Source organism: Siccibacter colletis (genome assembly GCF_000696575.1).
In the GTDB taxonomy this organism is placed as follows: Bacteria; Pseudomonadota; Gammaproteobacteria; order Enterobacterales; family Enterobacteriaceae; genus Siccibacter; species Siccibacter colletis.
This window is the reverse complement of the sequence record NZ_JMSQ01000039.1, coordinates 90,002-147,672: the sequence shown is the minus strand read 5'-3', so window position 1 is coordinate 147,672 and position 57,671 is coordinate 90,002. Positions and strand designations below refer to the sequence as shown.

The following is a 57,671-nucleotide window of genomic DNA, read 5'->3' as shown; positions in this document are numbered from 1 at the left end:
GGGGCCGCGGCGTCACGGGAGGCGGCAACTTTCAGCATGCGCCGTAAAATGTCCGACGCGCTCTCACCAATATGCTGCGTGTGGCTGGCAATATAGCGGTAAAGGTCGTCATCAACTTCAATCGTTTTCATCTTCATCCAGTGCAATATCTTCTCTGAATACAAGTCGTTGGGACGTTGGGATTATAGAAGCAAAAACCCAACAGCGAATAGCGTCAAACCAGGAAGGCGGCAAAAGTCAGATTAAACTGGAATCTTGCGGCCGGGCGGCAGAATGGTCAACATGATACCCTATCCTTACGGACACAAAAAAAGAACTTTGCCATGAAATTGAACAGCCGAGCGCAATCTGCGCAACAACCGAACAACAATTCTCCCATCGTGCTGGTTCACGGGCTGTTTGGCAGCCTGGACAACCTCGGCGTGCTGGCGCGCGGCCTGGTGGCGGATCACGATGTGCTGTCGGTGGATATGCGAAATCATGGCCTTTCTCCGCGAGCAGACGAGATGACCTACCCGGCGATGGCGCAGGACCTGGTCGATACCCTGGACGAACAGGGGCTGGATAAGGTGACCCTGATTGGCCATTCGATGGGCGGCAAAGCGGTAATGGCCGTCAGCGCCCTCGCGCCGGAGCGCATTGCGAATCTGGTGGCGATCGACATCGCGCCGGTCAGCTACGACGTGCGCCGTCACGACGAGATTTTCGCGGCGATCAATGCGGTCACCGACGCCGGGGCGACCAGCCGGACGGCGGCGGCAGACGTGATGCGCACGCACATCGCCGAAGAGGGCGTGATCCAGTTTCTGCTGAAGTCGTTCGCCAACGGTGAATGGCGCTTTAACGTCCCGGCCCTGTGGGATCAGTATCATCACATCATCGGCTGGGAAGCGGTGCCGGCCTGGCCGCACCCGGCGCTGTTTATCCGCGGCGGAAATTCCCCTTACGTGACCGAGAGCCATCGCGAGGCGCTGCTGGCGCAGTTCCCCCAGGCGCGGGCGCACGTCATCGCCGGGGCGGGTCACTGGGTCCACGCCGAGAAGCCGCAGGCAGTGCTGCGCGCCATTCGCCGCTTCCTGAATGTTGAAATAACTGACTAAAAACAGACCGACCAGCCACTCCGGGGCGTTAACGCGTTGGCGCGCGCGACGCCCTCATGTATGATGGCGCGCTGTTAATACGCCCCGACGCAACCGGGCAGCCTGTTTCTCCTGTCTCAAATTTCTATCATGGCAAAAGAACAAACCGATCGTACGACACTTGATCTGTTCGCGCACGAGCGTCGCCCCGGTCGCCCGAAGACGAACCCCCTGACGCGTGATGAGCAGCTGCGCATCAATAAACGCAACCAGCTGAAGCGCGACAAAGTTCGCGGGCTTAAGCGCGTCGAGCTGAAACTCAACGAAGAGGCGGTAGACGCCCTCAATCAACTGGCCCAGGCGCGTGACATCAGCCGTAGCGAGCTTATCGAAGAGATGCTGCTCGCCCAGCTCAACACCCTCAAACCTTAACAACGCCCCGGCGAAAAAAGCATCGTCATGTTGCAGTCTGTGCACACCGGTATGATAGCGGTTTCCGCACTCTTCTCTGTTCTGCTATGATTGCCGTTATCTGTGGGCATTTTGCCGCTACCATACTATTTAGTTTCAAGAGGTTATTTAACTCATGGCAATCGTAGGCATTTTCTTCGGCAGCGACACCGGCAATACCGAAAATATCGCAAAAACCATTCAAAAACAGATTGGTAAAGATGTTGCTGAGGTGCATGACATTGCTAAAAGCAGCAAAGAAGATCTGGAAGCGTTCGACATCCTGCTGCTGGGCATTCCGACCTGGTACTACGGCGAAGCGCAGTGCGACTGGGATGATTTCTTCCCGACGCTTGAAGAAGTCGACTTCAACGGCAAGCTGGTAGCGCTGTTTGGCTGCGGCGACCAGGAAGATTATGCGGAATACTTCTGCGATGCGCTGGGCACCATCCGCGACATCATCGAACCGCGTGGCGCAACCATCGTCGGCCACTGGCCAACGGCGGGTTACCACTTTGAAGCGTCCAAAGGACTGGCAGATGACGATCACTTTGTTGGCCTCGCCATCGATGAAGATCGCCAGCCTGAACTGACCGCTGAGCGCGTCGAGAAATGGGTTAAACAGGTTTCTGAGGAACTGCATCTGCAGGACATCATCAACGCCTGATTTTTGAACGGCGTAAATCGCTGATTTGCGCCGTTTTGATAGATAAAACCAATAAAAATAATTGCTACAAGTTTGTAACTTTCCCATTCAACTCTGTACAATGTCCTCCTGGTTAACCGAGTGAAACCCCTATTAATTGTGGCGCCATTCCGGTTTTTAAGCACACTTTCGGATTGGTACTTGCGATTTTCATTTAACTCAGGCAGTTCTATAATGAGTCGCATTCAACACAAGATATCCGGTTATTCTGCTTCGTTTACCGGAGCGAATCGCAAAGCAACAGGACAGATTCCGCATGACTGACAACAATACCGCATTAAAGAAGGCTGGCCTGAAAGTCACGCTTCCTCGATTAAAAATCCTCGAAGTGTTACAGGGTCCAGATAACCATCATGTCAGCGCGGAAGAACTTTATAAGCGTCTGATCGACATGGGCGAAGAAATTGGTCTGGCGACCGTCTATCGCGTACTTAACCAGTTCGACGACGCCGGCATCGTAACGCGCCACAACTTCGAAGGCGGCAAGTCCGTATTCGAACTGACGCAGCAGCATCACCACGATCACCTGATCTGCCTCGACTGCGGCAAGGTTATCGAATTCAGCGATGACTCTATCGAGCAGCGCCAGCGTGAAATCGCCACCCGTCACGGCATTCGCCTGACTAACCACAGTCTCTACCTCTACGGCCACTGCGCCGAAGGCGACTGCCGCGAAGAAGATAACGCGCACGAAATCAGCGAAAAATAAATCGCAACGAGAAAACCGGCAGATGCCGGTTTTTTTATGCCTGTCGCTAAAAAAGCCAGCCCGCAGGCTGGCCTGTGGCAGATAACGCTTAGCCTTTAACGCTGTCGACGCGGCTGAAACGCTTGCCGTCCGCGCTGACGCTCCGTACCTGCACCTCCCCGCTCACCGCCGGGCGCTGCTTATCATCATAGCGCTGCCAGGTTTTACCGGTGTCGCGCGAGTACTCCAGCGTCACGCCAGGCAGGCTGACGTTGGCGTCCAGCACGCCGTTAACGATACGCGCTCCCGGTACCGGCAGACGGTACTGCACGCCCGCTTTATCGAGCTTAGCCAGCTCGCGGCTGCCCACCAGACTGGCAAAGCGCACCCAGTCATTATGCAGCGCTTTCACATCCACCTGATGCGTCTCGCCGCCCTTATACTCACGCCCCTGCTGATAGTCCTGCTCCCATCCGGCGCGATGCCAGGCACGTTCTGCCACCGCGATCAGACGGGGATAGATCATGTACTCCATCTGCTGGTCGGTGCGCACCACTTCGCTCCACAGCTGCGCAGAGAGGCCATACGCGCCAGGCCAGGGTTTATCGGATTTCGCCGTGAACGCATTGCCGTCGCGATCCACAGAGGTTTCCGCGTTTTGCGGCAGGTTGTCCGGGGCGAAACTGAAGATTTTACGTTCATCGCTGAAGCGCGTGCCCCAGTAATAGCCGCTCTCCTGCGGATGCACCTCATTCGGGAAATCAAGGTAGACGTAATCCGGGTTAGAAATCACTACCCGGAAGTCTTTGTTCGCCCAGTCGCTGGCGCTGTCGAAGCCGCCCCAGTAGAGCGTATCCCAGAAGTTAACGTTGACCGCTTTGGTGGCGAAAGCGCTGGCATCTCTGGCGTCTTTCAACCCATCCTGCCAGGCCTGCATCGCCTCAATACCGTGGGCATTAACCAGCTTGCTCACCTCGACGCCAAAATAGCTGGAGAGATGATCCACATCGGCCACTTTGCCGGCTTTCACCATCGCCTGACAGGCGGCAGATTTCGCCCAGGGTTTGTCCTGTTTGCTCTGGTCGATAATGCCCTTGCCGGCTTCCGGCTTCGCCTGGTCGGTGTAACCGGTACCGAGGTAGATATTTTTCGCTTCGTCGCCGCCGAAATGCCAGGTGGTTAGCGGCTGACCTGCCTCGCGGTGCATCTGCTGCATTTCGCCGATCACCTTATCGACGAAGCGGCGCGACGCATCGAGGCACGGATTGAGATACCCGGTGCGGTTGTAGTACTGCACGCCGGTGGTGTTGGAGGTGTCGGTGGGATCGAGCAGGCGGAATTCACTGGCCGCTTTTTCATCCCCTGCCTTCATCAACCGATCGTAGCGCGCTTCCATCGCGATAGTCGCCGCGCGGGCATGGGCTGGCATATCGATCTCCGGGATCACCTCAATGTGACGCGCGGCGGCGAATTTCACGATCTCTATGTAGTCCGCTCGGGTAAAGAACCCGCTGCCGTTGTTATTGCTGTCGGGGCCGGAGCCAAGCTGCGGCAGCAGGCAGGTTCTCTCACTCGGATCGTGACAGCGCTTGCTGCCGATGTCGGTCAGCTCCGGCAGGCCGGGGATCTCAATGCGCCAGCCTTCATCATCGCTAAGGTGGAAGTGGAATTTATTCAGCTTGTACGCCGCCATCTGGTCGAGCAGGCGCAGTACCGCCGCTTTAGTGTGGAAATTGCGCCCGACATCAAGATGAATCCCCCGGTACGCAAAGCGTGGCGCATCGCTGGCTTCCAGCGCGGCGATTTTTTGTTCTCCGCTTGCCGGGATCAGCGACAGCAGCGACTGCACGCCGTAGAACGCCCCCGCCTCGTCAAGACCGGTAATCACGGCCTCATTTTTATCGATGGTCAACCGGTACGCCCCTGGCACTGCCGCCGCACCGCTAAACGCGGCTTTATCAATCTGCGCGCGCACCGGGTATGCCCCGCCGGTATTGACGCCAAGCTGGCTGAAGCGCTGCATCAGTGCCTGCTGGCTGTTCGCTTTCAGCGCCGTAAGGTCAGGCTTCACGCCGCCGCTGAGATCGATATCCTGGCCCTGCACTTTCACCTCCAGCGGGGTCGGCACAATCTGGCCGCGCAGCGCTGGCGCGTTGAGCATCTTCACATCGCTGTTTTTCTCAAAGCGCGCCTCGGCGGTCATCAGGATATTGTTATCCTCCGCCGTGCGTTTCCACTGCTCGCCGAGCGGCGTGACAAACTGGGTCAGATCTTCGGTATCGGTACTGGCAATGGTTTTCGGCGAAGCGCCGTCGGCGGTCACGTACCAGCGTGGCAGCACGTCAGTGACAAACAGCTGCCAGTACTCATTAACAATCGGGATCTCAACCTTCTCCCCGGCCGGAAAGCCGGTGAAGGCGTCGGTCGGCTCAAGCTTGTGCAGATCGCCCATCACGTGGGTAACTTTAAACTGCGGATTATCGACGCGCAGGATCTGACGAATGCTGTGGAACCAGATGACCCAGTCTTTACTGGTCACCGCATCGCCGTGGTTGGTCAGCGCGATCACCGCTTTGTTGCACGACGCCCAGTCTGCACCAAGCTGCGCGCAGTCCACACCGTGCAGCGCCGCCTGATTATCCTTGACGGCATAATTCAGCCCGAAGTGGCTGATGCGGTCTACGGTGGCCTGGTCTGCCAGCGCCGTCCCGCTAAATACGCCCAGCAGCGCTGTGGCGATCACACTCAGATTGCATCGTTTCATACGGTTGTCCTTAAAATGAGAGCGTACTGGCGCAACCGGCGGCCGCGCCGGGTCAGTCAGAGAAGGGTAAAGGGCGCGATAACCATAAACTTCACGTCGCGCTCGTCCTGAAAGATATTGCCGTAGCCCCCGCCGTAGCTGGGAATGTCGGAGTGGTTGTCGTACTCGGTGAAGTGCAGCTTAAATAGCGTGCCCTTAGCGCGTCCGTCCTGCACGGTGTATGACGCATCGAGGCTGTAAGCGGATTCTTTGATGTTATTGCTGGCGATGGACTGGCGTTCACCGTTGCCGTCCAGCGCCCAGCTGGCGGGTTTAGCGTCCCAGGCGTAAGCATAAGACGCCCCTACCGCCCAGCCCGCCAGATCCCAGTTGCTGAGATCGTACATCGCGCCAAAGAACAGCGCTTTTTCACCGTTGGCGTTGAAGTCCGAGCGGTTGTCCCACCAGATGTCGAGTCGTCCGTTGGAGGAGGCATAGGTCGGGGTCATACGCTGGAGAAAGTAGCCCTGCTGCCCCTCGGCTTTCACCATCGTGCCTTCGAGGCGTAAATCGACCTGGCCAATCTTGTACCCGAAGGTGAGCGCCTGCAGCCAGGCGGTGCCGTCGTAGATATCATTGAGGGTGGCATTTTCAGCTTTATCGCGGGCACCATAAAACTGGTAACTGGTGGAGAGCGGACTGCCGGCGACCGGAAGTTTGTAACTGCCTTTCGCGAAATATTGATCGACAAATCCTTCGGCCTGACCAAATGCGGCTTCGAGTACCAGATCGTTTTTAAAATCGTATTTCGCGCCGAGGGAGTGCAGATAATCGACTTTAGTTGCGCGGTCGTTTTGATAAAAGCCGTCCATTTCGGTATGCCACGGGGCTTTATATTTGTTGGTCCACATATATGAGAAACTTAATGCGCCTGCCTCGCCATAATCATAATTCGCGCCAGCCTCCGCCCCCTGATACGTACCTGGCATAAAACTCCAGTGCGGTGCCAGCAGCGTCTGTCCGGTCGGTTGAATATATCCGGCACGCGCCCAGACGGGACCATATTTAAATTTCGCCGCGGCTTTATACAGGCTGATGCCGCTTTTATCGCCGGACCAGTCCTCGTCGTAGGCTTTATTGCTGGCGGAGAAAGCGATTTCATTCGGGTGCGCGCTGTCGCCGTTTTCCGCCATTTCTATTGCCGTAAAGGCTGCCACATCAAGGCCGAACATATCTGCAATATAGCCGGACTGAAAATCAAGGTTGGCATTCCAGGTGGCGTGAGAGAGGTTGGTTTTATATTTATCGTCGTCGGTAACGTCTTTGCGATCGCGCTCGCGCTGCCAGTAATAGATACCGCCAGTGAGCGTTGAATCCTCAATAAATCCAGCGGCGTGTGCCGCAGACGCAGGAATAAAACCGGTGAGCGCAGTAGCGCCAGCAATAGCTAACGCGAGCGCACTACGTTTGTCAGCAAACGCGCGCATGATGAAGTTCCTCTTTGACAAATAATATTGCCCGGACGCAAACGCCCCGACGATAAAAATAAAAAAGCAAAAGGCGACGGCATATATCTCGGGCTCGCCATTGCCAGATCCAGCTTATTTTTCGCGACGCGAATTATCAATGCTTTTCCCTGAGGATTGTCAGGACTATGACGAAGTGCACATATTTATTCTGATTTTGTAACAACTTTCAGGAAAAACGGAATGACGACTGAAAAAGCGATAAATCAGTGGCCTGGCGCTGATGGAAGCGATTTCACTCACAAAAATGAAGATGCTTAAACACATTCAGAGAGGAAAATGCATGCGGCTAAATTTGACAGAGGGTTCATTAATTCGCGGGGCGAATAATATATTTTCAGGCTCTCGCGGATATAAAGATAAAAAAAACGCCGCATTGCGCGGCGTTTTAATGCGAGTCACTACTTATTCGCCAGCTTTCGCCCAGGTGTCACGCAGACCAACGGTGCGGTTGAATACCAGCTTATCAGCCGTTGCATAGCGGCTGTCGAGGCAGAAATAACCTTCACGCTCGAACTGATACGCAACACCCTGCTCAGCGGCTTTCAGGCTCGGCTCAGCGAAGCCCTGCTTGATGACCAGCGATTCCGGATTAATGGTGGAGAGGAAGTCCTCTGCCGCACCCGGGTTTGGCACGCTAAACAGGCGATCGTACAGGCGAATTTCAACCGGCAGCGCGTGAGTGGCGCTGACCCAGTGGATTACGCCTTTCACCTTGCGGCCATCAGCCGGATCTTTACTCAGCGTCTCCGCATCGTAAGAGCAGAAGATAGTGGTGATGTTGCCTTCGGCATCTTTCTCAACGCGCTCGGCTTTGATCACGTAGGCGTTACGCAGACGCACTTCTTTGCCCAGCACCAGACGCTTGTACTGCTTGTTGGCTTCTTCACGGAAATCGGCACGATCGATCCAGATTTCAGCGCTGAACGGCACGTCGCGTGTACCCATCTCAGGCTTGTTAGGATGGTTCGGCATGGAGACCACTTCCGTCTCGCCCTGCGGGTAGTTTTCGATCACAAGCTTAACCGGATCGATAACCGCCATCGCGCGCGGAGCGTTCTCATTGAGATCTTCGCGGATGCAGGCTTCCAGCGCGGCCATCTCAACGGTGTTGTCCTGCTTGGTAACGCCAATGCGTTTGCAGAACTCACGCACGGAGGCTGCGGTGTAGCCGCGACGACGCAGACCGGAGATGGTCGGCATACGCGGATCATCCCAACCCTCAACGTGGTTATCGGTTACCAGCAGGTTCAGCTTGCGCTTGGACATGACGGTATATTCGAGATTCAGGCGCGAGAACTCGTACTGGCGCGGATGCACCGGAATCGTGATGTTATCCAGCACCCAGTCATACAGGCGGCGGTTATCCTGGAACTCCAGGGTACACAGCGAGTGGGTGATGCCTTCCAGCGCATCGGAAATGCAGTGGGTGAAGTCGTACATCGGGTAGATGCACCACTTGTTGCCGGTCTGATGATGCTCGGCGAATTTAATGCGGTACAGCACCGGATCGCGCATCACGATGAACGGTGATGCCATGTCGATTTTCGCACGCAGGCAGGCTTTGCCTTCGGCAAACTCGCCGGCACGCATTTTTTCAAACAGCGCCAGGTTCTCTTCCACGCTGCGGTCGCGGTACGGGCTGTTTTTACCCGGCGCAGTCAGCGTGCCGCGGTATTCGCGGATTTCGTCCGGCGACAGTTCGTCAACATATGCCAGACCTTTAGTGATCAGCTCAACCGCATACTGGTGCAGCTGGTCGAAATAATTGGAGGAGTAACGCACGTCTCCTGACCAGTGGAAGCCCAGCCACTGCACGTCATTTTTAATGGACTCAACGAACTCGATATCTTCTTTTACCGGGTTGGTGTCGTCAAAGCGCAGGTTGCACTGGCCCTGGTAATCCTGGGCGATGCCGAAGTTAAGGCAAATCGATTTTGCATGACCAATATGCAGGTAGCCGTTCGGCTCCGGCGGAAAACGGGTGCAAATTGTGGTGTGTTTACCACTGGACAGGTCTTCATCAATAATCTGACGAATAAAGTTAGTCGGGCGGGCTTCTGCCTCACTCATCGCAGCTTCCTCAAGGCGTGAACATCGTTTAACGGTGCATGATCTTATAACCGGCTGCCTGAAACAACTGTTTGTTGCAGAAAAAGGCACGGTGAGCCTGGTAGCGCAGGTGACGCATAAAAAAAGCGGCGGGATAATCCCGCCGCTTCAGGCAAAGCACACTACTCAGGAAAGGTTATTTGCCTTTAATCTCGAACAGCGGCGTCTGACCTGCGACTACCGCGCCCTGTGCTTTTACCACCAGCGCACTGTAATCATCGCTGTTGCTGCACACTACCGGGCTAATCATCGAACGGGCATTGGCGTTGAGGAAATCGAGATCCATTTCCAGCACCGGCTGGCCGGCGACCACTTCCGCCCCCTCTTCCACCAGACGCGAGAAGCCCTGGCCGTTCAGCGCAACGGTGTCGATGCCCATATGCACTACGATCTCTGCGCCGTTTTCCGTCTCCAGACAAAACGCGTGATTGGTGTTAAAGATTTTCACAATGGTGCCGGCTGCCGGCGCCACCACCAGCTTCCCGGTTGGCTTGATGGCAACGCCATCCCCCACCGCTTTGCTGGCAAAGGCTTCGTCCGGCACCTGATCCAGCGCAACCACGTCACCACTTACCGGGGCCAGCAGCGCAGCAACGGTTACGCCGTTTGATACGGCCTGCGGCTGTGCTGTGGAGGCCACCGGTGCAGCAGCCGGTGCAGCTCCAGCGGCCGGTACGTTGCCGGTGGTTTTCATGGCGTTAGCAATTTTCTCAGCCACGAAGCCAACGATAATCTGCACGCTGGTTTTGTTGAGGCGAATCACGCCGGTGGCGCCGAGACGTTTGGCCAGCGCTTCGTTGACCAGCGACGAGTCTTTGACGTTCAGACGCAGACGCGTGATACAGGCATCGATGCCGGTGAGGTTATCTGACCCCCCTACCGCGGCGATGTACTGACGCGCCAGGCCAGACACATCCTGCTCGCCCGTACCGCTCACGTTGATGTCCTGGCCATCGGCTTCGCTACCGGCAACCGCCAGTTCGCGACCCGGAGTCATCAGGTTGAACTTCGTAATGGTAAAGCGGAACACCACGTAATAGATGATGAAGAACACCAGACCCTGCGGGATCAGCATCCACCACTGGGTCGCCAGCGGGTTGCGGGATGACAGCACCATATCCACCAGCCCGGCGCTGAAGCCGAAGCCAGCGATCCACTGCATGCTTGCCGCGATAAAGACGGAGATACCGGTCAGCACGGCATGAATGACATACAGTACCGGCGCGACGAACATAAAGGAGAATTCAAGCGGCTCGGTGATCCCGGTGAAGAACGCGGCAAACGCGCCCGCCATCATGATCCCCAGCACTTTGGCTTTGTTCTCAGCACGAGCGCAATGGTAAATCGCCAGCGCGGCACCCGGCAGGCCGAACATCATGATCGGGAAGAAGCCCGCCTGATAGCGACCGGTGATGCCGACAACCGCTTTACCGGCTTCGATGGACTGCGCGCCGCCAAGGAAGTTCGGGATGTCGTTAATGCCGGCTACGTCAAACCAGAACACCGAGTTCAGGGCGTGATGCAGGCCAACCGGGATCAGCAGACGGTTAAAGAAGGCGTATACGCCCGCGCCCGTCGAGCCCATTTTCTGAATATGTTCACCGAAGTTCACCAGGCCATCGAACACCATCGGCCAGATGTACATCATGATGAACGCCACAACGATCATTACGAAAGAGGTGAGGATTGGAACCAGACGGCGTCCGCTAAAGAAGGAGAGCGCCTTTGGCAGCTCAACGGTGCTGAAGCGGTTGTAGAGCTCGGCGGCAATAATACCCACCATGATGCCGACGAACTGGTTTTTGATTTTACCGAAAGCAGCAGGCACCTGATCGGCCGGGATTTTCTGGATCATTGCCACTGCGGCTGGCGCACACAGGGTGGTCAGCACCAGGAAGCCGACGAAGCCGGCCAGCGCCGCGGCGCCGTCTTTATCTTTCGACATACCGTATGCCACGCCCACAGCAAACAGCACGCCCATGTTGTCGATAATGGCAGAACCAGACTGAATGAAGAACGCCGCCAGCGCGTTATCTCCGCCCCAGCCCACCGGATCGATCCAGTAACCGACGCCCATCAGAATGGCGGCGGCTGGCAGTGTGGCCACCGGCACCATCAGTGCGCGGCCAATACGTTGTAAATAACCTAGAATACTCACTTTATTCCCCCTCTGAGACCCCGTTTAAGGCTTGTGTGAAGCCGTGTTTCTTATTGTTTAACGGACCTGAAATCGCGGCGAATTATCACCCACCGACCGAGTGTGTGAAAAATTAATTCGTATCGCAAATTAAAAGCGTTTTTTTTGTGATCGCGATCGCCAGGAATCGCTTTATGCCCTCCCTCACTCTGGCTATCGAGCAAAACTTATTTTATCATTCAAAAAATCAAAGCGGATGACGCCCTGAATTGTGAACCAGGTTACGCTTACACTGTGATTCGGTAACTCCGCCCATGCTTTCTTTTTAACCCTGAGGTGAATGATGAGACTGATTCCCCTGGCAACCGCCCAGCAAGTTGGTAAATGGGCTGCTCGCCATATCGTTAACCGCATCAACGCGTTCGCACCGACTGCCGATCGTCCTTTTGTACTCGGTCTGCCTACCGGCGGTACGCCGATGGAAGCTTACAAAGCGCTGGTGGAAATGCATAAAGCGGGCCAGGTCAGCTTTAAGCACGTTGTAACGTTCAATATGGATGAGTACGTCGGCCTGCCGAAGGAGCATCCGGAAAGCTACCACAGTTTCATGCACCGCAATTTCTTTGATCACGTGGATATTCTGCCAGAAAACATCAACCTGCTTGATGGCAATGCGCCGGACATCGACGCTGAATGTCGCCGCTATGAAGAAAAAATTCGCGCCTACGGTAAAATCCACCTGTTTATGGGCGGCGTGGGCAACGACGGGCATATCGCGTTCAACGAACCGGCGTCATCGCTCTCCTCCCGCACCCGTATCAAAACCCTGACCCACGATACCCGCGTCGCTAACTCACGCTTCTTTGATGGCGATGTGAATCAGGTACCGAAATATGCACTGACCGTCGGTGTCGGTACGCTGCTCGATGCGCAGGAAGTCATGATTCTGGTGCTGGGTCATCAGAAAGCGCAGGCGCTGCAGGCGGCGGTGGAAGGCAACGTCAACCATATGTGGACGATCAGCTGCCTGCAGCTGCACCCGAAAGCGGTTGTAGTGTGCGATGAGCCCTCTACAATGGAGCTGAAAGTAAAAACGTTGAAATACTTCAACGAGTTAGAAGCAGAAAATATCAAAGGCCTTTAAGTCGGTTTACCGGGGGTACCCTAATGTATGCATTAATCCACGGTCGGATTTACACCGGCCATGACGTACTGGATGACCACGCGATTGTTATCGCGCATGGCCTGATTGAGCGCATCTGTCCGCTGGCCGACCTGCCAGCAGGTATTGAGCAGCGCGATCTCGGTGGTGCCATCATCGCCCCCGGTTTTATTGATGTGCAGCTTAACGGCTGCGGCGGTGTGCAGTTCAACGATACCGCCGACGCCGTCAGCGTGGAAACGCTGGAAATCATGCAGAAAGCCAATGAAAAATCGGGCTGCACCAGCTATCTGCCAACCCTCATCACCACCAGCGATGACCTGATGAAACAGGGCGTCGAGGTGATGCGAGACTACCTCAGCAACCATCCTCATCAGGCACTGGGGCTTCACCTTGAAGGCCCGTGGCTGAATATTGTTAAGAAAGGCACCCATAACCCGGTTTATGTGCGCCAGCCCGATGCCGCGCTGGTCGATTACCTGTGCCAGAATGCTGACGTGATTACTAAAATCACCCTCGCGCCAGAAATGGTAGCACCCGAGGTGATCAGTAAGCTGTCCGCCGCCGGCATTGTGGTTTCCGCCGGGCACTCTAATGCGACGCTCGCCGAAGCGAAAGCAGGCTTCCGCGCCGGGATTCGTTTCGCCACTCATCTTTATAACGCGATGCCTTATATCAGCGGTCGTGAGCCGGGTCTGGTCGGAGCGATTTTTGACGAGCCGGATCTCTACTGCGGCATCATCGTTGACGGGTTACACGTCGATTTCGCCAACGTGCGCAATGCGAAGCGAATCAAAGGCGATAAGCTTTGTCTGGTCACTGACGCCACCGCGCCGGCAGGTGCTGATATTGAAGAGTTCATTTTTGCTGGCAAAACAATATACTACCGCAATGGGCTGTGCGTGGACGAGAACGGTACCCTGAGCGGTTCCGCCCTGACGATGATCGAAGGGGTGCGCAATCTGGTGCAGCATGTCAATATCGCTCTTGATGAAGCGCTGCGTATGGCAAGCCTCTACCCCGCCCGCGCAATGGGCGTGGACCATAAGCTCGGCACAATCGAGCCGGGTAAAGTGGCAAACCTGACCGCTTTCACTCACGATTTTAAAATCATCAAGACCATCGTTAATGGTAACGAGGTCGTCACTGAGTAAGTAAAGGCATGACAACTGGCGGACAAGCTCAAATTGGTAATGTTGACCTGGTAAAACAACTGAACAGCGCGGCGGTCTATCGCCTGATTGACCAGCACGGGCCCATCTCACGCATTCAGATTGCCGAACAGAGCCAGCTTGCTCCCGCCAGCGTCACGAAGATTACCCGCCAGCTTATCGAGCGCGGCCTCATTAAAGAGGTGGATCAACAGGCGTCTACCGGTGGTCGCCGCGCTATCTCCATCATTACCGAAACCCGTCAGTTCCAGGCCATCGGCGTACGTCTCGGGCGTCACGACGCGACGCTGACGCTCTACGATCTCAGCAGCAAAGTGCTGGCGGAAGAGCATTTCCCGCTACCGCAGCGCACCCAGGAAACCCTGGAGCATGAGCTGCTCAACACCATCGCCACCTTCCTGACCACCTGGCAGCGCAAAATTCGCGAGCTTATTGCGATTTCAGTGATCCTCCCGGGGCTGGTCGATCCGGAAAGCGGCGTGGTGCGCTATATGCCGCACATCGCAATAGAGAACTGGCCGCTGGTGGAGGCGCTGGAAAATCGTTTCGGCCTGACCTGCTTTGTCGGACACGATATCCGCAGCCTGGCGCTGGCTGAGCACTACTTCGGTGCAACCCGCGACTGTGAAGACTCCATTCTGGTGCGCGTGCATCGCGGCACCGGGGCGGGGATCATCTCCAGCGGTCGCATTTTTATTGGCCGTAACGGCAACGTGGGCGAGATCGGTCATATTCAGGTCGATCCACTGGGCGAACGCTGCCACTGCGGCAACTTCGGTTGCCTGGAAACCATCGCCGCCAACGCGGCGATTGAGCAACGCGTGCGTCACCTGCTGGAACAGGGTTACCCGAGCCGCCTGACGTCGGATGAGTGCTCCATCAAAGCCATCTGCAAGGCCGCAAATAAGGGCGATCCGCTGGCTACCGAAGTGATTGAACACGCGGGCCGTCATCTCGGCAAAGCCATTTCCATTGCCATCAATTTGTTTAATCCGCAAAAAGTGATCATTGCCGGCGAGATCGTCGAAGCAGGAAAAGTGCTGCTGCCAGCGATTGAGAGCTGTATCAACGCGCAGGTGCTGAAGGCGTTTCGCAAGAATTTGCCGGTCGTGCCCTCTGCGCTCGATCATCGCTCCGCCATTGGTGCCTTTGCTCTGGTGAAACGGGCGATGCTGAACGGGATCCTGCTGCAGCATTTGCTCGAAGGCTGAGCGGATCACTCCTTTTCCAGGCTATAGTTACGCCTTTGTGCAATCAGAACACGAGTAGTCGATGACCATTCAGAACGTAATTTGTGATATTGATGGCGTGCTGATGCACGATAATGTCGCGGTGCCGGGCGCCAGCGAATTCCTCACCGGCATCCTTGAAAAAGGATTCCCGCTGGTGTTGCTGACCAACTATCCATCGCAAACCGGGCAGGATCTGGCGAACCGCTTTGCCTCGGCGGGCATCAACGTACCCGACAGCGTCTTTTATACCTCCGCGATGGCCACTGCCGATTTCCTGCGCCGTCAGGAAGGGAAAAAGGCCTACGTGGTGGGCGAAGGCGCACTGATCCACGAGCTGTACAAAGCCGGTTTTACCATCACCGATATCAATCCTGACTTCGTGATTGTTGGCGAGACGCGCTCTTATAACTGGGAGATGATGCATAAAGCGGCATTCTTTGTGGCGAACGGCGCGCGCTTTATCGCCACTAACCCGGACACCCACGGACGCGGTTTCTATCCGGCCTGCGGCGCGCTGTGTGCAGGCATTGAAAAAATCTCCGGTCGCAAACCGTTTTACGTCGGCAAGCCAAGCCCGTGGATCATCCGCGCAGCGCTGAATAAAATGCAGGCCCACTCCGAGCATACGGTGATCGTTGGCGACAACCTGCGTACCGATATTCTGGCCGGGTTCCAGGCCGGGCTTGAAACCATTCTGGTACTTTCCGGGGTCTCCACCCTCAATGACATCGATGCCATGCCGTTCCGCCCAAGCTGGATTTTCCCCTCGGTGGCGGAAATCGACGTTATTTAATCCCTCAGCCGCGCCGACGCGCGGCTATCGCTTTATTATTCCCTGCCTGCATCCACGTTCATACCATCAATGAAAACCGCTAAAAATTGTTGAATCGCTAATTTATGGCGCCATTTGCTTCGCATTTTTCACTATTCCGCAAAGCCTCATTGACTATTTTTCAAAAGAAAGGCAAATCGCTTGCACAACCTTCACTAACCAGGGCATTTTCTTGCTTAAGCGATACGTCACTGCGAGAAAAACAGCCTTAACCGCAATGACAGATAATTCGACACAACATCACGGCAAAGCTTAACGGAGAAGGTTATGTGTTCCATTTTTGGTGTACTGGATATTAAAACTGACGCGGTTGAGCTGCGTAAAAAAGCGCTCGAACTCTCCCGCCTGATGCGCCACCGCGGCCCGGACTGGTCCGGTGTCTATGCCGGCGATAAAGCGATTCTCGCCCACGAACGTCTGTCGATCGTGGACGTGAACGCCGGGGCGCAGCCGCTGTACAACCAGAAAAAAACTCATGCCCTGGCCGTGAACGGCGAAATCTACAACCACCAGGCGCTGCGCGCAGAATACGGCGACCGCTATCCGTTCCAGACCGGCTCTGACTGTGAAGTTATCCTTGCGCTCTACCAGGAAATGGGACCGGAGTTTCTCGACGAGCTGCAGGGCATGTTCGCCTTCGTGCTCTACGACAGTGAAAAAGATGCGTATCTGATTGGCCGCGACCACATCGGCATCATTCCGCTGTACATGGGTCATGACGAACATGGCAACCTCTATGTCGCCTCCGAAATGAAGGCGCTGGTGCCGGTCTGCCGCACCATCAAAGAGTTCCCGGCCGGCAGCTATCTGTGGAGCCAGGACGGCGAGATCCGCCCGTATTACCATCGCGACTGGTTCGACTATGACGCGGTAAAAGACAACGTGACGGATAAAGCCGAGCTGCGCCAGGCGCTGGAAGACGCGGTGAAAAGCCACCTGATGTCTGACGTGCCATACGGCGTGCTGCTCTCAGGCGGGCTGGATTCGTCGGTAATTTCCGCTATCACCAAAAAATTCGCCGCGCGCCGCGTGGAAGATCAGGAGCGCTCCGAAGCCTGGTGGCCGCAGCTGCACTCCTTTGCCGTCGGTCTCGAAGGCTCGCCGGATCTGAAAGCAGCGCAGGAAGTAGCTAACCATCTCGGCACCGTGCACCACGAAATTCACTTTACGGTGCAGGAAGGGCTGGATGCTATCCGCGATGTGATCTACCACATCGAAACCTATGACGTGACCACTATTCGCGCCTCAACCCCGATGTACCTGATGTCGCGCAAGATCAAAGCCATGGGCATCAAAATGGTGCTCTCCGGCGAAGGTTCTGACGAAGTGTTCGGCGGCTACCTTTACTTCCATAAAGCGCCGGATGCGAAAGAGCTGCATGAAGAGACGGTGCGCAAGCTGCAGGCGCTGCATATGTTTGACTGCGCCCGCGCCAACAAAGCGATGTCCGCCTGGGGCGTAGAAGCGCGCGTGCCCTTCCTCGACAAGAAGTTCCTTGATGTTGCAATGCGCATCAACCCGCAGGACAAAATGTGTGGCAACGGCAAAATGGAGAAGCATGTGCTGCGCGAATGCTTTGAATCTTATCTGCCGGCGAGCGTGGCGTGGCGTCAGAAGGAGCAGTTCTCCGACGGCGTGGGCTACAGCTGGATTGACACCCTGAAAGAAGTGGCCGCTGAGCAGGTTACCGATCAGCAGTTAGCCACAGCCAGCTTCCGTTTCCCGTACAACACGCCGTCTTCTAAAGAAGCGTACCTGTACCGCGAAATTTTCGAAGAGCTGTTCCCGCTGCCGAGCGCGGCGGAGTGTGTCCCGGGCGGCCCGTCTGTTGCCTGTTCTTCGGCAAAAGCCATCGAATGGGACGAAGCGTTCAAAACTATGAACGATCCGTCAGGCCGTGCGGTAGGCGTGCATCAGTCGGCGTATAAATAAGCGTCGGTTGTGATTCCAGGGCCCCGCGGGGCCCTTCTTTTTGGCTACGATGACGTACAAAAATGCGGCATAAAAGGGAGAGTTATCCAATAATTGCCGAATATTGCAGCAAGCTGTTCGTAAGCTGGTCAAACAGTCAGCTTACGGATAATTTTCGGCAAAAAATGTGTTGACGCTTCCAGGCCCAATACGCATAATGCGCCCCGCAACGCCGATAAGGTAACGCGAAAAAGATGGCTACGTAGCTCAGCTGGTTAGAGCACAGCACTCATAATGCTGGGGTCACAGGTTCGATTCCCGTCGTAGCCACCATCTTTTTGCGGGAGTGGCGAAATTGGTAGACGCACCAGATTTAGGTTCTGGCGCCGCAAGGTGTGCGAGTTCAAGTCTCGCCTCCCGCACCATTCCCAATAAGCGTTGCACGGATGGGGTATCGCCAAGCGGTAAGGCACCGGTTTTTGATACCGGCATTCCCTGGTTCGAATCCAGGTACCCCAGCCATATTTTCCCGACTTGCGCAGGTTAACGCGAAGGTCATACCGGTAGAAATACGGGTAAAGCAGTACAATTTGGCTACGTAGCTCAGCTGGTTAGAGCACAGCACTCATAATGCTGGGGTCACAGGTTCGATTCCCGTCGTAGCCACCACTTTCTTGGGGTATCGCCAAGCGGTAAGGCACCGGATTCTGATTCCGGCATTCCGAGGTTCGAATCCTCGTACCCCAGCCAAATTTGAAAAGTCGTTTATCTGATAAACGCGCCCTGTTGGGGTATCGCCAAGCGGTAAGGCACCGGATTCTGATTCCGGCATTCCGAGGTTCGAATCCTCGTACCCCAGCCACTCTTAAAAAAGCTCGCTTCGGCGAGCTTTTTGCTTTTCAGCCGTCCACAAAAAAAGGCGGTTTCCCGCCCTTTCACTTATCAGCCTGACTCAAAGCCCTAGCGCGTACTTCAGCGCCTGCCGTTTCAACACGCCAGCGCGATTCGCTGCCATCAATCCGATGTTACGCAGCGCGCGCAGCGGTGCGAGGTTATTGCTGAACCCGGCGTAGAACAGATCCATCCCGCTCTGCATCAGGAAATTATCCGCCTGACGACAACGCTGATAGCGTTTGAGCACCTCAAGGCTCGCCCAGTTCTCGCCGACGCTGCGCGCGTTGGCCAGCACGTCAATCAGCGCATCCACATCGCGATAACCCAGGTTTACCCCCTGCCCCGCCAGCGGGTGAATGGTGTGCGCCGCATCGCCCACCAGCACCAGCCCCGGCTGAACGTAGTCCACCGCATGACGCCGGGTTAGCGGAAACGCGCCCGCAGCAACCGGGGTTACCTCACCCAGCCGCGCCGGGAAATGTACATTAATTTCGCGCTTCAGCTGCGCCATGCTCATGCCCTGCAGCTGGCGAATACGTGCCGGCCGGTCGTACCACACCAGTGAAGCCCAGGAATCAAACAGCGGCAGGAACGCATGCGGGCCGTTGGGCGTAAAGTGCTGCCAGGTGCTGCGCCCTGGCGCATTCTCGCATTTAACCGAGATAAGCATGCAGGATTGCTGGTACTGCCAGGCATGGACGCCAATCCCGGCCCAGCGGCGGACCTGGGAGTTAGCGCCGTCGGCACCGACGACCAGCCGCGCCGTCAGCGTCTCACCATCCGCGCACTCCAGCGTGCTGCTGTCGGCGTGACGATGCAGCGCGCTTAGCGTCGTCGGGCAACGCAGCGTGATACGCGGGTGTGCCACCATCTGCTCCCAGAGCGCACGCTGCAGCACGTTGTTCTCTACCATGTAGCCCAGCTCGGGAAGGTTGAGATCGGCGGCGTCAAACACCACCTGCGCGCTCTCCCACTCCCAGGTTTCCAGCCGGCTGTAGGGGTGGCAGCGCATCGCCTGAATCGCCTCCCACACCCCAAGGCTGCGCAACAGCCCCACCGAGGCGCTGCTGATGGCCGAAATACGCACGTCCACCGGTGCGGCGGGGTCAAAGGCCGGCGGCTCCGCATGATCGATAACCGCGACCGTGAATCCCTGCTGCGCCAGTCCCAGCGCCGCGGCGGCGCCGACCATGCCTCCGCCTACAACGGCGACGTCAATGGGTTGATTTGCCATAGTCATTTATCCTTTCGCTGATCCCTCAAGTGTACCGGATTTTTTGCCTGCGCGTTGCCTGTCACCGCATTGCGAACGCCCACGCCAGCAATCCGGGCTTCAGGCTGGTCACATCCTCAGCAAAGCATTACAATACGCGGCCTGCAATCCTGGCTTTAACTTAAGCATGAGCAAGTCGATGACAAAAAAACTCCATATTAAAACCTGGGGCTGTCAGATGAACGAGTACGATTCATCCAAGATGGCCGATCTGCTGGACGCAACCCACGGTTATCAGTTGACCGACGTGGCTGAAGAGGCCGACGTGCTGCTGCTCAATACCTGCTCAATCCGCGAGAAGGCTCAGGAAAAAGTGTTTCATCAGCTGGGTCGCTGGAAGCTGCTGAAGGCGAAAAATCCCGACATCATCATTGGCGTCGGCGGCTGCGTGGCCTCGCAGGAAGGTGACCATATTCGCCAGCGCGCCCACTACGTCGATATTATCTTTGGCCCACAGACCCTGCATCGTCTGCCGGAGATGATTAACCAGGTGCGCGGCACGAAAAGTCCGGTCGTGGATATCAGCTTCCCGGAAATCGAAAAATTTGACCGCCTGCCGGAACCGCGTGCTGATGGCCCGACCGCCTTCGTCTCCATCATGGAAGGCTGCAATAAATACTGTACCTACTGCGTGGTGCCGTACACCCGCGGGGAAGAAGTGAGCCGTCCGAGCGACGATATTCTGTTTGAGATCGCCCAGCTTGCTGCGCAGGGCGTGCGCGAAGTCAACCTGCTTGGCCAGAACGTCAACGCCTGGCGCGGAGAGAACTATGACGGCAGCACCGGCACCTTTGCCGATCTGCTGCGTCTGGTGGCGGCCATCGACGGCATCGATCGTATCCGCTTCACCACCAGCCACCCGATCGAGTTCACCGACGATATTATCGAGGTGTACCGCGATACCCCTGAGCTGGTGAGCTTCCTGCACCTGCCGGTGCAAAGCGGTTCTGATCGCGTCCTGAATCTGATGGGCCGCACCCACACCGCGCTGGAGTACAAAGCAATCATTCGCAAGCTGCGCGCGGCGCGTCCGGATATTCAGATCAGCTCCGACTTTATCGTCGGCTTCCCGGGCGAAACCACCCAGGACTTCGAACAGACCATGAAGCTTATCGCTGAAGTGAACTTTGATGTCAGCTTCAGCTTTATCTTCTCGGCGCGCCCAGGCACCCCGGCGGCGGACATGGTGGATGATGTTCCGGAAGAGGAGAAGAAACAGCGTCTCTATATTCTGCAGGATCGCATCAACCAGCAGGCGATGGCGTGGAGCCGCCGCATGCTCGGCACCACCCAGCGCATTCTGGTGGAAGGCACCTCGCGCAAAAGCATCATGGCGCTGTCGGGCCGCACCGAAAATAACCGCGTGGTGAACTTCGAAGGCACCCCGGATATGGTCGGTAAGTTTGTTGACGTTGAGATCACCGAAGTGCTGCCAAACTCCCTGCGCGCGAGGCTGGTGCGCACCGAAGCGGAGATGGGCCTGCGCGTGGCGGAAACGCCGGCGTCGGTCATTGCCCGCACGCGTAAAGAGAACGACATCGGCGTCGGGATTTACCAGCCGTAACGTCATCCGGCCCCGCTCTGCGGGCCGTCCGGGCTGTGCGGTTCCGCCGTACAGCCCTGCTCCAGCAAATTCCTTTTTTGCCCTTGCTTTCTGAAAGCAGCACCCAAATATCATCCCCAATGCTTGCGCCTTTTTCCGGTGCCGTGAATACTTCACACAGGCCTGTGAAAATTCCGTAAGGCTTTGGTCCACCTTAGCCGTCCCGTGAGACAAGAGGATAAGTTTGAATATCGATACACGTGAAATAACGCTGGAACCTGCAGACAATGCCCGTCTGCTGAGTTTGTGCGGCCCGTTCGACGACAATATTAAGCAGCTCGAACGACGTCTGGGCATCGAAATCAACCGTCGCGATAACCACTTTAAGCTCACCGGCAGAACGCTATGCGTGAACGCTGCCGTGAACATTCTGCGCGATCTCTATGTTGATACCGCCCCGGTGCGCGGTCAGATTAACGACATCGATCCGGAAAACATTCACCTGGCGATCAAAGAATCCCGCGTGCTGGAACAGACCGCCGAAAGCGTGCCCGAGTTTGGCAAAGCGGTAAACATCAAAACCAAACGTGGCGTGATCAAGCCGCGTACGCCAAACCAGGCGCAGTACATCGCCAATATTCTTGACCATGACATCACCTTCGGCGTTGGCCCGGCGGGTACCGGTAAAACCTACCTCGCGGTCGCAGCGGCGGTGGATGCGCTGGAGCGTCAGGAGATCCGTCGTATTCTGCTGACCCGTCCGGCGGTAGAAGCCGGTGAGAAACTCGGCTTCCTGCCGGGGGATCTCAGCCAGAAGGTCGATCCTTATCTGCGTCCGCTCTACGATGCGCTGTTCGAAATGCTGGGCTTCGAGCGCGTTGAAAAGCTGATGGAGCGCAACGTGATTGAAGTCGCGCCGCTGGCCTACATGCGTGGCCGTACGCTGAACGACGCGTTCATCATTCTGGATGAGAGCCAGAACACCACCATCGAACAGATGAAAATGTTCCTGACGCGTATCGGCTTTAACTCGAAAGCGGTGATTACCGGCGACATTACCCAGATCGACCTGCCGCGCAGCACCAAATCCGGCCTGCGTCACGCCATTGACGTGCTCTCCGGCGTGGAGGAGATCAGCTTTAACTTCTTCCACAGCGAAGACGTGGTGCGCCACCCGGTGGTCGCGCGCATCGTTATCGCCTATGAAGCCTGGGAAGAGGCGGAGCAGAAGCGTAAAGCCGAGCAGGCCGCCGAGCGTAAACGTGAAGCGCAGGCGCATGACGCCGGCTCGCAGGAGCGTCAATGAGCCAGGTGATGTTAGATCTACAAGTGGCTTGCGAAGACACCACCGGGCTTCCGGATGAAGCCCAGTTTCAGGCCTGGCTGGATGCGGTGATCCCCCAGTTTCAGGAAGAAGCGGAAGTGACTATCCGCCTGGTAGACGAGCCGGAAAGCCACGAACTGAACCTGACGTACCGCGGCAAAGATAAGTCCACCAACGTGCTCTCTTTCCCATTTGAGGCCCCGCCGGGCATTGAGCTGCCGCTGCTGGGCGATCTGATTATCTGCCGCCAGGTTGTGGAGCGCGAAGCGGTCGAGCAGGATAAACCGCTCAACGCCCACTGGGCGCATATGGTGATCCACGGTAGTCTGCATCTGCTGGGCTATGACCATATTGAAGACGACGAAGCCGAAGAGATGGAAGGGATTGAGACAGAGATAATGCTTGCCCTGGGCTTCGCCGATCCGTACATTGCCGAGAAAGAGTAACCGGCCTGTGCCACTGTATCGCACCCCGCCACTGCGGGGTTGCAGACATCAACCAACACGAGAACCTGAACGAACGCCATGAGCGACGACAATTCACACAGTAGCGATTCACCTAATACCAAAAAAGGATTTTTCTCACTCATTCTGAGTCAGCTTTTCCACGGCGAGCCAAAAAACCGTGAAGAGCTGCTGGCTTTGATTCGTGATTCCGGGCAGAACGAGCTTATCGATGAAGATACGCGCGATATGCTTGAAGGGGTGATGGATATTGCTGACCAGCGCGTCCGCGACATCATGATCCCCCGCTCACAGATGGTCACCCTGAAACGCAACCAGACACTGGATGAGTGTCTCGACGTCATTATTGAGTCAGCCCACTCGCGTTTCCCGGTCATCAGTGAAGATAAGGATCACATCGAAGGGATCCTGATGGCGAAAGATCTGCTGCCGTTTATGCGCAGCGATGCGGAAGCCTTCAGCATGGATAAAGTGCTACGTCAGGCTGTTGTGGTGCCGGAAAGCAAGCGTGTAGACCGCATGCTGAAAGAGTTTCGCTCCCTGCGCTACCACATGGCGATTGTGATTGACGAGTTCGGCGGCGTGTCGGGCCTTGTGACCATTGAAGATATTCTTGAGCTTATCGTCGGTGAGATTGAAGACGAATACGATGACGAAGAGGATATCGATTTCCGCCAGCTGAGCCGCCATACGTGGACGGTACGCGCTCTGGCGTCGATTGAAGATTTCAACGACACCTTTGGCACCAGCTTCAGCGATGATGAAGTTGACACCATCGGTGGCTTGGTGATGCAGGCATTTGGTCATCTCCCTGCGCGCGGTGAAACCATCGACATTAATGGTTACCAGTTCAAAGTGGCGATGGCGGACAGCCGCCGCGTGATTCAGGTCCATGTCAAATTCCCGGACGATGCCCCGCCGCCAAACCTGGATGAATAATTCAAATGGAAGTTGTTTCCTGGTATAACCGCCAGCCAGTTCGACTGCTGCTGGCCCTGCTATTCGGAGCCAGCGGTACGCTGGCTTTTTCTCCTTTTGATTTCTGGCCCGCCGCGCTGATTTCACTGGTTGCGCTGCAGGGACTCACGCTGCATCGCACCGTCAGGCAAAGCGCCGCCATTGGCTTCTTCTGGGGGCTGGGTCTGTTCGGCAGCGGCGTCAACTGGGTTTACGTCAGTATCGCCCAGTTCGGCGGTATGCCGGAGCCAGTTAACATCTTCCTGGTGGTTCTGCTTGCCGCGTATCTCTCGCTCTACACCGGACTGTTTGCCGGGGTGCTGACGCGCCTGTGGCCGACTGCGGGCTGGGTAAGGCTGGTTATCGCCGCGCCGGTGGTGTGGCAGTGCAGCGAATTTCTGCGCGGCTGGGTGCTTACCGGTTTCCCGTGGCTGCAGTTTGGCTATAGCCAGATTGACGGGCCGTTAAAAGGCCTGGCGCCGATCCTCGGGGTGGAGAGCATCACCGTCCTGCTGATGGCGATAAGCGGTATGCTGGTGCTGGCGGCAGCACACCGTAACTGGCGTCCGCTGGCGCTGGCCGTGGCGCTGTTTGCCCTGGTCTGGCCGCTGCGCTATCTGAGCTGGTTTAGCGCCGTGCCGGAGCGTACCACTCAGGTTGCGCTGGTGCAGGGCAATATCCCTCAGGCGCTAAAGTGGAATGAGGACGAGCTGTATCGCACGCTGGATATCTACACCTCCGCGACGCAGGCGCAGATGGGTAAATCCCAGCTGATTATCTGGCCGGAATCCGCTATTCCGGACCTGGAGATTAACCAGCAGCGTCTGCTCTCCACCATGGACTCGCTGCTGCGCGCGCGTAACAGTACATTAATTACCGGTCTGGTGGATGCGCGTCTGAACGGCAAAAACCGTTACGACACCTACAACACCATCATTACCCTCGGCGAGGGCAGCCCTTACAGCTACACCTCCCCTAACCGCTACAACAAAAACCATCTGGTGCCGTTTGGCGAGTTTGTGCCGCTGGAAAGCATTCTGCGTCCGCTGGCCCCGTTCTTCGACCTGCCGATGTCCTCGTTCAGCCGCGGGCCTTACGTCCAGCCCCAGCTTAGCGCGCACGGTTTTAAAATGACGGCCGCGATCTGCTACGAGATCATTCTCGGCGAGCAGGTGCGGGACAACTTCCGTCCGGATACCGATTTCCTGCTCACCATCTCCAACGATGCCTGGTTTGGCCACTCTATCGGCCCGTGGCAGCACTTCCAGATGGCGCGTATGCGCGCGCTGGAGCTGGCGCGACCGCTGCTGCGCAGCACCAACAATGGCGTGACGGCGGTGATTGGCCCGCAGGGCGAAGTCCAGTCGATGATCCCGCAGTTCACGCGGCAGACGCTGGTCGCTGAGGTTACGCCAACCACCGGCCTGACGCCTTATGCGCGTTTTGGTAACTGGCCGCTGTGGGCGCTCACCGCGCTGGCCGGATTTGTCGCGCTGATTGCCAGCCTGCGCGCTCGACGTCGTAAGGCATAATCCCTCAAAGCCCGCCTCTGCGGGCTTTTTTTTGTTCCCCGCTCCGCGTTTACCATTTCTGGCACATCCCTTGCTTATTACTTATCAACAGATTAGCCATCCGCCGCGATGTCAGGCCCGACAGCCTCATCTGCACCAGTGCGGGACAACAGCAGCACCAGAATGGTGCATGGAAAGATTTTTGCCTTTAAATGGTGCGGCCCGCTTCGCAAAAATAAACAATTTAATAGCGAAATCTTTACATCAAGCCAGGCTGAATGTTAACAAATAGCAACAATACTGCGCGATATTACGGCAGACATAACAACATACGCACTCACATGGGTATCAACAGCGTCACTGGCGCTGCGATAAAGGAGTTGGATATGCAATTACGTAAACTGGCCGCTGCAATGCTGGTAATGGGTGTCAGCGCTGGCGTGGCTCACGCTGAAGACGCTGCTGGCTCCGCGCAGTCGAGCACGCTGGATAAGATCGCCAAAAACGGCGTGATCGTCGTCGGCCATCGTGAATCATCCGTACCATTCTCGTACTACGATAACCAACAGAAAGTGGTCGGCTACTCCCAGGCTTACTCAAATGCGATTGTTGAGGCAGTTAAAACCAAACTCAACAAACCGGATCTGCAGGTCAAACTGATCCCTATCACATCTCAGAACCGTATTCCGCTGCTGCAGAACGGCACCTTTGATTTTGAGTGTGGCTCCACCACTAACAACCTTGAGCGCCAGAAACAGGCAGCTTTCTCTAACACCATCTTCGTTGTCGGCACCCGTCTGCTGACCAAAAAAGGCGGCGCGATTAAGGACTTCCCGGACCTCAAAGGTAAAGCCGTGGTCGTGACCTCCGGCACCACCTCTGAAGTGCTGCTGCATAAGCTGAACGACGAGAAGAAAATGGATATGCGCATCATCAGCGCGAAAGATCACGGTGACTCTTTCCGTACGCTGGAGAGCGGTCGTGCGGTGGCGTTTATGATGGATGATGCCCTGCTTGCCGGCGAGCGCGCGAAAGCGAAGAAACCGGATCAGTGGGATATCGTCGGTACTGCCCAGTCGCAGGAAGCCTACGGCTGTATGCTGCGCAAGGGTGACACCGAGTTCAAAAAGCTGATCGACGACACCATCGCCAAAGTGGAAACCTCCGGCGAAGGCGCGAAATGGTTTGATACCTGGTTTAAAAACCCAATCCCACCGAAAAACCTGAACCTGAACTTTGAGCTTTCTGAAGAGATGAAAGCCCTGTTCAAAGCGCCAAACGACAAGGCACTTAACTAATTACAACCATTAGGGGCGGGACCTCCTGCCCTCACGATTGCTCTGAAGCACGGACAGACTATACGCCTGATGGCCGTTCCCCATCGGGCGCGAATTACCCGGCAGGTACAGGTAACACAGCCGGCCCCTCAAACGGCACGGCAAAAAAAACAGCGTGACGCCTGAACGCTAAGGGTAAACAGCTTCTTAACAATCTTCGAGGGTAGCGCTGCTACCCTCATTTTTTCGGAGTGTATTATGTCTATAGACTGGAACTGGGGGATCTTTCTGCAGTCCGCCCCGTTCGGCAACACCACCTATCTCGGCTGGTTGTGGAGTGGTTTTCAGGTTACCGTCGCCCTGTCGATCAGCGCCTGGATTATCGCTTTCCTGGTCGGTTCCCTGTTTGGCATTCTGCGTACGGTTCCTAATCGTTTCTTATCCGCAATCGGCACCTGCTACGTTGAGCTGTTCCGCAACGTCCCGCTGATCGTGCAGTTCTTTACCTGGTATCTGGTGGTGCCGGAGCTGCTGCCTGAAGATATCGGCATGTGGTTTAAAGCGGAGCTGGACCCAAATATTCAGTTCTTCGTCTCGTCCATGATCTGTCTCGGGCTGTTTACGGCGGCGCGCGTCTGCGAGCAGGTCCGTGCGGCGATTGAGTCGCTGCCGCGCGGGCAGAAGAATGCGGGTCTGGCAATGGGCCTCACTCTGCCACAAACCTACCGTTACGTGCTGCTGCCTAACGCCTATCGCGTGATCGTGCCCCCGATGACCTCCGAGATGATGAACCTGGTGAAAAACTCCGCCATCGCCTCGACGATTGGTCTGGTGGATATGGCGGCGCAGGCGGGCAAGTTACTCGACTACTCGGCCCACGCCTGGGAGTCGTTCACCGCCATTACGCTTGCTTACGTGGTCATTAACGCCGTGATTATGCTGGTAATGAATCTGGTCGAGCGCAAAATTCGCCTGCCGGGCAACATGGGGGGCAAATAATGTACGAGTTTGACTGGAGTTCTATTGTCCCTGCTATGCCGTACCTGCTTGATGGGATGATCATCACCATGAAGATCACCCTCACGGCTGTGGTGGTGGGGATTGTCTGGGGTACGCTGCTGGCGGTAATGCGCCTGTCCACCTTTAAGCCGCTGGCCTGGTTTGCCAGCAGCTATGTCAACGTCTTCCGCTCCATCCCGCTGGTGATGGTGCTGCTGTGGTTCTACCTGATTGTACCCGGCCTGCTGCAACAGGTGCTGGGGCTGTCGCCGACGTCGGATATCCGCCTGATTTCCGCGATGGTGGCGTTTTCGATGTTTGAAGCCGCCTACTACTCGGAAATTATTCGCGCCGGTATCCAGAGCATCTCCCGCGGGCAGTCCCATGCCGCGCTGGCGCTGGGCATGACCCACTGGCAGTCGATGAAGCTCATTATTTTGCCGCAGGCGTTCCGCGCCATGGTACCGCTGCTGCTGACCCAAGGGATCGTGCTGTTCCAGGACACCTCACTGGTGTACGTCCTGAGCCTTGCGGACTTCTTCCGCACCGCCTCCACTATCGGTGAGCGCGACGGTACGCAGGTTGAGATGATCCTCTTTGCCGGTTTTGTTTACTTTGTTATCAGCCTGAGCGCCTCGTTGCTGGTCAGCTATCTGAAGAAAAGGACAGTGTCATGATTTCCCTGAAAAACGTTTCAAAATGGTATGGTCACTTTCAGGTGCTGACCGACTGCTCAACCGAGGTAAAAAAAGGCGAAGTGGTCGTGGTCTGCGGCCCGTCGGGTTCCGGAAAATCCACGCTGATTAAAACGGTGAACGGGCTGGAGCCGGTTCAGCAGGGCGACATCGCCGTAAACGGCATCAAGGTGAACGACAAGAAAACCAACCTTGCGCAGCTGCGCTCCCGGGTTGGCATGGTGTTCCAGCACTTTGAACTGTTCCCGCATCTCTCCATCATTGAAAACCTGACGCTGGCGCAGGTGAAGGTCCTCAAACGCGACAAAGCCGCTGCGCGTGAGAAAGGGCTGAAGCTGCTGGAGCGCGTCGGGCTGTCGGCGCACGCCAATAAATTTCCGGCGCAGCTCTCCGGTGGTCAGCAGCAGCGTGTGGCGATTGCCCGTGCACTGTGTATGGACCCGGTAGCGATGCTGTTTGACGAGCCGACCTCTGCACTCGATCCCGAGATGATCAACGAAGTGCTGGACGTGATGGTCGAGCTGGCGCAGGAAGGGATGACCATGATGGTGGTAACCCACGAAATGGGCTTCGCGCGCAAAGTGGCGCATCGCGTCATCTTTATGGATGAAGGGAAAATCGTTGAGGACGCCAATAAAGAGGAGTTCTTCGCCAACCCGAAATCCGAGCGCGCCAAAGACTTCCTGGCAAAAATACTGCACTAAGCGTTTCGCTGCTTGCATCAAAAAAGCCTTCCGGATGGAAGGCTTTTTTATTACGGCTCAAATGGCCGACGCTGGAACTGGTCATGCCCGCATTTCGGGCATAGCGACAGCACGTCGGGCGTATATACGGCAAGGTGATAGTGGCACTTTTCGCACACCAGGTTGCCGAGCCCCACCACTTCACCGCTGTGATAGACCCCGTGGTGATTGAGATCCTGGAACACTTCGCGCCACTCCAGCTGGGTTTTGTCAGTGATGTCGGCCAGCTCCTGCCACAGGCTCTCTTTGATGACGCGCATAAACACGCCATCGGTGAATTCATCCTGGCTTTCGTTATAGCTCCTGGCAAATTCCTCCAGATCGCGGCGTACCGCCCGGGTTACCTCATCGATTTCAGTGCGCGTCAGCTCGCCGGTTTGCGAGACGCGTTCACGCGCGCTGGCCACCAGGGCGTCGATATCGCGATCGCCATTGCGCAGACGCTCGGTGAGTTGGGTCACCAGCTCCCGGTAATATTGAGCAACCTTGTTCATGTGTATTTATCTCCTGTCAGGTAACCTCTTCTAATAATAGACGTTAATTGCCTGTCGCTTTGTTAGCAGAGCCACATCTGCTGTAAAGGAGTGCAAAGAGCGCATAGCAGAGCAGATGATTGCGAGCCGCGCCGCAAGGCAAACATCTCTGCCGGGAAAGACTGTTGCGAGGCGGGCTAATCGGCTATGCTATGCGGATCTGAAATACTACCTTTAGCTACCGCTGTAGCTGCTTTAACACAGGACCACTGGCTGCCATGCAAGAGCAATATCGCCCGGAAGAGATAGAATCCAACGTACAGCTTCACTGGGAAGAGAAGCGCACTTTTGAAGTGACTGAAGACCCGAGCAAAGAGAAGTACTACTGCCTCTCGATGCTGCCCTATCCTTCTGGTCGTCTACACATGGGCCACGTTCGTAACTACACCATCGGCGACGTAATTGCCCGCTATCAGCGCATGCTCGGCAAAAACGTTCTGCAGCCTATCGGCTGGGATGCGTTCGGCCTGCCGGCTGAAGGTGCCGCGGTAAAAAACAACACGGCGCCTGCTCCCTGGACCTACGACAACATCAACTACATGAAAAACCAGCTCAAAATGCTGGGCTTTGGTTATGACTGGAGCCGCGAGCTGGCGACCTGCCAACCGGAATATTACCGTTGGGAGCAGAAGTTCTTTACCGAGCTGTATAAAAAAGGCCTGGTGTACAAGAAAACGTCGGCGGTGAACTGGTGCCCGAACGATCAGACCGTGCTGGCTAACGAACAGGTAATCGACGGCTGCTGCTGGCGCTGCGACACCAAAGTCGAGCGTAAAGAGATCCCGCAGTGGTTTATTAAAATCACCGCCTACGCTGACGAACTGCTCAACGATCTGGACAAACTGGACCACTGGCCTGACACCGTTAAGACCATGCAGCGCAACTGGATTGGCCGCTCGGAAGGCGTGGAAATTACCTTCGACGTGCAGAACAGCGACGAGAAGCTGACGGTCTACACCACCCGCCCGGACACCTTCATGGGCGTGACCTACCTGGCGGTAGCCGCAGGTCACCCGCTGGCGCAGGCTGCAGCCGCCGCTAACCCGGCGCTGGGCGACTTCATTGCCGAATGCCGTAACACCAAGGTTGCCGAAGCTGAAATGGCGACCATGGAGAAAAAAGGCGTTGATACCGGCATCAAAGCGATTCACCCGCTGACCGGCGACGCTATTCCGGTATGGGCCGCCAACTTCGTGCTGATGGAATACGGCACCGGTGCGGTGATGGCGGTTCCGGGCCACGATCAGCGCGATTACGAGTTCGCTACTAAATACGGTTTAACCATCAAACCGGTTATTCTTGCCGCCGACGGCAGCGCGCCGGATCTCTCCGAACAGGCGCTGACCGAGAAGGGCGTGCTGTTTAATTCCGGCGAGTTCGATGGCCTTGATTACACCGCGGGCTTCAACGCTATCGCCGATAAGCTGGCAGCCAAAGGCGTTGGCGAGCGTAAAGTTAACTACCGTCTGCGCGACTGGGGCGTTTCCCGTCAGCGCTACTGGGGCGCACCGATCCCAATGGTCACGCTGGAAGACGGCACCGTGATGCCAACCCCGGAAGACCAGCTGCCGGTGATCCTGCCGGAAGACGTGGTGATGGACGGCATTACCAGCCCGATTAAAGCCGACCCGGAGTGGGCGAAAACGACCGTAAACGGCCAGCCGGCCCTGCGTGAAACCGACACCTTCGACACCTTTATGGAGTCCTCCTGGTACTACGCGCGTTATACCTGCCCGCAGCACCAGGAAGGTATGCTGGATTCCGACGCCGCTAACTACTGGCTGCCGGTAGACATCTATATCGGCGGTATCGAACACGCCATCATGCACCTGCTCTACTTCCGCTTCTTCCACAAGCTGATGCGCGATGCGGGCCTGGTAAATTCCGACGAGCCGGCTAAGCAGTTGCTGTGTCAGGGTATGGTGCTGGCGGATGCCTTCTATTACGTTGGCGCTAACGGCGAGCGTAACTGGGTCTCCCCGAAAGAGGCCATCGTCGAGCGTGACGAGAAAGGCCGCATTATTAAAGCGAGCGACGCCGCGGGCCACGAGCTGGTGTATACCGGCATGAGCAAAATGTCGAAGTCGAAAAACAACGGCATCGACCCGCAGGAGATGGTTGAACGTTACGGCGCAGACACCGTGCGTCTGTTCATGATGTTCGCCTCCCCGGCCGACATGACCCTCGAATGGCAGGAATCCGGCGTGGAAGGTGCTAACCGCTTCCTGAAACGCGTCTGGAAACTGGTTTACGAACACACCGCTGCTGGCGAAGTACCTGCACTGAACATCGCTGCGCTGAGCGACGATCAGAAAGCGCTGCGTCGCGAGGTTCACAAAACCATCGCCAAAGTCACCGATGATGTGGGTCGTCGTCAGACCTTCAACACCGCCATCGCTGCCATTATGGAGCTGATGAACCGCCTGCAGAAAGCACCGCAGGAGAACGAACAGGATCGCGCGCTGATGAACGAAGCGCTGCTGGCCGTGGTTCGCATGCTCTATCCGTTCACCCCGCACGTCAGCTTTACGCTGTGGCAGGAGCTGAAAGGCGAAGGCGATATCGACAACGCGCCGTGGCCGCAGGCGGATGAGAGCGCCATGGTGGAAGACACCACCCTGGTTGTGGTGCAGGTTAACGGTAAAGTGCGTGGCAAAATCACCGTTGCCGCAGATGCGACAGAAGAACAAGTGCGTGAGCGCGCGGGCCAGGAGCACCTGGTGGCGAAATATCTCGACGGCGTGACCGTGCGTAAAGTGATTTACGTTCCCGGCAAACTGCTTAACCTGGTTGTAGGCTAAGCGCAGGAGGAAGTGTGCGATATCTGGTGACTTTATTAGTAAGCCTGGCGGTGCTGGTCACCGCCGGATGTGGCTGGCATCTGCGCAGCACCACTGCGGTGCCGCCTGAAATGAAAACCATGATCTTTGACACCTCGGATCCAAACGGTCCGCTGGCGCGTGCCATTCGTGAACAGCTGCGTCTTAACGGCGTAACGCTGATCGAGAAAGGCTCACTGCGTCAGGATATTCCGTCGCTGCGTATCGGCGGCGCGTCCATCTCGAAAGACACGGCGTCGGTGTTCCAGAATGGCCGCACGGCGGAGTACCAGATGGTGATGAACGTATCGGGTCAGGTATTGATTCCGGGGCATGACGTCTACCCTATCAGCACAAAGGTTTATCGTTCCTTCTTCGATAACCCGCAGACCGCTCTGGCAAAAGACTCTGAGCAGGCGCTGATTGTGCAGGAGATGTACGACAAAGCCGCTGAGCAGCTGATTCGTAAGCTGATGAGCGTTCATGCTCAGGATGCGGCGGCAACCAAAGCGCAAGATGAGGCGGCGTCTGCGCCGACCAACCCGGAAAACAGCAACCGCGTTTCCACCACGCTTACACCGCAATGATTCGGCTTTACCCTGAACAACTCCAGGCGCAGCTCCATGAGGGGCTGCGCCTGGCGTATCTGCTGCTTGGTAACGATCCGTTGCTGCTGCAGGAGAGTCAGGACGCCGTGCGCCGTGCCGCTGCCGCGGCAGGCTTCGAAGAACACCATACCTTTGCTATCGACGCCAGCACCGACTGGCAACAGCTGTTTGCGCTGTGCCAGGAGATGAGCCTGTTCGCCAGCCGCCAGACGCTGTTGCTGCTGCTGCCCGACAACGGCCCCAACGCCGCCATCAATGAACAACTCGCGACGCTGGTCAGCCTGCTGCATGACGACTTACTGCTGATCGTTCGCGGCAACAAGCTGACCAAAGCCCAGGAAAACGCCGCCTGGATCGCAGCGCTGGCACAGCGTGCGGTGCAGGTGAGCTGCCAGACGCCGGAACAGGCACAGCTACCGCGCTGGGTCGCTGCCAGGGCGAAGCAGATGAAGCTCTCGCTTGATGATGCCGCCAACCAGCTGCTGTGTTACTGCTATGAAGGTAATCTTCTGGCGTTGGCCCAGGCGCTGGAGCGACTGTCATTGCTGTGGCCTGACGGCAAGCTGACGCTGCCGCGGGTTGAGGAAGCGGTCAACGATGCGGCGCATTTTACCCCCTTCCACTGGGTGGATGCCCTGCTGGCCGGTAAGAGCAAGCGCGCGCTGCATATTCTGCAGCAGCTTCGTCTGGAGGGTAGCGAGCCGGTGATCCTGCTGCGTACGCTGCAGCGAGAACTGCTGCAACTGGTTAATCTGCAACGCGCATCCGCCCACACGCCGCTGCGCACACTGTTTGACAAACAGCGGGTCTGGCAGAATCGTCGCCAGCTGGTAACCGATGCTCTGGCCCGGCTTTCCGCCGCGCAGCTAAGCAGTGCGGTACATCAGCTGTGTCAGATCGAGCTGACGATAAAGCAGGATTTCGGTCAGTCGGTATGGTCAGAGCTGGAAGCACTGTCGCTCTTGCTGTGCCATAAGTCCCTCGCCCCCCTGCTTTCGGTGCGCTGAGATGAGCATGGCGCTACACGCCCTGTTCGGCGGCACTTTCGACCCTATCCACTGCGGTCATCTGCGCGTAGTCGAGGCGCTGGCGCATCAGGTCAAGCTGGCGCGTATCACCATCATGCCGAACAACGTGCCGCCCCACCGCCCGCAGCCGATGGCCAGCAGTATACAGCGCAAAGCGATGGTGGCTCTGGCAATTGCTGATAACCCGCTGTTCGCGCTCGATGAACGCGAACTGCAGCGCACCACGCCATCCTATACTGCTGACACCCTCGCGCAGTGGCGTGAAGAGCAGGGTTATACACGTCCGCTGGCGTTCATTATTGGTCAGGACTCACTGCTGACGCTTCCCACCTGGTATCACGCCGCGCGCCTGCTGTCGCTGTGCCACATTCTGGTCTGTCGCCGCCCGGGCTATCCGGTGCAGATGAAAAGCGAAGAAGAACAGCGCTGGCTGGAAGCCCATCTGACCAACGACCTGGCCCTCCTGCATCAGGAACCGGCAGGCCGTATCTGGCTTGCCGACACGCCGCTGGTGGATATCTCGGCTACTGCCATTCGGCAGCGCCTTCAGCGCGGCCAGTCCTGCCGCGAGCTGCTGCCTGAAGCAGTGGAAAATTATATTCGCGCGCACCGCCTCTACCACACCGACAGCCAGACGGCATAAATTCCAGCGGCGGCGTATTCATGTGGATAATTCTGCTGAAACATTGACAGGGTTTGCCAGGCTGATATTCTCCGCAGCCAGATTTGAGGCTATGCGCCACGCTGAATTTGAAATTGTTTTACAAAAATGGCGATGCAAACTCGTGCCGGCAGTGGGATGATAGCCCACTTGCCTACAGGCCGGGCCTGCTCGTCAGGCTTGCGATGCGCCATCCGGTGTCATCATCAACGTTACTGTTCCCAGGGGGATACACTTGCAGGGTAAAGCACTCCAGGATTTCGTCATCGATAAGATCGACGATCTGAAAGGTCAGGATATTGTTGCGCTGGACGTCCAGGGCAAATCGAGCATCACCGACTGTATGATTATCTGTACCGGCACCTCTACGCGCCACGTTGTCTCTATTGCTGACCACGTCGTTCAGGAATCACGTGCCGCTGGCCTGATCCCGCTTGGGGTTGAAGGTGAAAGCGCCGCCGACTGGGTTGTGGTTGATCTCGGCGATGTGATGGTCCACGTCATGCAGGAAGAGAGCCGTCGCCTGTATGAGCTGGAAAAACTCTGGAGCTGATGCGTGAAGCTCCAACTGGTCGCCGTCGGCACCAAAATGCCCGACTGGGTACAGACCGGCTTTAGCGAATATTTACGCCGCTTCCCCAAGGATATGCCGTTTGAACTGGTAGAAATTCCTGCTGGAAAACGCGGCAAAAATGCCGATATAAAGCGTATCCTCGAAAAAGAGGGCGAACTGATGCTGGCGGCTGCCGGTAAAAACCGCATCGTCACGCTCGATATTCCTGGCAAGCCCTGGGATACCCCGCAACTGGCGACGGAGCTGGAGCGCTGGAAGCTCGATGGCCGTGATGTCAGTTTGCTTATCGGTGGCCCGGAGGGTCTGTCCCCCGCCTGTAAAGCCGCGGCGGAACAGAGCTGGTCGCTTTCGGCGCTGACCCTGCCCCATCCGCTGGTCAGGGTACTGGTGGCCGAAAGTCTGTATCGTGCATGGAGCATCACCACCAATCACCCATATCATCGTGAATAGACGCGATCAGGTAGATTAAGCTGCGGATGAAATTACAGAATTCTTTTCGCGATTATTCGGCAGAGTCCGCACTGTTTGTGCGCAGGGCGCTGATCGCCTTTATCGGCATTCTGCTGTTAACCGGCGTTCTGGTTGCCAATCTCTACACCGTGCAGATCCTGCGCTTCAACGACTATCAGACCCGCTCCAACGAAAACCGCATCAAGCTGGTGCCTATTCCGCCGAGCCGCGGCATTATTTACGACCGCAACGGCATCCCACTGGCGCTGAATCGCACTATCTATCAGGTAGAGATGATGCCGGAGAAGGTAGATAACGTGCAGCAGACGCTCGAAGCGCTGCGCGACGTGGTCGACCTCAATGATGATGATATTGCCGCTTTCAAGAAAGAGCGCGCCCGTTCCCACCGCTTCACCTCTATTCCGGTAAAAACCAACCTGACGGAAGTGCAGGTCGCGCGCTTTGCCGTGAACCAGTACCGTTTTCCGGGCGTGGAAGTTAAAGGCTATAAGCGCCGCTTCTACCCCTATGGCTCAGCCCTGACGCACGTCATCGGCTACGTCTCAAAGATCAACGATAAAGATATCGACCGTCTGGATAAGGACGGCAAGCTGGCGAACTACGCCGCCACGCATGATATCGGCAAGCTCGGGATTGAGCGCTACTACGAAGATACGCTCCACGGCCAGACCGGCTATGAAGAGGTCGAGGTGAACAACCGCGGCCGCGTGATCCGCCAGCTGAAAGAGGTTTCGCCCCAGGCCGGACATGATATCTATCTGACCATCGACCTGAAACTGCAAACCTATATTGAAACCCTGTTGCAGGGCAGCCGTGCCGCCGTAGTGGTCAGCGATCCGCGTACCGGCGGCATTCTGGCGCTGGTTTCCACGCCAAGCTACAACCCGAACCTGTTCGTGGATGGCATCTCAAGCAAAGATTACTCCGGCCTGCTCAACGATCCGAACACGCCGCTCATTAACCGCGCCACCCAGGGCGTCTACCCGCCAGCGTCCACCGTGAAGCCGTATGTTGCGGTCTCAGCCCTGAGCGCCGGGGTCATCAATCGCAATACCTCGCTGTTCGATCCTGGCTGGTGGCAGCTGCCGGGCAGTGAAAAACGCTACCGCGACTGGAAGAAATGGGGCCACGGCCGCCTGAACGTCACCAAATCACTGGAGGAGTCCGCGGATACCTTCTTCTACCAGGTGGCGTACGACATGGGCATAGACCGCCTTTCCGAGTGGATGAGCAAGTTCGGCTACGGTCACTTTACCGGCATCGATCTTGCCGAAGAGCGCTCCGGCAACATGCCGACGCGTGAGTGGAAGCTCAAGCGCTTTAAAAAACCGTGGTACCAGGGCGATACCATTCCGGTGGGCATCGGTCAGGGCTACTGGACCGCGACCCCGTTGCAGATGAACAAAGCGATGATGATACTGATCAACGACGGCATCGTTAAAGTTCCGCACCTGCTGATGAGCACCGTGATAGACGGCAAGCAGCAGCTGTGGAAGCAGCCGGAACAGCCGCCGGTGGGCGATATCCACTCCGGCTACTGGGAAATCGCCAAAGACGGTATGTATGGCGTGGCGAACCGCGCTAACGGCACTGGTCATAAGTACTTCGCCAGCGCGCCGTATAAAGCCGCCGCGAAGTCGGGTACGGCCCAGGTATTCGGCCTGAAAGCGAACGAGACCTATAACGCGCATAAAATTTCTGAACGCCTGCGTGACCACAAGCTGATGACCGCCTACGCCCCTTACGATAAACCGCAGGTCGCCGTGGCCATGATCCTGGAAAACGGCGGTGCCGGTCCGGCGGTCGGCACCATCATGCGCCAGATCCTCGACCACATTATGCTGGGCGACAACAACACCGATTTGCCTGCTGAAGCGCCCGCTCAGGCAGGGGCTGAGGACCAGTAACCATGACCGATAACCCGAATAAAAAGTCGTTCTGGGATAAAATCCATATCGACCCCATCTTCCTGCTGATTATTCTGGCGCTGCTGGCCTACAGCGCGCTGGTGATCTGGAGCGCCAGCGGTCAGGACATTGGCATGACCGAGCGCAAAATCGGTCAGATCCTGATGGGAATGGTCGTCATGATCGTGATGGCCCAGGTTCCGCCCAGGGTGTATGAAGGCTGGGCGCCCTATCTGTATATCGTCTGCGTGATCCTGCTGGTGGCGGTGGATGCTTTTGGGGCTATCTCCAAGGGCGCACAGCGCTGGCTCGATCTGGGTATCGTCCGCTTCCAGCCTTCGGAGATCGCAAAAATCGCGGTGCCGCTGATGGTGGCGCGCTTCATCAACCGTGACGTCTGCCCGCCAAGCCTGAAAAATACCGGTATCGCGCTGGTGCTGATTTTCATGCCAACGCTGCTGGTAGCGGCGCAGCCTGACCTCGGCACCTCAATTCTGGTGGCGCTTTCCGGCCTGTTCGTGCTGTTCCTGGCCGGCTTAAGCTGGCGCCTGATTGGTATCGCAGCGCTGCTGCTGGCGGCGTTTATCCCCATCCTGTGGTTCTTCCTGATGCACGATTATCAACGCCAGCGCGTGATGATGCTGCTCGATCCGGAAAGCGATCCGCTGGGGGCGGGCTATCATATTATTCAGTCTAAAATTGCTATCGGCTCTGGCGGGCTGAGCGGCAAAGGCTGGCTGCACGGCACCCAGTCGCAGCTGGAGTTTCTGCCCGAGCGCCATACCGACTTCATCTTTGCGGTACTGGCGGAAGAGCTGGGGCTGATTGGCGTGCTGGTGCTGCTGGCGCTGTACCTGCTGCTGATTATGCGCGGCCTGTGGATTGCCGCCCATGCCCAGACCACCTTTGGTCGCGTGATGGCGGGCGGGCTGATGCTGATTCTGTTTGTCTATGTGTTTGTGAATATTGGGATGGTGAGCGGTATCTTACCGGTGGTTGGCGTGCCGCTGCCGCTGGTGAGCTATGGCGGCTCGGCCCTGATTGTACTTATGGCGGGATTTGGCATCGTGATGTCGATGCATACCCACAGGAAAATGCTGTCTAAAAGTGTTTAAGAGGTGCGCAATGCGTAAGCAATGGCTTGGTATCTGCATCGCGGCAGGATTACTGTCCGCCTGTACGGGTAATGATAGCGGGCAACCGCAGCAACAGGCGGCGCCGCAGCCTGCCGTCTGTAATGGTCCGATAGTAGAAATTAGCGGTGCAGAGCCGCGCTATGAGCCGCTCAACCCGTCGGTAAATCAGGACTATCAGCGGGACGGCAAAAACTACCGTATCGTGCAGGATGCATCGCGCTTCTCCCAGGCGGGGCTTGCCGCTATCTATGACGCCGAGCCGGGCAGCAACCTGACCGCGTCCGGGGAGCCATTCGATGCTATGCAGCTGACCGCTGCACATCCAACGCTGCCGATCCCAAGCTACGCGCGCGTCACTAACCTGGCGAATGGCCGCGTGATCGTGGTGCGTATCAACGATCGTGGCCCTTACGGTAACGATCGGGTGATCTCCCTCTCCCGCGCCTCCGCCGATCGCCTGAATACCTCCAACAACACCAAAGTGCGCATCGATCCTATTATCGTTGCTCAGGATGGTTCGCTCTCCGGGCCGGGCATGGCCTGCACCACCGTGGCGAAACAAACTTACGCCCTCCCGGCACGCCCGGATCTGAGCGGCGGGATGGGCAGCGCCTCGTCGGCCCCGCAGCCGGTAGCGACCCAGAGCGACGTGCGTGCTATTAACAACGACACGCTGCAAAGTGAAGATAACCTCGGCGCCCCGGTGAAAAGCGGCGGCTTCCTCGGTGCCCCGGCCCCGCTGACGGCCGGCGTACTGGAAAGCGATGCGCCAGCCCAGCCTCAGCCGGTCACCGCTACGCCGGTACAGAGTGCTGCCCCGGCAGTCGCAGCGGGCAATACCCCAAATACGCCGGTTACTGCACCGGGCACCACCCAGGGCACGGTCACGCAGAGCGCCCCTGCCGCCAGCGCAGCGCCTGCAGCGTCTTCCGCACAGGGGTACATGCTGCAGGTTGGCGCGGTCAGCGACGGCGCGCGCGCCCAGCAGTTCTTACAGAAACTGACGCAGCAGTACGGCGTGCCGGGCAAAGTGAACCAGAACGGTGCAGTTTACCGCATCCAGCTCGGGCCGTTCAGCAGCCGCAGCGAAGCCGCTGCCATCCAGCAGCGCCTGCTGAATGAGTCGCAGCAGCAGTCGTTTATCGCCGCCTCCGCCCAGTAAATCCGGGCATCTGACTTTGTCAGTTTGTGTAAAGCACCGTAACAAACTCACGCGCAAAGTCAGATGCCAGCCCGTAAGGCATTTGCTATAGTAAAGCACTTTTTTAATTCCATCACGGATGTCGTTGTACAGACCATGAAGACCACTCCTACTGCTCGCTTTGTAACGCGCTTCGCGCTCGCCACGGCGCTCTCCGTCACGGCACTCTCTGCCGCCCACGCAGACGACCTGAACATCAAAACCATGATCCCGGGCGTGCCTCAGATTGATGCTGAAGCCTATATCCTGATCGATTACAACTCCGGCAAAGTACTGGCGGAGCAGAACGCCGACCAGCGTCGCGATCCGGCCAGTCTGACCAAAATGATGACCAGCTACGTCATCGGCCAGGCGATGAAAGCGGGTAAATTTAAAGAGTCCGATCTGGTGACAATCGGCCAGGACGCGTGGGCGACCGGCAACCCGGTATTCAAAGGCTCTTCGCTGATGTTCCTGAAGCCAGGCATGCAGGTGCCGGTGTCCCAGCTGATCCGCGGCATCAACCTGCAGTCTGGTAACGACGCCTGCGTGGCGATGGCCGACTTTGTGGCCGGTAGCCAGGACGCGTTTGTGGGCCTGATGAACAGCTACGTATCGGCGCTGGGTCTGAAGAATACCCACTTCCAGACCGTGCACGGCCTGGACGCAGAAGGCCAGTACATCTCCGCGCGCGACATTGCGCTGATTGGTCAGGCGCTGATCCGTGACGTCCCGGCTGAGTACGTTATCTATCGCGAAAAAGAGTTCACCTTCAACGGCATTCGCCAGACCAACCGTAACGGTCTGCTGTGGGATAACAGCCTGAACGTGGACGGTATCAAAACCGGTCATACCGAAAAAGCGGGTTATAACATTGTTGCGTCCGCGACTGAAGGCCAGATGCGCCTGGTGTCCGCCGTGCTGGGTGGCCGCACCTTCAAAGGTCGTGAAGCCGAAAGTAAAAAGCTGCTGACCTGGGGCTTCCGCTTCTTCGAAACCGTAAATCCGCTGAAAGCGGGTAAAGAGTTCGCCTCTGAGCCGGCCTGGTTCGGTGACAGCGATCGCGCGTCGCTGGGCGTGGATAAAGATCTCTACCTCACTATCCCGCGTGGTCGTCTGAAGGATCTGAAAGCCAGCTATGTGCTGAATACCCCTGAGCTGCACGCCCCGCTGCAGAAAAACCAGGTGGTCGGCACCATCAACTTCCAGCTGGATGGCAAAACCATTGAACAGCGCCCGCTGGTGGTGCTGGAGCAGATCGAGGAAGGTAACTTCTTTGGTCGCATCATTGATTACATCAAACTGATGTTCCACCACTGGTTTGGCTAAAAAATCACCGCTTGAAAGTGTGATTTCCATCCCCATATACTATGCATATCCACACTCCCGCTTCTGGCGGGAGTGTTTCTTTATATACGCACTACCGGAGCTGACATGAAAACCAAACTGAATGAACTGCTGGAATTCCCTACCCCGTTTACTTACAAAGTGATGGGTCTGGCGAAACCTGAGCTGGTTGATATGGTGGTTGAAGTGGTCCAGCGCCATGCGCCTGGCGATTACACCCCGCAGGTAAAACCGAGCAGCAAAGGGAATTACCATTCGGTTTCCATCACCATCACCGCCACGCATATCGAGCAGGTTGAAACCCTGTATGAAGAGCTGGGCAACATCGACATCGTTCGCATGGTGCTCTGATCCACTACCCGGCGCACGCCGGGTATTGCCTTCCCCGGCTGTGATATACTCCCCGCACCTTTTCTTCTCCCCGGAGATGCCGTTTTGCCTCAGGATAAGATTCTGATCCGCCACCTTGGCCTGCAGCCCTATGAACCCGTATCGCAGGCAATGCATGATTTTACCGATACCCGTGATGATCACACTGCCGACGAGATCTGGCTGGTTGAGCACTACCCGGTATTTACCCAGGGACAGGCGGGCAAAGCCGAGCACGTGCTGGCGGCAGGCGATATTCCGGTAGTACAGAGCGATCGTGGCGGCCAGGTGACCTATCACGGGCCGGGCCAGCAGGTGATGTACGTCCTGTTAAACCTCAAACGCCGCAAGCTCGGCGTGCGCGAGCTGGTCAGCGCGCTGGAAAATACCGTGGTCAATACGCTGGCGGAACTCGGCATAGAAGCTTACGCCCGTCCTGACGCCCCGGGTGTGTATGTTGCCGGGCAGAAGATCTGCTCGCTGGGGCTGCGCATCCGTAAAGGCTGCTCTTTCCACGGCCTGGCGCTGAACATCGCGATGGACCTGTCGCCCTTTCGTCGCATTAACCCCTGCGGCTATGCCGGAATGGAGATGGTTCAGGTCAGCGATCTGCTGCCTGACGCGACGGTTGATCGCGTTCAGCCGCTACTGGTGCGTCATTTCCTCGCTTTGCTCAACAATCCGCCAGTGGAAAATATCAGTTAAGAAATTCACTTCCATTATGGTCTGTTGCATAACAGGCCATCTCCAGGATTTAACATTGCTGCTTTACTTTGGAAACTCTTTTATATATTTTCGTTGCGTCCCAAAGACAAATATTTAATTGACAATAATTTACCTGCGCAGCGTTCCACATTAGGCCCATTCTTACGGCGAAAAGTGATGAGAGCATTTAGCGGCGTTAATTATAGCTATTAAGGATGACTGTCGGCGCATTTTGATGAAATAACAGACAACAACAATAATCAAAATACCGAAAGTAAACTATTATTCACTATGTGAATATATCTGGAGAGTTGGCGTGGAATATAAGGGCACCTCTGAACATATGATTTCACCTCAGGACGATGAGCGAAAGCGCGAGATATTCAGGACTTTGCGTAACATCGATCTTAATCTGTTAACCATTTTCGAAGCGGTTTACGTCCACAAGGGAATTGTCAACGCTGCGAAAATTCTTAATCTGACGCCGTCTGCAATCAGCCAGTCCATCCAGAAATTACGTCATATATTTCCTGACCCGTTATTTATTCGTAAAGGCCAGGGCGTTACTCCCACGGCTTATGCCACGCACCTGCACGAATATATTAGCCAGGGGCTGGAATCGATTCTCGGTGCGCTGGATTTTCACGGGTCGCATAACAAGCAGCGCACTATTACCATTGCCACTTCGCCGTCGGTGGGCGCTCAGGTCATTCCCCTGCTTTATAGCGCCATTCAGAACGCTAATCCTAATTTACTGATCCGCAATGTGGCCATCAGCGACACCGAAACCCAGCTCAGCCAGTTTCAGACCGACCTGGTGGTGGACGGGGCAACCTATACGTCACGTACCATCGGTAGCCATCTGCTGTTCCGCGACCGGCTGGTGATGGTATGCCGTGAGGGTCATCCGTGCAGTCAACCCTCCGTTTCGCTTGAGCAACTGCAGGCCCATGAGCAGGCGCTGATAACTCTGCAGAACGACTCTGTGAATGAAATACGCAAACGTCTTAACAGCCTGTTCCCTAATTTGCAGGTGGCGTTCAGCAGTTACAACATGGTGACCGTCGCAGCAATGATCAGCAGCTGCGATCTGATTGGCATTATGCCGGCGCGTCTGTTTGAGATGTTCCGCGAGAGCTGGCGGTTGGTGGAGATTGATACCGCCCTGTTCAACGATGACCGGCTCGATACCACGCTGCATTACAACAAGCTCAGCCTGCGCGATCCGATGATGCAGAGCATCATTGATGCGATTCAGAAAGCCTTCCCATGAGCCGACGCAGATGTCGAGGTTGACTATCGATTAACCTCGACGCGGCCACAAAGTAACAACCGTTTTACAATTCTTTTTCCATTTCATGCCCACCGGGCTGCTTTCAGGCCAGTATCAATGTTATACTGCGTGGCGTTGTTTCAAAAATAGTTGATAAATACAAAATTCAATTTATCTGAAACGCTTTCCTTCGATATCCGCAACTGGAACACGCACGCTATGAGTAAACCCATTGTGATGGAACGCGGTGTTAAGTACCGCGACGCCGATAAAATGGCCCTTATCCCGGTTAAAAATGTGGTGACCGAGCGCGAGACGCTGCTCAGAAAACCGGAGTGGATGAAAATCAAACTTCCGGCTGACTCGTCCCGCATTCAGGGTATCAAAGCGGCGATGCGCAAGAACGGCCTGCACTCCGTGTGCGAAGAAGCCTCTTGCCCGAACCTTGCGGAGTGTTTCAACCACGGCACCGCGACCTTCATGATCCTCGGCGCTATCTGCACACGTCGCTGTCCGTTCTGTGACGTGGCACATGGTCGTCCTGTTGCGCCTGATGCCAACGAGCCGCTGAAACTGGCGCAGACCATCTCTGATATGGCGCTGCGCTATGTGGTTGTGACTTCAGTGGACCGCGACGATCTGCGTGACGGCGGTGCTCAGCACTTTGCCGACTGCATCAGCGCCATTCGTGACAAAAACCCGACCATCAAAATTGAAACGCTGGTGCCGGATTTCCGTGGTCGTATGGATAAGGCGCTGGAGATCCTCACCGCCACGCCGCCAGACGTGTTTAACCACAACCTGGAGAACGTGCCGCGTCTCTATCGCCAGGTACGTCCGGGTGCAGACTACGCGTGGTCGCTGAAACTGCTGGAGCGCTTCAAGGAAGCCCATCCGCATCTGCCGACCAAATCCGGCCTGATGGTGGGCCTCGGCGAAACCAATGCTGAAATCGTCGAAGTGATGCGCGACTTGCGTCGTCACGGCGTCACCATGCTGACGCTGGGCCAGTATCTGCAGCCAAGCCGCCATCACCTGCCGGTACAGCGTTATGTCAGCCCGGATGAATTTGAAGAGATGAAAGCCGAAGCGCTGGCGATGGGCTTTACCCATGCGGCCTGTGGCCCGTTCGTGCGTTCGTCTTACCACGCCGACCTGCAGGCGAAAGGGATGGAAGTGAAATAAGGCGGTTACGTCAGGTAACACTTTTCTCACTGCATAAAAAAACCGGCCTGTGTGCCGGTTTTTTTATTGCTGTCTGCTGACGCCGTTACTCTTTGTGAGAGAGTCGTTCACCCGGCGCGGCAGCCGCGTCTGATGCATTTTTTGCGCTGGTATCGTCATCGTTCATGGCTTTTTTAAAGCCTTTGATGGCAGCACCGAGATCGCCACCCAGCGTGCGTAATTTTTTGGTACCAAACAACAGGACGACCAGTGCAGCAACCACCAGCAGCTTGGTAATACTTATCTCACCCATAAATACCTTCTTTAGAAAACAGGCTGCGAACTTCGCGGCTCAGAACCCTTATATTTAACGGGGAACCTGGCCGGACACACAATAGCAATCTGTAACAAGATGAATCAAGCACTGATTAAAAAAACGTCACGACAGGTGCGGCGGCGCAAAGCGGCGATTTGCCAGCACAGGTAAGCGCTCACGAACTTCCGCGACCCGCAGCGCGCTCAGCTCGGCAAACAGCAGCGCAGGCTCCTCCGCGGCAGCCGCCACGGTGACGCCCAGCGGATCGACCACCCTGCTCTGACCAATATTGCGTGTACCGCACTCCCCGCTCGCCACTATCCAGCAGGTAGTATCGAGCGCCCGGGCGGCGAGCAGCGTCTGCCAGTGCTGCTCTTTCAACGGACCGCGCACCCAGGCCGCGGGCAGCACCAGTACCTCGGCGCCTCTGAGCGCATGCGCCAGCGCCAGTTCGGGGAAGCGCAGGTCGTAGCAGGTCATCAGCCCGACGCGCATCCCGGCGACGTTAATCAACGGCGGTATGCTGTGGCCGGCATCTACCCGCCGCGACTCCTGTATGGAAAAAGCATCATAAAGATGGAGCTTCTGGTAGCGGGCAATAATCTGGTCGCCGCGCAGCGCGAACAGCGTGTTGGTCGCGCGCCCGTCAGAGGTGGGCACATGCAGCGTCAGGATCGTCGTCAGGGTGTTCCCGGCGCTCTCCCTGAGCAGCCGCCGCAAAAAGTCGCCATCCTCATACTGGGCCGATTTGACGCTCAGATCCGGATCGCTGTCGTCACGCGCCAGTAGCGCCTCCGGTAGCACCAGCATGTCGGCCTGGCCCGCTGCGGCCTGAGCCATCAAGCGGATGCAGGTTTGCGCGTTGGTGCGCGTATCCGGCGTTACGGCAAACTGCCCGATTGCGGCTCTCATACTCAATCCTCACTGAACGGGGTGGCAGTCCGAGTATATACCGGATAGTCAGCTCGCCGTCACACGCGTTACACTGCGTTCCTGACAAGCAAAAAGAGAGCGTTACGGTGAATCTTGTTCTGGCAGTATTTGTTGGCGGCGGTATGGGAAGTCTGGCGCGCTGGTTTCTCAGTCTGCGCTTCAATCCGGCGCATCAGGCTATTCCGCTGGGTACGCTGACGGCGAATCTGATTGGGGCGTTTATTATTGGTGCCGCGCTGGCATGGTTTAACCGTATGCCGCAGCTCGACCCGATGTGGAAGCTGCTCATCACTACCGGCCTGTGCGGTGGGCTAACCACGTTCTCGACCTTTTCCGCCGAAGTGGTGTTTTTGCTGCAGGACGGGCGTTACGCGTGGGCTGCGCTTAATCTGGCGCTGAACCTCGTTGGCTCACTGGCGATGACCGCGCTGGCATTCTGGCTGGTGAATAGCGCGATGGCCCGCTAGCGCGCTTCATCTGGTCTTAATGTTCTTCTGCCATCCTCTGGAAAAATCCCGGAGGCTGATATGCAAGAGAAGATGATAAACCTGAGCACGCTGGCAGTAAGCGCGATAATGATAGTGGCGTTTTTGCGGCTCTACCTGTTTTACTGAGGCTAAAAAAAGCACAAAAAAAACCCGCTCAGTGAGCGGGTTTTTGAAACTTGTGCTTCGTAAGCTTAGATAGGCATTACGTTAGCAGCTGAAGGGCCTTTGGCACCGTTAGTGATTTCGAACTCTACACGCTGACCTTCAGCCAGAGTTTTGAAACCATTGCTCTGGATCGCAGAGAAGTGTACGAACACGTCTTTGCTGCCATCTTCCGGAGTAATGAAACCGAATCCTTTGGACTCATTAAACCACTTAACGTTACCTTTAATCTTAGACATCAATATTACCTTTACATGAAAATGGACACAAATGCTGTGTCGGGCATCAGTACAACAATTGTGGCGCCTTTTGTCCAGCGGATCTTTGCGAAAAAGTGATAAAAGTCTCGTTTCCAAAACGGGGTTTCGCTTTCCCTTTAATTTATAAGGGATATATCCTAGGCGCCTGTTATGGCGTTTACATTTCTTTTAAAACTGGAAGCGGAACCAGGCAAAGTAAACGTTACCGTTATTGTACGTGCCGGGGATATACGTCATCTGGAATGTCGCCGGGCCATAGCCAACAGACGCCAGCGGCAGCACGGCAGGTATCGGGATGTACTTCCAGTTATCGCGCGCCGTCACACCGGCGGTATACCCCAGCCCAAGCCGGAAATTGTCATCCGCCAGCGGACGCCAGGTTTTCTCCCAGCCATAACCGATAAAGGGTTCCCATTTGTTGTACGAATCCTTAAACGCCATTGCATACAGGCCGTGCCAGTTGCCCTTCTCATCCCAGCGCGACTGGCCGATACCGGCCCCCCACGGGCGCTCGTTGTATTCATCCGTTTTATCTTTGTCATAGGCGAAGCGCGCATGCCAGGTGATCGCCGGCACGTAAAGATCGTAGTGCTGAGGTTCGTTCCATGTCTGCGCCACGTTATCGGTGAAAGTGGCGAACCAGCCTTTATCGCTATTGTCGGTGGCGGCCTGCGCCAGCGGGTGAAATGCCAGAAGAATATAAAAAAGAAAACAGCGTTTAACAGACATCACGTTTAATTAATACCAGTCAGAAAATTGAATACAGTCTAATCAAGACTATCTTAATGAATCCATAACCAGTATTGAGTTAAGTCTTAAAGACACATTTAACGCAAACGTTAACACCTTTTTTTTCAGGGGATAATTGATGTCGTTTGGCTGCGGAAATAAACCTTTCACTGAGGCTCAATTTTACTCTGTTTGAGCTATGCCACAGCTGGCGCGGCTTGCAGCGATGCCGACTTATCCAGCGCGGTAAAAAAACAATAGCCTGATAACGGTTTACGCGTCGTTTAGCTATTACGCGATACTGCCCTGGCTGCTGCCTGAAATAATGCCGCCGGGAAGGTTCCCGGCAATAAAATTGCCGTAAGTCTTTTACAGCGCACGGGTTATTCAACCTGCGTTTACGCTTTTATGGTTTAATAGCGGTCCGGAATTTGTCGGCATAACCAATCAGGATGAAAAATGAATAAGCTCGGGTACAGTCTGGCCGTCGCCGCAGTTGCCGTTGCCGCCTCCTGCGCACAGGCGCAGCCGCTGGTGGCGACACGCTATGCTGATTTTGACCGCTATGTGCTGGCGCTCTCCTGGCAGACCGGTTTTTGTCAAAGCCTGCATGCGGATAACCGGAGCGAACCCGACGAGTGTCGCCTGCTGAAAGAGCAGGAGGACAAAACCCACTTCCTGACCGTACACGGCCTGTGGCCCTCTCTGCCGAAGTCGATAGCGGCACGCGGCGTCGATGATCGTCGCTGGATGCGCTACGGCTGCGCCGCACGCCCGGTGCCGAACATGCCGGAAGCGCGCGCCTCGCGCAAATGCGATGCTGAAGAAACCGGGCTGTCGCTGGAGATGGCCGCAAAACTGAATGACGTAATGCCCGGCGCGGGCGGCAACTCGTGCCTGGAGCGCTATGAATACGCCAAACACGGCGTCTGCTTTGGCTTTGACCCCGATGCCTGGTTTGGCACCATGGTGCGCATGAATCATGAAGTGAAGGCCAGCGAACTCGGGCGCTTCATCGCCAGCCATTACGGTCAGCGCATCAGCCGCAGCGACTTCAACGCCGCGCTGGAAAAAGCCTGGGGCAAGAATGCGGTGAAATCCCTGGCGCTGCGCTGCGACGGTTACCCGGCATGGCTGACGGAAATTCAGCTTACCATCAAGGCCAGCGCCGTTAACGCCCCGCTGAACAAAACCAGCTTTGTACCGCAGCCCCACCCCGGCAACTGCGGCAGCGAGTTCATTCTCGACGCCGTCGGCTACTGACTAACTCCGGGGCTTTGCGCCCCGGTGTCCTCTCAGAAACATTTATAGACCCGCGTCTCCCACGGCCTCAGACGATACGGGTCTTCGCCCTCCTCCATGTTCGCCAGCTGGCAAATCGCCCCCTGTAACGACAGCGCCGCCTCCGGCCACAGCGCATGCTTACCGGAAAGGTTACACAGCACCACCACGCGCTCATCCCCGAAGGTACGACTGTAGGCGTAAATCTGCGGATGCTCCGCCAGCAGCAGGGCATATTTGCCGTATACCAGCGCCCGCTCGCGTTTGCGCAGGCGAATCATCTCGCGATGAAAATTGAGCACCGACTGCGCATCCCAGAGCTGGCTTTCGACGTTGATCATCTCGTAGTTAGGGTTCACCGCCAGCCAGGGCTGATGGGTACTGAACCCGGCGAAGGGGGAAGCATCCCACTGCATCGGCGTGCGCGAGTTATCGCGCCCGGTGCGGTTGAGAAACGCCAGGATCTCCTCCTCCGGCATCCCCTGGCGCTGCAGTTCGCGCGCTTTGTTGTGGGCCGAGACATCGTCAAAGGCATCAAGGGAGGTGAAGCGCGTGTTGGTCATGCCAATCTCCTGCCCCTGATAGATAAACGGCGTGCCCTGCATCAGGAACCACATCGCCGCGATACAGGTTGCGCTCTCCCGCCAGTGGCGCTCGGTATCACCCCAGCGCGAAGTAATACGCGTCACGTCATGGTTTTCGACGTAGAGCGCATTCCAGCCCCTGCCCTCCAGTGCGGTCTGCCAGTCGGTGAAGATGCGCTTGAGCGCTGCCGGCTCCGGGCGCAACCCTGCTTCAGGCTCCCACAGCCGCACGTGCTCAAACTGGAACACCATATTCAGCCGCTGGCGATGTTCCCCGACCCACTCCTCGGCGTGAGCCGCGTCGAGGCCATTCATCTCCCCGACGGTCACAATATCGTAGTGGTTAAACACCTTTGCGCAGATGTCGTCCACGTAATCGAGCAGCCCGTCATAGTTGAGATGGCTGACCATCGACGGAGCATACGGCAGATTATCCGGGTTCGGCACATCGGCCAGCGTCGGCTCTTTTTTCATGTGGGCGATAGCATCGATGCGGAAGCCGTCGATGCCTTTGTCGAGCCACCAGCGCATCATGTCATACACCGCCTCACGCATCTGGTGATTCTCCCAGTTGAGATCGGGCTGACGACGGCTGAAGAGGTGCATAAAGTACTGACCGGTGGTCGGGTCATACTCCCAGGCGGAGCCATTAAAAATGGATTCCCAGTTATTGGGCTCCGCGCCGTTGCGCCCGTCGCGCCAGATATACCAGTCGCGCTTCGGGTTATCTTTTGAGGCGCGGGATTCCAGAAACCAAGGATGCTCATCGGAGGTATGGTTGACCACCAGGTCGAGGATCAGCCGCATGCCGCGGGCGTGCACCGCCTCCAGCAGGCGGTCGAAATCCGCCATAGTGCCGAACTCCGCCATGATGGCGTGATAGTCGCTAATGTCATAGCCGTTATCGTCATTCGGCGAGCGGTACATCGGGCAGATCCAGATGAGGTCGATGCCCAGCTCCTGCAGATAGTCGAGCTTTTCGCTAATGCCGTTGAGATCCCCTATCCCGTCGCCGTTGCTGTCCTTAAAACTGCGCGGATAGATTTGATAAGCCACTGCTTCCTTCCACCAGCGTTCGCTGTGCGGCGTGGTTATGTCACTCATGTACTACTCCCGTATCAGTAACGCGAAAGATTCATAAGGCTGAAGTTCAAGGCTCACCGCCAGCTGGTCACGCGGGGCATAGTTGCTGATGAGGCACTCGCCGTGCCAGGCCTGAAGCGGCTCGGGGATCTCCAGCGTCAGGCGCTCGCGGCTAAAGCTGTTGATCACCAGCAGGGTGTTGCCTTCATAGCGGCGCAGCCAGGCAAAAATCTGCGGATGTTCGGCGAACAGCATCTGGTAATCACCGTACACCAGCACCGGGTGGGCTTTGCGCAGCGCCACCAGTTTCTGGTAGTGCCAGAGAATCGAGTCCGGCTCGGCCAGGGCCTTCGCCACGTTGATGCTGCGATAGTTCGGGTTGACCGCCATCCACGGCGTACCGGTGGTGAAACCGGCGTGCGCACTGTCATCCCACTGCACCGGCGAGCGGGCGTTATCGCGGCCGTTGGCGTGGATGCCGGTCATCATCTCATCGTGGGTAATGCCCGCCGCGATGCGCTCGCGGTAGAAGTTCAGGCTTTCGATATCGCGGTACTCTTCAATGGTGCTCCAGCGCACGTTAGTCATGCCGATCTCTTCGCCCTGGTAGATATAGGGCGTGCCCTTCAGACAGTGCAGCGCGGTGGCGAGCATTTTGGCCGAGGCTTCACGAAACTCGCCTTCATCGCCAAATTTCGACACCGCGCGCGGCAGGTCGTGATTGCTCCAGAACAGCGAGTTCCAGCCCCGGTCGGCCAGCGCGGTCTGCCACTTGTCGATCACCGCCTTAAAGCGCGACAGCTCAAAGGGCCGGCTGCGCCACTTGCCGTGCTTCTCATCCCAGGTCTGCTTGATATGCTCGAACTGAAATACCATCGACAGCTCCTCGCGATCCGGGTCGCTGTAGAGCAGCGCATCCTCCGGCGTCGCACTCCAGGTCTCGCCCACCGTCAGCATGTCGCGCGCGCCGTAGGTGGCGCGATTCATCTGGTGGATCAGCAGGTGCAGGTTTTTCCCCTTCGCCATGATCTGCTTATCCACCTCTTTGCCGATAAGATCGATCACGTCCATGCGGAAACCGCCGATGCCGCGATCCAGCCAGCGGTTCATCATGGCGTGCACCTCCTCCTGCACCTGCGGGTTCTCCCAGTTAAGATCCGGCTGGCGCACCGAGAACTGGTGCAGATAGTACTCGCCGCTGGCCTCATCAAACGTCCAGCCGCTGCCGCCGAAATAGGAGCGAAAATCGTTTGGCGGCCCGCCATCCGGGGCCGGTTTACGCCAGATGTAGAAATCGCGGTACGGGTTGTCCTTGCCTTTCAGGGCTTCGAGAAACCAGGGGTGTTCGTCGGAGGTGTGGTTAACCACAAGATCCATCAGGATGTGAATATCCCGCGCCTTCGCCTCCTGAATGAGCTGCTCCATCTCCGCCATAGTGCCGAATTCGGCAGCGATATCTTCGTAGTCAGAGATGTCGTAGCCGTTGTCATCCATTGGCGAGCGGTAGACCGGCGAAAGCCAGATAAGATTAATGCCGAGCTGCTGGAGATAGTCGAGTTTGCTGATGATGCCTGCGAGATCGCCTATGCCGTCGCCGTTGGCATCCATAAAGCTGCGCGGGTAGATCTGATACACCACCGCGTTGTGCCACCACTTCTGCTCAATTGCTTTCATCACGCTTCCTTCTGTTGGTGGTCGGGCGTCAACAGACGACGCAACGCCCTCCCCTCACTGCCGAAAAGATAGCCGTGCTCGGGTGCCAGCCGCAGCCCTACGTGCTGCTCCGGGCGCACCTCAAGCCGTGAAGTATGGCGCATCACCAGCGGTTCCGCCCCGTAGCCGCCGTTAACGTAGAGCAGCGTTTCGTTGCCCATGTGCTCGACAAACAGCACTTCGCCTTCAACGTCCGCCCCGGCGAGCGGCATCACTTCAAGGTGTTCCGGGCGAATGCCGAACTGCACCGCCTCCCCCGGCTGATGCCCGGTGCCGTCCACCGCCAGCACCATCCGGTGACCGTTCTCCAGCTCGACCTCGCACTGTGTGGCATCGCCGCGCACCAGCTGGCCGGGGATCAGGTTCATCTTCGGCGAGCCGATAAACTGCGCCACAAACACGTTTTGCGGATGGTCGTACAGCTCAAGCGGCGTGCCGACCTGCTCAATCGCGCCTTTGTTCAGCACCACGATGCGGTCAGCAAGGGTCATCGCCTCGACCTGGTCGTGGGTGACGTAGAGAATGGTGGCGTTGATGCGCCGGTGCAGGGCGGCGATCTCCATGCGCATCTGCACCCGAAGCGAGGCATCCAGGTTGGAGAGCGGTTCGTCGAACAGAAACAGGCTCGGCTCGCGCACGATGGCGCGGCCAATCGCCACGCGCTGGCGCTGACCGCCGGAGAGATCTTTAGGCCGCCTGTCGAGCAGGTTTTCCAGCTGCAGGATGCGCGCGCTGGCCTGAACCCGCTCGTCGATCTCCTTCTCCGACAGCTTCGCCATCTCCAGCGCAAAGGCCATATTCTGGTACACGGTCATATGCGGATAGAGCGCATAGGACTGAAACACCATGCCGATGCCGCGCTCGGAGGGGGTGTCATCGTTCACGCACACGCCGTCGATAAACATCTCGCCGCTGCTGATCTCCTCCAGCCCGGCCACGAGGCGCAGCAGGGTTGATTTTCCGCAGCCGGACGGGCCGACCACCACCACAAATTCGCCGCTGTTGATGTCGAGGTCGAGCGGCTTGATCACTTCAGCATGGGTGCCGAAGCGCTTCTGAACTTTCGCAAGCTGTAGCTGAGCCATAGTTACCCCTTAATCGCGCCGCTGGTCAGGCCGCTGACGATCCGTTTCTGGAAAATCAGCACCAGGATGATGATCGGCAGCGTCACAATCACCGACGCCGCCATAATGCTGCCCCAGGGCAGCTCAAAGCTGGAGGCGCCGCTGAACAGGCTGATCGCCACCGGCACGGTGCGTTTCGCCCCGGAAATAATAAAGGTGAGCGCGAACATGAACTCGTTCCACGCGCCGATAAACGCCAGCAGCCCGGTGGTTGCCAGCGCCGGAGCCAGTACCGGGGCAAACACCCGACGGATGATGGTGCCGGTTTTCGCGCCGTCCACGATGGCTGCCTCCTCCAGCTCCACCGGAATGGTTTTGATAAAGGTGGTCAGCACCCAGACGGTAAACGGCAGCGAAAAGGTGGTGTAGGAGATGATCAGCGCCCCGAGAGAGTCATACAGCCCGAGAAAACGCACCAGCTCGAACATGCCGGTCAGCACCGCCACCTGGGGAAACATTGAGACGCAGAGGATGGTGAACAGCAGCGCTTTGCGACCGCGGAAGTTCACCCGCGCCAGCGCGAACGCGGCGGTGATGGAGACCAGCAGGCACAGCCCGACCGTGATCCCGGCGACCAGCATTGAGTTCAGCAGGCTGCGGGCGATGCCGTTATCCACCAGCGCCACCACGTAGTTATCCCAGTGCCAACCGGTGGGATACCACACCGGGGTAAACAGCTCCTGGCCGCTGCGCAGCGAACTCAGCACCGCGTAATAGAACGGGAACAGGCAGAACAGCGAGGCCAGCAGCGCACCGGTATAGATAACAATTTTGCCGCTGACCCTGCGTTGCTTACGCGAAAGCTTCATGAGGATTTCTCCTTCTCATTGAGCCGTGAGACGCGGATAAACACCGCGGCGATCCCGGCTACCATCATGAACACCAGCACCGCTGCAGCCGATCCCATACCCATATCCTGATAGGTGACGATCTGCTCCCGGGCGTAGCCGGACACCGACATCGTCGCCTCGCTGTTGGAGGTCAGCACGTAGATCAGATCGAAGACGCGCATCGCATCCATCACGCGGAAGATCAGCGCCACCACCAGCGCCGGCATGATCAGCGGCAGGGTAATACGCTTGAAGCGCTGCCAGGCGCTGGCACCGTCCACCCGCGCCGCCTCGTAGAGATCGCCGGGGATCAGCTGCAGCGCGGCCAGCAGCATCAGCGCCATAAAGGGCGTGGTCTTCCAGACGTCGGCGATCACCACCGCCCACATCGACAGCGACGGCTCAGCAATCCACGCCAGATGCGACGGCAATCCGAGACGCCCGAGCATGTCGTTGATCACCCCGTACTGGTCGTGGAACATCCAGCCCCACATCTTGGCGCTGACAATGGTCGGGATCGCCCAGGGCACCAGAATGGCGGTGCGCACCAGCGCCCGACCGCGAAACTTCTCATTCATCAGCAGGGCCAGCAGCAGGCCAAACACCAGCTCCAGCGAGACGGAGACCACGCTGAACCACAGGGTATTGCCCACCGCCTGCCACCAGAGCGGGTCGCTCAGTACCCCAATGGTGATGTCGTCCCGGTGAGCAAAGTAGTTTGCCAGGCCGACCATCTCATAGTCGCTGGGGTTATCGAGCAGGGCGTTGGTAAAGCTGAACCAGATGGTGCGGGCCAGCGGCCAGCCGGCAGCGAGCGCCAGCAGCAGCAGCGCCGGGGCGATTAGTAACCAGGCGCCGCGGCGGCGCCGCTGGTGCAGGCTGGCTTTGCGCCGGCGTGGAGGTGGGGAAGTCGGTGAAATATCGCTACTCATAGGCACTCCGGTGACGGTTCACAGTGTTGCCTCAGCGCGCTAACGCTGGGGTAATCCGGGCATTGAGCACGCTTTCGCCCCTCCCTGAGGAGGGGCGTTCCTCGCTTTAGCGCCAGCCGGAGGCTTTGGTGCGCGTCAGGCGTTTCTCCAGATCCGCCACCGCTTTTTTGCCGTCCTCTTTACCGTTCAGCACGCTGAAGGTGACGTTGAAGATGGCGTTCGAGACGCGGGGATACTGTGCTTTGGTGACCGTCGCCGGGCGCGGCACCGCCTGAGCAAAAATGTCGCGGAACATCGTCAGATGCGGGGCCAGCGTCTGCACCTCTTTGTCGTCATAGAGCGCCACGCGGGTTGGCGCATGACCGAGGATTTTCAGGCGGGTTTTCTGCGAATCGTCATCGGTAAGGATTTTCACCAGTTCAATCGCCGCCTGCGGATTTTTGGTGTTGCCGTTCACCGACCAGTGCCAGCCGCCCAGCGCGGTAGCCCCTTTACCCTCCGGGCCGACCGGCAGCGCGGTGACGCCCACTTTGCCTTTCAGCGGGCTGTCATCGGCCTGCGATAGCTGGTACGCGTAAGGCCAGTTGCGCATGAACAGCGCATCGCCGTTCTGGAACACCGAGCGCGACTCCTCCTCCTTGTAACCGAGCACCCCTTTCGGTGCGATGGTGCCGATCCAGCCTTTCGCCATATCCAGCGCCTGAGCCGCTTTCGGGTTGTTGATGGTGATATTGCCCTTCTCATCAATAAACGTGCCGCCGCCCCAGGAGTTCACCCACTCCAGCGCATTACAGGTCAGCCCCTCGTAAGACTTGCCCTGGAACACCAGCCCCCAGAAGTTCTTCTTACCTTCGTTGCGCTCGGCGGCCTGGATTTTGGTGGCGATGCGCGTCAGCTCCGGCCAGGTTTTGGGCGGCTGCTCCTGGTATTTCTCCAGCAGATCTTTGCGGTAGAACAGCACCCCGGTATCGATATAGCCAGGCACTGCTTTCAGGCGACCGTTAACGCTGTTGTTCTGCCACGGGCCGGGGAAAAACTTCTCTTTGTCAGCGCCCATCGCGTCAGTGAGATCGAGGGTTTGCTTATCGAGCAGGCCAATCCAGATGGAATCGGTTTCGAAGACGTCCACCGCTTTTTCATCGTTGGCGGCAAACAGCTGTTGCAGCAGAGCCAGCTTCTCATCGGAGCCGGACGGAAACTCAATAAACTCCAGCTGGTGCTGGGTCTGTTTTTCAAAGCGGTCCTTGATGTATTTGCAGTACTCTTTTCCGCCCGGCGACACCGGGCACTCCATGCGCAGGGTATCTGCAACACTGGCCTGGCAAAATCCTGCCAGCGCCACCGTCAGGGCACTTAACGTCAGCGTTTTCATCTTCACCTCTTGATAATTGTTGTAGTAAGAGGTGGCCTCTGGCCGAAGGCTTCAAGGCCGCCGCAATCGGAATCGCGCAAAAATGCGCCATAACAACAAGCTAGCTAACGATCCTGTTATGCAGCAAAAAAGTTGCCCTGCGCTTAAGTGAAATAGCGATACAGAGCACGGAACGGGCGATAACCCAATAAATAACGCGCGGAAATGTTGCGAAACTGCAAATACCTGCAAAGCATTAACAGCGGGGTGGCATTGGCCTGCTCGCGGTCAGCACGCCTGTGTTGCGGTAGCACAATTGTAAAAACGGGCATCAGCAGGTTTTACACAGTTCTTTGAACTGCATCCCAAAATGTTAATAAATATGTCGATGGATATTTACAGTGACCTGGATGTTACCGATATCATGTTACCGGTATCAGAGAGCGCACCTGCACGTCGCACCGGTAAAGCGCCAATGTGAATCCTGAGGATAATAACAATGACCGAAACAACTTACGCCTATGGCGCCGGAACCCTGCTCGGCATTGCTGCCGCAGCGGTAGTTCTGTTGCTGGTGCTGATCATGCGCTTCCGGGTGCATGCTTTTCTGGCCCTCACCCTTGTCAGCGTGCTGGTGGCCATCGCCACGAAAGTCCCGTTTGATAAAATCGTCCCGACTA

General features: G+C 56.9%; 52 protein-coding genes and 6 tRNA genes (1 of these 58 cut by a window edge). 41 read left to right on the top strand and 17 right to left on the bottom strand.

The features are described from left to right. Window positions 1–131, bottom strand: partial view of a replication initiation negative regulator SeqA gene (seqA, locus tag ET34_RS0119640; RefSeq protein ID WP_031524901.1) — the beginning only. The gene continues 412 nt to the left of window position 1, outside the view; 131 of the gene's 543 nt are visible here — the first part of the coding sequence; its start codon is at window positions 129–131; its stop codon lies beyond the left edge, outside the window. 192 nt (window positions 132–323) lie between these two features. Here seqA and ybfF point away from each other — a divergent pair, with 192 nt between their 5' ends. From ybfF to fur, 4 genes are all read left to right on the top strand, one after another. Further along, the gene (gene ybfF, locus ET34_RS0119635; RefSeq protein WP_031524899.1) at window positions 324–1,100 is read left to right on the top strand and encodes an esterase; all 777 of its coding nucleotides are present in this window, start codon (window positions 324–326) and stop codon (window positions 1,098–1,100) included. 129 nt (window positions 1,101–1,229) lie between these two features. Then, entirely contained in the window at window positions 1,230–1,511 is a 282-nt protein-coding gene (gene ybfE, locus ET34_RS0119630) for a LexA regulated protein (RefSeq protein WP_031524897.1), read from the top strand. A 154-nt stretch (window positions 1,512–1,665) separates the two neighbouring features. Continuing rightward, a complete protein-coding gene (fldA, locus tag ET34_RS0119625) occupies window positions 1,666–2,196 on the top strand; it encodes a flavodoxin FldA (protein ID WP_031524894.1) in 531 nt (176 codons plus the stop codon). A 295-nt stretch (window positions 2,197–2,491) separates the two neighbouring features. Further along, on the top strand, window positions 2,492–2,944 hold the full coding sequence (gene fur, locus ET34_RS0119620) for a ferric iron uptake transcriptional regulator (RefSeq protein ID WP_031524893.1): 453 nt from the start codon (window positions 2,492–2,494) through the stop codon (window positions 2,942–2,944). A gap of 88 nt (window positions 2,945–3,032) precedes the next feature. Here fur and ET34_RS0119615 read toward each other — a convergent pair whose 3' ends face one another. From ET34_RS0119615 to nagE, 4 genes are all read right to left on the bottom strand, one after another. Then, window positions 3,033–5,687 (bottom strand): beta-N-acetylhexosaminidase, encoded by a 2,655-nt coding sequence (locus ET34_RS0119615; RefSeq protein WP_031524891.1) that lies wholly within the window; start codon window positions 5,685–5,687, stop codon window positions 3,033–3,035. Window positions 5,688–5,743: 56 nt separating this feature from the next. Then, entirely contained in the window at window positions 5,744–7,153 is a 1,410-nt protein-coding gene (chiP, locus tag ET34_RS0119610; RefSeq protein ID WP_031524889.1) for a chitoporin ChiP, read from the bottom strand. Between the two features lie 444 nt (window positions 7,154–7,597). After that, on the bottom strand, window positions 7,598–9,265 hold the full coding sequence (gene glnS / locus ET34_RS0119605) for a glutamine--tRNA ligase (protein WP_031524887.1): 1,668 nt from the start codon (window positions 9,263–9,265) through the stop codon (window positions 7,598–7,600). A 175-nt stretch (window positions 9,266–9,440) separates the two neighbouring features. Then, window positions 9,441–11,462 carry an N-acetylglucosamine-specific PTS transporter subunit IIBC gene (gene nagE / locus ET34_RS0119595; protein WP_031524886.1) on the bottom strand — a complete coding sequence of 674 codons (2,022 nt, stop codon included), beginning with the start codon at window positions 11,460–11,462 and terminating at the stop codon, window positions 9,441–9,443. A 322-nt stretch (window positions 11,463–11,784) separates the two neighbouring features. Between nagE and nagB the strand changes: the two genes are divergently transcribed. The 11 genes from nagB (at window position 11,785) to ET34_RS0119540 (ending at window position 18,612) form a co-directional block, all read left to right on the top strand. Next, window positions 11,785–12,585: a glucosamine-6-phosphate deaminase gene (nagB, locus tag ET34_RS0119590; RefSeq protein WP_031524884.1), complete on the top strand. Its 801-nt coding sequence runs from the start codon at window positions 11,785–11,787 to the stop codon at window positions 12,583–12,585. Between the two features lie 23 nt (window positions 12,586–12,608). Continuing rightward, window positions 12,609–13,757, top strand: a complete 1,149-nt coding sequence (gene nagA / locus ET34_RS0119585) for an N-acetylglucosamine-6-phosphate deacetylase (protein ID WP_031524883.1) — start codon at window positions 12,609–12,611, stop codon at window positions 13,755–13,757. A gap of 8 nt (window positions 13,758–13,765) precedes the next feature. After that, window positions 13,766–14,986, top strand: a complete 1,221-nt coding sequence (gene nagC, locus ET34_RS0119580) for a DNA-binding transcriptional regulator NagC (protein ID WP_031524881.1) — start codon at window positions 13,766–13,768, stop codon at window positions 14,984–14,986. Window positions 14,987–15,047: 61 nt separating this feature from the next. After that, on the top strand, window positions 15,048–15,800 hold the full coding sequence (locus ET34_RS0119575) for an HAD-IIA family hydrolase (protein WP_031524879.1): 753 nt from the start codon (window positions 15,048–15,050) through the stop codon (window positions 15,798–15,800). A gap of 306 nt (window positions 15,801–16,106) precedes the next feature. Further along, complete coding sequence (gene asnB, locus ET34_RS0119570; protein ID WP_031524877.1) at window positions 16,107–17,771, top strand: asparagine synthase B; 1,665 nt, start codon at window positions 16,107–16,109, stop codon at window positions 17,769–17,771. Window positions 17,772–18,006: 235 nt separating this feature from the next. Then, window positions 18,007–18,083, top strand: a tRNA-Met gene (locus ET34_RS0119565). A gap of 7 nt (window positions 18,084–18,090) precedes the next feature. Beyond that, window positions 18,091–18,175: transfer RNA gene (locus ET34_RS0119560), tRNA-Leu, on the top strand. A 22-nt stretch (window positions 18,176–18,197) separates the two neighbouring features. Further along, a tRNA-Gln gene (locus ET34_RS0119555) sits at window positions 18,198–18,272 on the top strand. A gap of 70 nt (window positions 18,273–18,342) precedes the next feature. After that, window positions 18,343–18,419: transfer RNA gene (locus tag ET34_RS0119550), tRNA-Met, on the top strand. 6 nt (window positions 18,420–18,425) lie between these two features. Next, window positions 18,426–18,500, top strand: a tRNA-Gln gene (locus tag ET34_RS0119545). Between the two features lie 37 nt (window positions 18,501–18,537). After that, a tRNA-Gln gene (locus ET34_RS0119540) sits at window positions 18,538–18,612 on the top strand. A 90-nt stretch (window positions 18,613–18,702) separates the two neighbouring features. On the opposite strand, the gene ubiF is transcribed toward ET34_RS0119540, so the two are convergent. Then, window positions 18,703–19,878, bottom strand: coding sequence for a 3-demethoxyubiquinol 3-hydroxylase (gene ubiF / locus ET34_RS0119535; RefSeq protein ID WP_031524875.1), 1,176 nt, complete (start codon window positions 19,876–19,878; stop codon window positions 18,703–18,705). Between the two features lie 178 nt (window positions 19,879–20,056). On the opposite strand from ubiF, the gene miaB reads away from it, so the two are divergent. The 9 genes from miaB (at window position 20,057) to ET34_RS0119490 (ending at window position 29,391) form a co-directional block, all read left to right on the top strand. Next, window positions 20,057–21,481 carry a tRNA (N6-isopentenyl adenosine(37)-C2)-methylthiotransferase MiaB gene (gene miaB / locus ET34_RS0119530; RefSeq protein WP_031524873.1) on the top strand — a complete coding sequence of 475 codons (1,425 nt, stop codon included), beginning with the start codon at window positions 20,057–20,059 and terminating at the stop codon, window positions 21,479–21,481. A gap of 223 nt (window positions 21,482–21,704) precedes the next feature. Then, window positions 21,705–22,766 (top strand): PhoH family protein, encoded by a 1,062-nt coding sequence (locus ET34_RS0119525; protein ID WP_031524871.1) that lies wholly within the window; start codon window positions 21,705–21,707, stop codon window positions 22,764–22,766. After that, complete coding sequence (gene ybeY / locus ET34_RS0119520) at window positions 22,763–23,230, top strand: rRNA maturation RNase YbeY (protein WP_031524869.1); 468 nt, start codon at window positions 22,763–22,765, stop codon at window positions 23,228–23,230. Before ET34_RS0119525 ends, ybeY begins: the two co-directional genes overlap by 4 nt. Before the next feature lie 78 nt (window positions 23,231–23,308). Then, window positions 23,309–24,187 (top strand): CNNM family magnesium/cobalt transport protein CorC, encoded by an 879-nt coding sequence (gene corC / locus ET34_RS0119515; RefSeq protein WP_031524867.1) that lies wholly within the window; start codon window positions 23,309–23,311, stop codon window positions 24,185–24,187. Between the two features lie 5 nt (window positions 24,188–24,192). Further along, the gene (gene lnt, locus ET34_RS0119510; protein WP_031524865.1) at window positions 24,193–25,737 is read left to right on the top strand and encodes an apolipoprotein N-acyltransferase; all 1,545 of its coding nucleotides are present in this window, start codon (window positions 24,193–24,195) and stop codon (window positions 25,735–25,737) included. A 365-nt stretch (window positions 25,738–26,102) separates the two neighbouring features. Further along, window positions 26,103–27,014 carry an amino acid ABC transporter substrate-binding protein gene (locus tag ET34_RS0119505; protein WP_031524863.1) on the top strand — a complete coding sequence of 304 codons (912 nt, stop codon included), beginning with the start codon at window positions 26,103–26,105 and terminating at the stop codon, window positions 27,012–27,014. 237 nt (window positions 27,015–27,251) lie between these two features. Continuing rightward, a complete protein-coding gene (locus ET34_RS0119500) occupies window positions 27,252–27,992 on the top strand; it encodes an amino acid ABC transporter permease (RefSeq protein ID WP_031524861.1) in 741 nt (246 codons plus the stop codon). Next, complete coding sequence (gene gltK / locus ET34_RS0119495) at window positions 27,992–28,669, top strand: glutamate/aspartate ABC transporter permease GltK (RefSeq protein WP_031524860.1); 678 nt, start codon at window positions 27,992–27,994, stop codon at window positions 28,667–28,669. The genes ET34_RS0119500 and gltK overlap by 1 nt, the downstream gene beginning before the upstream one ends. Further along, window positions 28,666–29,391, top strand: a complete 726-nt coding sequence (locus ET34_RS0119490; RefSeq protein WP_031524858.1) for an amino acid ABC transporter ATP-binding protein — start codon at window positions 28,666–28,668, stop codon at window positions 29,389–29,391. The genes gltK and ET34_RS0119490 overlap by 4 nt, the downstream gene beginning before the upstream one ends. A 50-nt stretch (window positions 29,392–29,441) precedes the next feature. Here ET34_RS0119490 and ET34_RS0119485 read toward each other — a convergent pair whose 3' ends face one another. After that, window positions 29,442–29,924, bottom strand: a complete 483-nt coding sequence (locus ET34_RS0119485; RefSeq protein ID WP_031524856.1) for a zinc ribbon-containing protein — start codon at window positions 29,922–29,924, stop codon at window positions 29,442–29,444. A 257-nt stretch (window positions 29,925–30,181) separates the two neighbouring features. On the opposite strand from ET34_RS0119485, the gene leuS reads away from it, so the two are divergent. From leuS to lipA, 14 genes are all read left to right on the top strand, one after another. Continuing rightward, window positions 30,182–32,764, top strand: coding sequence for a leucine--tRNA ligase (gene leuS / locus ET34_RS0119480; protein ID WP_031524855.1), 2,583 nt, complete (start codon window positions 30,182–30,184; stop codon window positions 32,762–32,764). A gap of 14 nt (window positions 32,765–32,778) precedes the next feature. Then, window positions 32,779–33,369: an LPS assembly lipoprotein LptE gene (gene lptE / locus ET34_RS0119475; protein WP_031524854.1), complete on the top strand. Its 591-nt coding sequence runs from the start codon at window positions 32,779–32,781 to the stop codon at window positions 33,367–33,369. Next, complete coding sequence (gene holA, locus ET34_RS0119470) at window positions 33,366–34,397, top strand: DNA polymerase III subunit delta (RefSeq protein ID WP_031524853.1); 1,032 nt, start codon at window positions 33,366–33,368, stop codon at window positions 34,395–34,397. Before lptE ends, holA begins: the two co-directional genes overlap by 4 nt. A gap of 7 nt (window positions 34,398–34,404) precedes the next feature. Then, the gene (gene nadD / locus ET34_RS0119465) at window positions 34,405–35,061 is read left to right on the top strand and encodes a nicotinate-nucleotide adenylyltransferase (RefSeq protein ID WP_236633903.1); all 657 of its coding nucleotides are present in this window, start codon (window positions 34,405–34,407) and stop codon (window positions 35,059–35,061) included. 253 nt (window positions 35,062–35,314) lie between these two features. Then, a complete protein-coding gene (gene rsfS / locus ET34_RS0119460; protein WP_031524851.1) occupies window positions 35,315–35,632 on the top strand; it encodes a ribosome silencing factor in 318 nt (105 codons plus the stop codon). A 3-nt stretch (window positions 35,633–35,635) separates the two neighbouring features. Further along, a complete protein-coding gene (rlmH, locus tag ET34_RS0119455) occupies window positions 35,636–36,103 on the top strand; it encodes a 23S rRNA (pseudouridine(1915)-N(3))-methyltransferase RlmH (protein WP_024547826.1) in 468 nt (155 codons plus the stop codon). 26 nt (window positions 36,104–36,129) lie between these two features. Then, entirely contained in the window at window positions 36,130–38,031 is a 1,902-nt protein-coding gene (gene mrdA / locus ET34_RS0119450) for a peptidoglycan DD-transpeptidase MrdA (RefSeq protein WP_031524849.1), read from the top strand. Window positions 38,032–38,033: 2 nt separating this feature from the next. Beyond that, entirely contained in the window at window positions 38,034–39,146 is a 1,113-nt protein-coding gene (gene mrdB / locus ET34_RS0119445) for a peptidoglycan glycosyltransferase MrdB (protein ID WP_031524847.1), read from the top strand. A 10-nt stretch (window positions 39,147–39,156) separates the two neighbouring features. Further along, on the top strand, window positions 39,157–40,329 hold the full coding sequence (gene rlpA, locus ET34_RS0119440) for an endolytic peptidoglycan transglycosylase RlpA (RefSeq protein ID WP_031524846.1): 1,173 nt from the start codon (window positions 39,157–39,159) through the stop codon (window positions 40,327–40,329). A 135-nt stretch (window positions 40,330–40,464) separates the two neighbouring features. Further along, window positions 40,465–41,676, top strand: coding sequence for a D-alanyl-D-alanine carboxypeptidase DacA (gene dacA, locus ET34_RS0119435; protein ID WP_031524844.1), 1,212 nt, complete (start codon window positions 40,465–40,467; stop codon window positions 41,674–41,676). Between the two features lie 105 nt (window positions 41,677–41,781). Next, entirely contained in the window at window positions 41,782–42,045 is a 264-nt protein-coding gene (ybeD, locus tag ET34_RS0119430; protein WP_024547821.1) for a DUF493 family protein YbeD, read from the top strand. Between the two features lie 84 nt (window positions 42,046–42,129). Further along, window positions 42,130–42,768 carry a lipoyl(octanoyl) transferase LipB gene (gene lipB, locus ET34_RS0119425; protein ID WP_031524842.1) on the top strand — a complete coding sequence of 213 codons (639 nt, stop codon included), beginning with the start codon at window positions 42,130–42,132 and terminating at the stop codon, window positions 42,766–42,768. Between the two features lie 316 nt (window positions 42,769–43,084). After that, window positions 43,085–44,041 (top strand): YbeF family transcriptional regulator, encoded by a 957-nt coding sequence (locus ET34_RS0119420; RefSeq protein WP_264385654.1) that lies wholly within the window; start codon window positions 43,085–43,087, stop codon window positions 44,039–44,041. Window positions 44,042–44,260: 219 nt separating this feature from the next. After that, on the top strand, window positions 44,261–45,226 hold the full coding sequence (gene lipA / locus ET34_RS0119415) for a lipoyl synthase (RefSeq protein WP_031524839.1): 966 nt from the start codon (window positions 44,261–44,263) through the stop codon (window positions 45,224–45,226). Window positions 45,227–45,311: 85 nt separating this feature from the next. On the opposite strand, the gene tatE is transcribed toward lipA, so the two are convergent. Next, window positions 45,312–45,518 (bottom strand): twin-arginine translocase subunit TatE, encoded by a 207-nt coding sequence (tatE, locus tag ET34_RS0119410; protein ID WP_031524837.1) that lies wholly within the window; start codon window positions 45,516–45,518, stop codon window positions 45,312–45,314. Window positions 45,519–45,644: 126 nt separating this feature from the next. Beyond that, window positions 45,645–46,433, bottom strand: coding sequence for a deaminated glutathione amidase (locus tag ET34_RS0119405; RefSeq protein WP_031524835.1), 789 nt, complete (start codon window positions 46,431–46,433; stop codon window positions 45,645–45,647). A 107-nt stretch (window positions 46,434–46,540) separates the two neighbouring features. Here ET34_RS0119405 and crcB point away from each other — a divergent pair, with 107 nt between their 5' ends. Beyond that, the gene (gene crcB, locus ET34_RS0119400; RefSeq protein WP_031524833.1) at window positions 46,541–46,921 is read left to right on the top strand and encodes a fluoride efflux transporter CrcB; all 381 of its coding nucleotides are present in this window, start codon (window positions 46,541–46,543) and stop codon (window positions 46,919–46,921) included. A gap of 212 nt (window positions 46,922–47,133) precedes the next feature. Here crcB and cspE read toward each other — a convergent pair whose 3' ends face one another. Both cspE and pagP read right to left on the bottom strand, forming a co-directional pair. Continuing rightward, a complete protein-coding gene (cspE, locus tag ET34_RS0119390; RefSeq protein WP_004100146.1) occupies window positions 47,134–47,343 on the bottom strand; it encodes a transcription antiterminator/RNA stability regulator CspE in 210 nt (69 codons plus the stop codon). Window positions 47,344–47,532: 189 nt separating this feature from the next. Further along, window positions 47,533–48,093: a lipid IV(A) palmitoyltransferase PagP gene (pagP, locus tag ET34_RS0119385; RefSeq protein ID WP_031524831.1), complete on the bottom strand. Its 561-nt coding sequence runs from the start codon at window positions 48,091–48,093 to the stop codon at window positions 47,533–47,535. Window positions 48,094–48,552: 459 nt separating this feature from the next. On the opposite strand from pagP, the gene rna reads away from it, so the two are divergent. Continuing rightward, a complete protein-coding gene (gene rna, locus ET34_RS0119380; RefSeq protein WP_031524829.1) occupies window positions 48,553–49,356 on the top strand; it encodes a ribonuclease I in 804 nt (267 codons plus the stop codon). A 32-nt stretch (window positions 49,357–49,388) separates the two neighbouring features. Here rna and ET34_RS0119375 read toward each other — a convergent pair whose 3' ends face one another. From ET34_RS0119375 to ET34_RS0119350, 6 genes are all read right to left on the bottom strand, one after another. Continuing rightward, entirely contained in the window at window positions 49,389–51,062 is a 1,674-nt protein-coding gene (locus ET34_RS0119375; RefSeq protein WP_031524827.1) for a glycoside hydrolase family 13 protein, read from the bottom strand. 3 nt (window positions 51,063–51,065) lie between these two features. Further along, window positions 51,066–52,715 carry a glycoside hydrolase family 13 protein gene (locus tag ET34_RS0119370; protein ID WP_031524825.1) on the bottom strand — a complete coding sequence of 550 codons (1,650 nt, stop codon included), beginning with the start codon at window positions 52,713–52,715 and terminating at the stop codon, window positions 51,066–51,068. After that, window positions 52,715–53,839: an ABC transporter ATP-binding protein gene (locus tag ET34_RS0119365; protein WP_031524824.1), complete on the bottom strand. Its 1,125-nt coding sequence runs from the start codon at window positions 53,837–53,839 to the stop codon at window positions 52,715–52,717. Before ET34_RS0119365 ends, ET34_RS0119370 begins: the two co-directional genes overlap by 1 nt. A gap of 2 nt (window positions 53,840–53,841) precedes the next feature. Further along, the gene (locus tag ET34_RS0119360; RefSeq protein ID WP_031524822.1) at window positions 53,842–54,687 is read right to left on the bottom strand and encodes a carbohydrate ABC transporter permease; all 846 of its coding nucleotides are present in this window, start codon (window positions 54,685–54,687) and stop codon (window positions 53,842–53,844) included. Beyond that, window positions 54,684–55,640, bottom strand: a complete 957-nt coding sequence (locus tag ET34_RS0119355; RefSeq protein ID WP_031524820.1) for a carbohydrate ABC transporter permease — start codon at window positions 55,638–55,640, stop codon at window positions 54,684–54,686. The genes ET34_RS0119360 and ET34_RS0119355 overlap by 4 nt, the downstream gene beginning before the upstream one ends. Window positions 55,641–55,746: 106 nt before the next feature. Next, window positions 55,747–57,012: an ABC transporter substrate-binding protein gene (locus ET34_RS0119350; protein WP_031524819.1), complete on the bottom strand. Its 1,266-nt coding sequence runs from the start codon at window positions 57,010–57,012 to the stop codon at window positions 55,747–55,749. A gap of 478 nt (window positions 57,013–57,490) precedes the next feature. Here ET34_RS0119350 and ET34_RS22200 point away from each other — a divergent pair. Beyond that, a partial coding sequence (locus ET34_RS22200) for a GntT/GntP/DsdX family permease (protein ID WP_031524817.1) occupies window positions 57,491–57,671 on the top strand: 181 nt, incomplete at its 3' end.

Coding starts and splice junctions, on each gene's coding strand:
- ybfF (WP_031524899.1), top strand. CDS start 324: ATGAAATTGAACAGCCGAGCGCAATCTGCGCAACAACCGAACAACAAT.
- ybfE (WP_031524897.1), top strand. CDS start 1,230: ATGGCAAAAGAACAAACCGATCGTACGACACTTGATCTGTTCGCGCAC.
- fldA (WP_031524894.1), top strand. CDS start 1,666: ATGGCAATCGTAGGCATTTTCTTCGGCAGCGACACCGGCAATACCGAA.
- fur (WP_031524893.1), top strand. CDS start 2,492: ATGACTGACAACAATACCGCATTAAAGAAGGCTGGCCTGAAAGTCACG.
- ET34_RS0119615 (WP_031524891.1), bottom strand. CDS start 5,687: ATGAAACGATGCAATCTGAGTGTGATCGCCACAGCGCTGCTGGGCGTA.
- chiP (WP_031524889.1), bottom strand. CDS start 7,153: ATGCGCGCGTTTGCTGACAAACGTAGTGCGCTCGCGTTAGCTATTGCT.
- glnS (WP_031524887.1), bottom strand. CDS start 9,265: ATGAGTGAGGCAGAAGCCCGCCCGACTAACTTTATTCGTCAGATTATT.
- nagB (WP_031524884.1), top strand. CDS start 11,785: ATGAGACTGATTCCCCTGGCAACCGCCCAGCAAGTTGGTAAATGGGCT.
- nagA (WP_031524883.1), top strand. CDS start 12,609: ATGTATGCATTAATCCACGGTCGGATTTACACCGGCCATGACGTACTG.
- nagC (WP_031524881.1), top strand. CDS start 13,766: ATGACAACTGGCGGACAAGCTCAAATTGGTAATGTTGACCTGGTAAAA.
- ET34_RS0119575 (WP_031524879.1), top strand. CDS start 15,048: ATGACCATTCAGAACGTAATTTGTGATATTGATGGCGTGCTGATGCAC.
- asnB (WP_031524877.1), top strand. CDS start 16,107: ATGTGTTCCATTTTTGGTGTACTGGATATTAAAACTGACGCGGTTGAG.
- ubiF (WP_031524875.1), bottom strand. CDS start 19,878: ATGGCAAATCAACCCATTGACGTCGCCGTTGTAGGCGGAGGCATGGTC.
- miaB (WP_031524873.1), top strand. CDS start 20,057: ATGACAAAAAAACTCCATATTAAAACCTGGGGCTGTCAGATGAACGAG.
- ybeY (WP_031524869.1), top strand. CDS start 22,763: ATGAGCCAGGTGATGTTAGATCTACAAGTGGCTTGCGAAGACACCACC.
- corC (WP_031524867.1), top strand. CDS start 23,309: ATGAGCGACGACAATTCACACAGTAGCGATTCACCTAATACCAAAAAA.
- lnt (WP_031524865.1), top strand. CDS start 24,193: ATGGAAGTTGTTTCCTGGTATAACCGCCAGCCAGTTCGACTGCTGCTG.
- ET34_RS0119505 (WP_031524863.1), top strand. CDS start 26,103: ATGCAATTACGTAAACTGGCCGCTGCAATGCTGGTAATGGGTGTCAGC.
- ET34_RS0119500 (WP_031524861.1), top strand. CDS start 27,252: ATGTCTATAGACTGGAACTGGGGGATCTTTCTGCAGTCCGCCCCGTTC.
- gltK (WP_031524860.1), top strand. CDS start 27,992: ATGTACGAGTTTGACTGGAGTTCTATTGTCCCTGCTATGCCGTACCTG.
- ET34_RS0119490 (WP_031524858.1), top strand. CDS start 28,666: ATGATTTCCCTGAAAAACGTTTCAAAATGGTATGGTCACTTTCAGGTG.
- ET34_RS0119485 (WP_031524856.1), bottom strand. CDS start 29,924: ATGAACAAGGTTGCTCAATATTACCGGGAGCTGGTGACCCAACTCACC.
- leuS (WP_031524855.1), top strand. CDS start 30,182: ATGCAAGAGCAATATCGCCCGGAAGAGATAGAATCCAACGTACAGCTT.
- holA (WP_031524853.1), top strand. CDS start 33,366: ATGATTCGGCTTTACCCTGAACAACTCCAGGCGCAGCTCCATGAGGGG.
- nadD (WP_236633903.1), top strand. CDS start 34,405: ATGGCGCTACACGCCCTGTTCGGCGGCACTTTCGACCCTATCCACTGC.
- mrdA (WP_031524849.1), top strand. CDS start 36,130: ATGAAATTACAGAATTCTTTTCGCGATTATTCGGCAGAGTCCGCACTG.
- mrdB (WP_031524847.1), top strand. CDS start 38,034: ATGACCGATAACCCGAATAAAAAGTCGTTCTGGGATAAAATCCATATC.
- rlpA (WP_031524846.1), top strand. CDS start 39,157: ATGCGTAAGCAATGGCTTGGTATCTGCATCGCGGCAGGATTACTGTCC.
- dacA (WP_031524844.1), top strand. CDS start 40,465: ATGAAGACCACTCCTACTGCTCGCTTTGTAACGCGCTTCGCGCTCGCC.
- ybeD (WP_024547821.1), top strand. CDS start 41,782: ATGAAAACCAAACTGAATGAACTGCTGGAATTCCCTACCCCGTTTACT.
- lipA (WP_031524839.1), top strand. CDS start 44,261: ATGAGTAAACCCATTGTGATGGAACGCGGTGTTAAGTACCGCGACGCC.
- tatE (WP_031524837.1), bottom strand. CDS start 45,518: ATGGGTGAGATAAGTATTACCAAGCTGCTGGTGGTTGCTGCACTGGTC.
- ET34_RS0119405 (WP_031524835.1), bottom strand. CDS start 46,433: ATGAGAGCCGCAATCGGGCAGTTTGCCGTAACGCCGGATACGCGCACC.
- cspE (WP_004100146.1), bottom strand. CDS start 47,343: ATGTCTAAGATTAAAGGTAACGTTAAGTGGTTTAATGAGTCCAAAGGA.
- pagP (WP_031524831.1), bottom strand. CDS start 48,093: ATGTCTGTTAAACGCTGTTTTCTTTTTTATATTCTTCTGGCATTTCAC.
- rna (WP_031524829.1), top strand. CDS start 48,553: ATGAATAAGCTCGGGTACAGTCTGGCCGTCGCCGCAGTTGCCGTTGCC.
- ET34_RS0119375 (WP_031524827.1), bottom strand. CDS start 51,062: ATGAGTGACATAACCACGCCGCACAGCGAACGCTGGTGGAAGGAAGCA.
- ET34_RS0119370 (WP_031524825.1), bottom strand. CDS start 52,715: ATGAAAGCAATTGAGCAGAAGTGGTGGCACAACGCGGTGGTGTATCAG.
- ET34_RS0119365 (WP_031524824.1), bottom strand. CDS start 53,839: ATGGCTCAGCTACAGCTTGCGAAAGTTCAGAAGCGCTTCGGCACCCAT.
- ET34_RS0119360 (WP_031524822.1), bottom strand. CDS start 54,687: ATGAAGCTTTCGCGTAAGCAACGCAGGGTCAGCGGCAAAATTGTTATC.
- ET34_RS0119355 (WP_031524820.1), bottom strand. CDS start 55,640: ATGAGTAGCGATATTTCACCGACTTCCCCACCTCCACGCCGGCGCAAA.
- ET34_RS0119350 (WP_031524819.1), bottom strand. CDS start 57,012: ATGAAAACGCTGACGTTAAGTGCCCTGACGGTGGCGCTGGCAGGATTT.